This window comes from Pseudoalteromonas sp. SWYJZ12 (assembly GCF_015864395.1).
Classification (GTDB): domain Bacteria; phylum Pseudomonadota; class Gammaproteobacteria; order Enterobacterales; family Alteromonadaceae; genus Pseudoalteromonas; species Pseudoalteromonas arctica.
In genome coordinates, this window is record NZ_JADYXH010000004.1 from 230,685 (window position 1) to 288,355 (window position 57,671).

Here is a 57,671-nt window from a genome sequence, read left to right on the forward strand (position 1 = left end):
AGAGCTTGCTAAAACAATTGATAGGCAAATTGTTGATTCGTTTTATTTACACCCAGGCAATTACATCGCTGGTGGTTGTAAAGATGCGGTAATAGACTCTCCTGATACAGCGACATTTGAACAACGTTTAGCTTGTGTACCTGAAGAGTTAAAACCATTAGTGCTAGCTATGTATGCTAAGCCATTTCACCGTAAAACAGAGATAAATACTAATAGCTGTGAACATTAATACTCACAGCTCAATGAAACTAAGCAGCAATTAAATTGCTGCTTTTTTTTTGCTCAAAAATAACGCTATACTAATACCTCCTCTTCAACTGGGCGGTACTTATGCATGCAACAAATTGAAATATTTGATATTCCAAGTCCTTGCAAGAGTATTTGCTTAGTTAATAACAGAGGGTATTGCAAAGGGTGTTATCGTAGTCGGGATGAACGCTTTTCGTGGAATACCTTAACTAACGACCAAAAAAAGAAGGTGCTTAGTTTGTGCCAGCAGCGCTACAAACGTTATCTTCAAAAAAAGCAGCAAAATGCAGTGCCAAGCACACAGGCGCAGCAGCAAGGGTTCGACTTTTAAAAGCTTAATCCATACTTGGCTCTTAGTGCGTACACAGTGCCATTGTTAGTTAAGTTAATTAATGACATTTTAAGCTTTTCTACCAAGTTTTCATTACGCTTATTTAAATAATGATAAAGCGGATAAGTATTCAGCACTTCTTTTACAAAGCAACCTTGAGGTGAAGGTAGCTCATTGTTTTGCATTATAAAGTTAATCATTAAAGCTCCCTGTACTTTTTTCTGAGCAAGCAAATTAAGTTGGGTATTCATGCTTTTAACTTTAATAATATTCCCTGCAAACTGTGTGCTTGCTAAATAATGTTCTTGGACAGGGTAGCCATCAACAATTGCGACGCTATCGAGCTGTTCTAAACTGCTAGGTAAACAGTTTTTATACAATACTAAGTCAAACTTAAAGAGCTCATAATCGACCCTAATTAAGTTTTCGTAATTTTTTTCAACGCTTGCATCTCTTCCTAACTGCCCATCAAGTACGCCATTATTTGCAGCTAGCAAAGCATTTTGGTGACTAAAATCGATTATATGTATTTTAAAACCGATATCTGCGTATGCTAACTTTAATAACTCTAAGGCATAATCAGCTTGTGGTGTACTTTGCGGACGATTAAAAGTGAGGTTGTATTGATGACTAAAACAAGAGGCACTAAAAAATAAATTTACCAATAATAACAAGATACTAAAATGTCTATTCATTATCAGTTCCAATTACTACAGAAATAAATAAAATAAGACGCGTATAATAACAAGGAGATTACCTCTTGCCCAGTTTCGGGGTTAATCAAATAATTTTAAAAGCGAATGAGGAAGTATTGTGAGTTTTAATTTATGCCTATTGCCACGTGAAGAAAAATACCAAATTCAGTTAGATTATGAAGCGTCTTTTTGGGCGTATCAAATTAAGCGAAATAAAAAAACGAGAGAGCAAGTTTATAATACAATCCATAGCCGTCCAATGGCTGAACAAATGGTTTTGAAGCAAAAATTTGAGCAGTATTTAGCGCTAATGCTTAGCTAAGTGTTGATATAAAAATGTATATAGTTGAGTTGCTGGATGGGCTAAAAGTTCCACTCGTTAATAAATTTTATAAAAAACATAATGTAAGAGGGCGGGCTAATAAACAAGATAAGGTATGGGTTACTTACTATAATAATGAAATAGTTGCAGCATGTAGGTTGCAAGATAAAACAGAGTTCTTATTTTTATCTACCGTGTTTGTTGCGCTGGAACATCGCGGTAAAGGTGTTGCTAAACAGCTATTATCAACACTCTTAAAGTCGCAAGATAAGGTGATTAATACCTTCGCATATAAAAACGTAGTTGATTTATATTGTGCTATTGGTTTTAACCAGGTGTTAACATATACTCTTGCTTTACAAGTACTTTTTGATACTTACAAACATCGAAATATAGTCGCTCTAGAGTACCCATAATAATAAATAATAATATGGAATAAGCATGAGTAAATGCGTTAATGGGATCATTAGTTGCTTTGTAGTTTTAATAACTATCCTAAGTTGCCAAGTAGGCGCACAAGTAAAACGTTTATCTCCAAGCGAAGGCTTATCGCAAAGCTACGTTAATACAATGCTTATCGACACTAATGGTTACCTTTGGCTTTCTACTGAGGCTGGGCTTAATCGTTATGATGGCTATCAAGTTATTCCAATAAACGGCCCTAATGGTGAATTAGAAGAAGCGATCATTGATCGTATTTACCAAGACCCTCAAGGGCACATTTGGATAGCCTCTTTACTTGCAGGCCTATTTAGATACGACCCCGTAACAGATTCATATCAGCAATTTCTAGAAAAACCTACCAGTGAAGAAGAAATTATCAATCAGTCTGTTTTTAGTATGGTGGCAGTTGATAAAAAAACACTTTGGATTGGGCGAGGCCGCGATTTTGCAAAGCTTGATATCGCAACCGGAAAAATAACAACTATTTTTGAGCTTCCGGCTAAATATAAAAATACTCTCGTGAGAAAGCTGTTTGCTTACAATGGTTATATATTTATAGGTACAAGCCATGGCGCATACGTATTTGATATTGCCACAGAGCAAGTTAGACCCCTGCAGCATTTAAAAGGTGAAGCTGAACATATTTACCAAAATAATGTTAAGTCGTTCGCATTAGGTGAAAATAAACAGTTGTTAGTAGGGGCGGTACAAGGCTTATACGAAGTTGATATTAGTAACTTATCAAAAATGTTTGAACGCCCAGATTTACCTTTTAAAAGTAAAGTATTACTAAGTGACCTAAATGTTTGGAGCATAGTAAACGAACACGGAACAATAGATTTAGCTACCGACAAAGGCTTGTTTAAATTTGATTTAAACACCGGGGAGATGATTAAAAACACTCGAATAGCCCAAAGTAAGTACACACTTGCCGATACCAGTATTATTGATATGGCAAAAGATAAATCGGGTGGTACGTGGGTTGCGACTAAAACCGACGGTGCGTTTTACTTATCTCATGACAGCTATCATTTTAATAATGTCGATGGCACTTTGCTCGGGGGGGATGGTTTATCGCATCACTCTATCTGGGGGATTACCGAATATAAAGACAAGCTTTGGCTTGCAACGCATAACGGTATTACCGAGGTTGATTTAAAAACAAATATTGGTAAAGCTTATTTAAAAGATTACAAAGTCGACTTACTCACCACTGAGTTTACCGTATATGAAATAACGCCTTATAAAAATAATTTATGGCTTTATACGAACCGTGGTTTGTTTATTTTTGACCCTGTAACGCATCAAGTTAGCGAACCTAAAGTACATAACCCTGCTAATCAGGAGCTAATTACCGGTAGGGTACATGGCGTTACATTAATGCCAAATGGCGATCTATACTTTGTGCACTCAGATCATGGGGTATTTATATATAATATAGATTCTCAAGTAATAACGCGTTTGGGTGGTCAGTTTGATCAATTTGAACCCTTTTTAGCCCATGGCTTTTTACCTGCGCTGAGCAATAAACCAGATTCGCCATTATTTTTTAATGCCGGTATTTTATACCAAGTAAACCCAAGTGATTTAGCACTTAAAATGATTTATAAAGTGCCAAAACAGCATGAAAACGTAGCCATTAGCGTGCTTTCTTACTTAATTGATAACAACAATATATTGTGGATATCACTTTCTAATTTCGGCTTAATAGGCCTTGACGCATCTACCTATCAATTAGTCCATACAATCGATTTAGAGAGGAATAAATTAGGCACTCTGCTATACGATATGGTGCTAGATGATGATGGCATGATCTGGATGAGTAGCCATAAAGGCATTTGGCGATTAAACCCAGAAACACTTCATTTTCAGCAATTTTCTACATCAGAAGGGCTACTCTCTGCGGAGTTTAATAGCAACGCCATGGCACAGCTCAAAGATGGCCATATTGCGTATGGTAGCTTAAAAGGTTTTACTTATTTTCATCCAATGGAAAACCAAAACTATCAGTCGCTTATTGATCACGTAAATATTACGCGAGTAGATTTAATGTCACGAGATTTATCGCTTGATTTAAAACAACCGCTCAACGAGGTTGTGTTAAACCATGATGATATAGGACTTGAAGTTGCATTTTCGGCCATGGCATTTAGTAATCAAGAACGCATCATTTATGAGTATCAACTCGATAACGGACAAAAAAGTTATACCCGAAATAACAACCGTGTATTGTTTCCAAAATTGAATCCAGGTAATTATCAATTAAAAGTTTGGGCTAAAGACCCCCTGACTGGCGAATATACCTCGCCTGCTATTTTAAAAATAAAAGTAAAGTATCCACTTTGGCGTGCACCTTATTTTATGGTGCTTTATGGCATGCTGTTTATTGGCTTTGTTGCTATGTGGGTTATGCGCCGTAATAAAATTCAGCGTATTTTATTGGCAGCAAATAAAGAAAGTAAAGAAAGCGAAGCACGTTTAAAGCTAGCGCTTGAAGGCAGCGAATCGGGTGTTTGGGATTGGGAATCAAGCAATCCAAGTATTTACCAACCTCGCTTAGCGAGTGAGTTAGGCTACGAAAATGAAACCGTGAGCCTTGATGAATATTTATCTAAAATTCATCCGCAAGACAAACAGCTATTTCGCTTAGAGTGGCTTGAGTTTTTATCTACCGATAAAGGTTACTTTAATTGCACCTACCGCCTGCGCCATGCAAAAGGCTATTGGCGCTGGTATAAGGATTTTGGAAAAGTCGTTGAGTGGGATGATAAAACGCCACAAAAAGTAGCGGGTACCTACACAAATATGACCCGTGAGATGGTGTTTGAAGAACACGCTTTACTATTTACGGCAGCATTTGAGCAAACACGTGATTGGGTATTTATCCTCGATAAAAATTTAAATATTCGGGCTTCTAATAAATCACTGCAAACCGCCTTTAACTTCTCTGCTGAGTCGTTATCTAGTCGAGCATTAAATTTAGGTATATCGCGCAGCAATCGTTTTGATTATTTACGCATAATGCAAAAGCTATCTATTGGAGAGCACTTTTCGTGTGAAGACAGTGTAGTTTTAGCAAGTGGTGAGCCACGCCATGTACTTGTGAAAATAAGTGCAGTGGCCGATAACGAACAGCGCCTTAATAGCTATGTCATTATTTTAACCGATATAAACGCACAAAAATCAGCCGAAAACGAGCTGCACTTATTGGCCAACTACGATGCCTTAACAGGGTTGCCAAATCGTACATTATTTAATGACCGCGTTGAACACGCCCTTGAGCAAGCAAAATTTCACGAATGTAAAGTTGCTTTATTACATATAAATATTAAGCGTTTTAAATACTTTAATGACTCTTTGGGGCATGCAGTTGCTGATGAGCTAATTAAAGAAGTTGCTGAGCGTTTAAAATGCTCCTTGCGTCCATCTGATAGTGTTGCTCGATTTGGTGGCGATGAATTTGTAGTACTGGTGGAAGATATTCAGCAAATCGAACAAGTACTCATTATATGCACTAAGTTGATGGATTGTGTGAATCAAAATATTACGATTAATGGCCAAGTTGTAAACGTTAATTTAAGTATTGGTGTGTCTATATCACCAGATGATGCACAGCAAGGCTCTGCGCTTTTAAAAGCTGCGAGCATAGCGTTATATCATGCAAAAGACTCTTTAGAGGGGCGTTATCAGTTTTATAAGCAAGAGATGAATCAGCATGTTCAAAGAGCGCTGCATCTTGAGTCTCAGCTAACTAAAGCGTATCAAGAAGAAGAATTTTGTAATTACTACCAGCCTATCATTAACGCTGAAAGTCAAAAAACAGAAGGCTTTGAAGTACTGCTGCGTTGGCCTGAAAATAAGCTTGTGCAAACTCAAGAGTTTTCGGTGGCAGCAGAAGGTATAGGCCTAATTACAAAAATTATGCTGCAGACTTTTGCGCGCGCTTTATTAGAGCTAAAAGAGTGGCGAAAAGCCTCACCTAGCCTGTATTTATCTATTAATTTATCGGCTCTTGATTTTGAGTTTAAAGACCTTGTTCCTGAAATTAAAAAAGCGTTAAGTAATTCAGGAGTATCGTCTGAGGCAATTGTTTTTGAAATAACCGAATCAATATTAATGCGTGATTCAAAAGAAGCGCTACACAGCATGGAACAACTTAAAAAGTTGGGCTGTAGATTGTATATGGATGATTTTGGTACGGGTTACGCATCGCTTACTTATTTAAAGCGTTTTCCTATTGATGTATTAAAAATAGATAGAAGCTTTGTACAAGACATAGGCATAGATTCTGACGATGAAGCTATTATTCAATCAATACTCGCGCTTGCAGATAGTTTAGGTAAAGAATGTGTAGCTGAAGGCGTAGAAAGCTCGCACCAACTCGCCTTTTTAAAGGCGCGAGGATGCATGCATTTTCAAGGGTACTTATTTAGTAAACCGGTACCTAATACCGAAGTACTCCCGCTTATTAATCGCAATTGGAGTGATATATTTAATTAATAATAGCAGTACTTATTTAAGGCCTTTTACCGCAGTGCCTGCAAAACAAATGGCTATTATGCTCATTCAACTGCGTTTTAATGGCCTTATTAGCTTCTAGTTTACTCAAGCCTAATTTATAGCGTAGTTCTTCTAGGTGTTCTTGTTGAGTGTCATTAAGAGTGCCATCTTGAATTTGTTCATGTACGGCATCTTCAAAAAATTGGCGGCGTTTACGTATTTGTTCTGAAAAACTAGACGCCAGTAAACCGGTAGGTATCGCAACCATTCCCATGCTCAGTAGTGTAATAACCCCGCCGAAAAACTTACCCAATGGTGTTATAGGTACTACATCGCCATAACCAACGGTTGTTAATGTTGCCATTGCCCACCACATAGCTGCGGGAATCGAGCCAAATTTATCGGGTTGTATGTCGTGCTCAATTAAGTAAATTCCGCATGAAGCTAAAATAAGCACGACGGCCATAATAAAAAAAGCAGCCATTAATGAACTACCTTCATCGTTAAAGGCTTTTAAAAGTAGCTGCATGGCGCGTGAGTAGCGAGTGAGTTTAAATACTCTTAATAGTCGGAGCACGCGTAAAAAACGTAAATCGAGAGGAAATAAAAACATCATTAAGCTTGGTAAAATCGCAATTAAATCAACAATTGCCAAAGGAGAGAAAAAATAGCTAAGCCGACGTTTGGTATGAGACCCTTCCATTGCTGCATATTGTGTTTTATCTACGCAAGCCCAAAGCCTGGCTAAGTACTCAATAGCAAAAATAGCGACCGAGACAATTTCTAAAACTAAGAATTCGTTGTAATACTGCTCTGCCACACTTGGGATTGATTCAATAACAATGGCTACAACGTTGATCATTATTAAGCTAATGAGTGCAATATCAAGAATATGTCCTGCTCGATGGTACTGGCCTGTGCCTTCAAACAGGCAAGCCACTTTTTGTCTTAAAGTGTGTGGTTCATTCATTATTTAAGTTTAAGTACCATGTTAATACTGCCTTCTTCAAAGTCGCGACTAATTTTAAAACCTAACTTACGGGCAAGCTCAATCATCCCTGTATTCTCTGGTAAGGTTATGCCTTCAATCGATTCCACACCTTGACGTTTACAGTGGTTAATTGCTGCACTCATTAGTATGCGACCAAGCCCTAAACCTTGGCAATCTGAGCGTACTACAATGGCAAACTCAGCATGCAGGTTATCGGGGTCCATAATGACGCGAGACACACCTAATGTGCGAGTTTTACCTTCAAAGCGTTGGCAAACAATAAACGCCATTTCACGGTCGTAATCAATTTGCGTCATTTTAGCGAGTTGATCGTGGTTAAATTGTGGTAGTTCGCCAAAAAAGCGTTTATATCTGTCTTCTTTATTAAGTGACTCGTCAAATGCTTTATGAGCTTGTTCATCTTCTGGCTTTATTGGTCTGAGCGTAGCTTGGGTGTTGTTTTTAAGTGTTACCACTTCAACAAGTTCTATAGGGTAGGGACGAATAGATAAGCGCTTACGATTGCTCTGAGTTTGATAGCGGCTAAGTGTCATGGTGGCATCGAGCACTAAAAACTGTCCATTACTGGCAAGTATAGGATTAAGTTCCATTGAGCTTATGTCAGGTTGATCAATAACTAACTGAGAAATACGCGTTAGCAGTGCACATAAACGATACTTATCAACTTTTTCGGGTAATATGCGCTCCTTTAGTACGCCTTTATCGTGCGCTGCGGCAATTAAATACTTTGCTAAGTTCATATTTAGTGGAGGCAGAGCAACAGCGGCTTGCGCATATTCAAGGCCGGTTCCTGCTTCACCTAATAATATAACAGGACCAAAATTAGGCTCGGTTTTAATTGCAATTCGCAGCTCATTTGCGCCTGCTCGCGGCGCCATTTTTTGTAATGAAAACCCTTCAATAACAGCATCCGGATAAGTGTTTTTAATACGGATAAGCATTGCAAAAGCGGTTTGTTCAACCTCGTTGGCATCGTTTAAGTTAAGCACCACACCACCTACTTCAGACTTTGAAGCAATGCTTGGGCTAATAAGTTTTAACGCGACCGGAAAACCAAGTTCTATGGCTTGCTCTCTGGCTTCTGTTGGGGTGTAAGCCACCTCAGTTTGAATGCATGTAATACCATAGTGATTTAATACTTGGCTTGCCTGATGGGTAGGTAAGTAGCTTTGTCCGTCATCTAAAAACTCATTAATAAGCGCTTTAGCTGCTACTTTATTTATTTTTGCGTCATCTGTATTCGACTCAGGTGTTTGCGTTAAATGCTTTTGGTTACGGCGATACGTTACCAAGTGCATAAACGCGCCAACAGCACCCTCTGGTGTTCTATAAGTTGGTATTGCGTTGTTTGAGCACACTTTTCTGGCGGCGTAAGATGCGTCTTCACCCATAAAATTAGTTATAACGTAAGGGCGCGCCATTTTAGGTAATGTTTGTAAGGTTTCTACAATAATGTTGGCGTAGTCTTCGCTGGGCGCAAGCGCTGAGGGAGTATGGATAATCAGTAAGTTTTTAACTTCTTTTGCGTGCAGTAAAATTTCTAATGCTTGCTTATAACGCGCAGGTGCTGAATCGCCAAAAATATCCACAGGGTTTGAGGTGGTTTCTGATTGCGGAATTACTTTATTTAGCGCATTTCGGGTTTCAATGCTTAGTTCTGCTAATTTACCGGAGCTTTGAATTAGCTCATCAACGGCCATAACACCTGGGCCGCCACCATTAGTTAAAATTGTCAGTTGCTCTACTTTTAATAATTTTGGATGCATGGCGAGTGTTTGTGTCGCTGCAAATAGCTCTCGTAAATCATTTACGCGCAGCATACCCGCTCGTTGAAATAACGCATCGTAAACAGCATCAGAGCTTTGCTTTCCGCCGGTGTGAATTTCGGCTGCAAGTGCGCCTGCACTTGTTTTACCTGTTTTAATTGCAATTACAGGTTTACTAAAGGCCGCAGCTCTTGCTGCTGATATAAAGCCACGAATATCTTCAATGTTATCAATGTAGAGTAAAATAGCTTTGGTTTTAGCATCACGACCTAAAAAGTCGAGTAGTTCATTAAAGTTTATATCAAGGCAATCACCTACCGATACAAAATATGAAAAGCCAATTTCTTTGTTTTTAGCCCAATCTAAAATGGTTGAGCATACTGCTGCTGATTGCGATACAAATGCAATTTTACCTGGGCTTGCCACTGTATGTGAAAAGCTCGCATTTAAACCAATATGAGGGATCAGCAAGCCCAAACAATTGGGTCCAAGCAAAGTAACCTGTTTGGCTTGAGCGCATGCTTTAAGCGCGCTTTTTTGCTCCCCAGAAAGCCCATCTGCAATAACAATAGCCGTTTTACAGCCAAGCTCTCCAAGCTGCTCAATAATATCAATTAAGGTATTTTTGTTAGTACAAATAACAGCTAGGTCGGGTACTTTTGGTAAGTCAGCAATAGAGGGGTAAGCAAGTACGCCATGTACTGCGCTATGGCTTGGAGTAACGGGCATTATCGGCCCTTTAAAACCGCCCTGAAGTAAGTTGCGCATAACCACAAAACCAGCACGAGTTGATATATTAGAGGCACCAATAACGGCCACTGAGCTTGGGTTAAAAAACTGGGTAATGCGCTTAAGGCTCATGGTTTTTCCTAGGCTGATTAAATTTTGCGTTATTTATAGTCTCAATGTACCCTGTTTACTGTGTTATTTCGAGCGTCTAGATGCTTATTATTGATATCAATCAAGGAGATTATTGTGAATAAAACCCCCGGTTTTTACATTGTTATAGCGGCTATTTGTTTAAGTATAGGCTTAATTAGCTTAGGGTTTATTTTAAAGAGCACAGCTCTCAGTGTAAAAGAGATGGAGCGTACTGTGCAGGTTAAGGGATTAGCTGAGCGAGAGGTTATTGCCGACACGGTAATTTGGCCTCTGCAATTTAGTGATGCCGACAATAATCTTGAAAAATTAGTCAGCCGAGTTGAGAAAAAAAATGATGCGGTAACTGCTTTTTTAAAACTCCATGGTTTTGACGACGATGAAATAACAATAGGTAGTCAGTCAGTTATTGATAAACAAGCACGTGAATACAGTAATGAAAATCAGCAATTTAGATACATAGTGCGCTCAAATATTATTGTTTATTCTGATGCGCCAGATAAAGTACAAAATGCACTGAGCAAAGTGAGCCAGCTTGCTAAACAAGATATCGCAATAGTGCAGGACAGCTACGAAACAAAAGTTGAATACATTTTTACAGGCCTCAATAATGTAAAGCCTGCTATGGTTCAAGAAGCAACTGAAAAAGCGCGTGAAGTCGCTAATAAATTTGCTAAAGACTCTAATTCAAAATTAGGCAAAATAAAAACCGCTCGCCAGGGACAATTTAGTATCAGTAATCGAGATTCAAACACACCGCAAATAAAAAATATAAGAGTGGTAACCAGTGTTGAATATTATTTAAATGACTAGGAAATAATATGTCAGAGTCTAAATATGGTCAGTTTGTACTGGCGCCCCGTTCGTATTTTTTTACTGCTATAGCGAGCGTGGTGTTTGCGTTTATTGGCTTTAGTTATAATGCATGGCGAATGGAGGCAAGTGAAGAGAACAACAATACACGCATTGCTAGCTTTCAAATATTACAAGAACTAGCCGAGCTTGAGCTTATTGTATTTGCGGCACATTACGATAATAACAAAATAGATGGCAGCCCTAGAAAAGGCTGGGTTAAAGTTAACTTAATTCATGACTTAAGCTACTTAGCCGTTGATAAAGTACATTTAAAAACAAAAGACTTACAAAAGGTCTGGCAAACAAATTGGCCAAATATGGTTGATCAGCAAAGTGCTGCGCAATCTATTACACATGCCATAGACAGTGTGCGTAGAGAAGTTGTGAGTGAATTAAAGCGCCTTGATTAAGTGAGCAACTTGCGCCGTTGAGCGTTGCAAGTAAGCGGCGCTCAGTAAAATTGTTGTCTCGTTAACTTTTTGCCCTTTTAGTACGTTGGCAAGCTGCTGTTTTGCGTTAGGATTTTGTTTTTGCTCTATTTCCATTAATGCTAACAAAGCTGAGAATTCATGCTTTACCGGTGTGCTCGATTTATTTGCATAGGCAATGTAGCAGGCAACTGGTGTTAATCCGTGAGAGTTGGGCTGCGCCAACGCTTTAACTAAGTCATCATTTGATTCAAACAACATTAAAGAGCGTACATAGTTAAATGGCAGCTTTGTAGCATCGGCATGCTTAAACACATTGTGCAGTACATTATTTCCTTGAGTATCTTGTACTAAAAAGCCTTTATTTACTCTCAGCGCTGGGGTGAAAAAGCTCAATGCGTCAATATTAGTGAGTTGGTTAATAAATAGAGAAGGTGCTGTATTAGTACTTAATATACGGATTGCTATGTTTTGCATAAAGTCATACTTAACACTCAACCGTTGGGCGCTGTCATATAAATGGTTAAGCTGCAAAGTTTGCTGAGCAGGGCTTAACTGCCTAAAGTCGTTATCGAGCTCATTTAACTGCTGCTTTGAAATACGCGCATTAAGTAGTTGTATGCTTAAATCCATTATTATTTCCAAAATCTTTTTTGCTACTATAAAACAAAAAAGGCCGCAAATGCGACCTTTCATATTTAAATTGGTTTTAAGCCTTTTTGCTTGCTACCCATTCATTAACAAAGTTTTCTAGTACATTAAGTGGTACAGGACCATTTTTAAGCACTACGTCGTGGAACTGGCGAATATCAAATTTATCACCAAGTTGCTTTTTAGCTTCTTCACGAAGCTCTAAAATCTTAAGCATACCCACTTTATAAGCCGTTGCTTGTGAAGGCATTACAATGTGACGCTCAACCATTTTAACACCGTCAGATGTTGCATTAGGCGTGTTATTTACGTAGTAATCAATACCTTCTTGGCGAGTCCACTTCATTGCGTGAATACCCGTATCAACAACTAAGCGACATGCGCGCCATAATTCCATTGAAAGACGACCAAAATCTGAGTAAGGGTCTGAGTACATGCCCATTTCTTTAGGAATGAACTCTGAGTATAAACCCCAGCCTTCAATATACGCTGTGTAGCCACCAAACTTACGGAACTTAGGAATACCTTCTAGTTCTTGCGAAATAGCTATTTGCATGTGGTGTCCCGGAATACCTTCGTGGTATGCCAGCGCTTCCATTTGATACGTTGGCATTGCTTCCATATCGTAAAGGTTAGCGTAGTAAACACCTGGGCGTGAACCATCAGGAGCTGGCTGTTGGTAAAATGCTTTACCTGCTGCTTTTTCACGGAATGCTTCAACCGCTTTTACTTTTAAACCTGCTTTTGGTTTAACAATGAATAACTCATCTAAACGCGTTTTCATTGTATTAATAAGCCCAGTGGCTTCATCAAGGTAGCGTTGTTTACCTTGTGCATCATTAGGGTAGTAAAATTGCTTGTCAGTTTTCATAAACTGCATAAACGCTTTTAAGTCGCCTTTAAAGCCAACTTTGTCTTTAATCTCACGCATTTCATCATGAATACGTGTCACTTCAGATAGACCAATTGCATGAATTTCTTTAGCAGTTAAATCTGTTGTAGTTGTGCGCTTAAGTGCGTTGTTATAAAACGCTTCGCCATCAGGTAATTTCCATGCGCCATCGCGATCATCTGCGCGTTTTTCAAGCTGTGCAAGGTAATTAATTAGTTTAGAGTAAGATGGTTTAACAGCCGATTTTAATGCATCTGATGCATCGCTGATTAACGAGTCTTTTTCGTCTTGGCTAATTTCAAGCGCTTTTACTTTACGTTTAAAGTCAGCAAGCAATGTAGAATCATCGCCTTTTTCAAACGGTGCACCGTGAATAATGTTTTTGCTTGAATCAATAACATGCGGGAATACAAATTTAGGGGCAATGATGCCTTTTTCTGCACGTACAGTTAAATCAACGATAAGCTGATCAATAACACCAGTTACACCATTTAAACGAGAAATGTAGTCTTTAGCTTCTTTTACATTACTAATTGAGTGCTGATTAATTAAAAATGCAGGGATCATAGAATGCGTACCAAACATTTGGTTCACAGGGTAATTATGGTAGCGCCATTTAAAGTCAGCAATTGAGCTTTCAAGATCTTGTTTTTTTAAGTCGTAGCTAACTTTTGTTGCATCATCTAATAAATCACGGCTGATTGCTTTTAGTGCAACTAGGTCAGCTTTTGTTTGCGCTAAATCTTTAAGCTGTCTTTCTTCGCTGCCATCATCCCACTTATCGTAATCTTGCTTAATACCCATGTATGTTTGATATACAGGACTGCTCATTACGTCGCGGTTAAATGTATCTTCAAAAAATGCATTGGCTTTGTCTATTTCACTTTGTTGTGATTGAACTGCTTGTGCAATAGGAGCCGAAGTCGCTTGTTGTGTTGTTTGCTGGCAACCAGCAAGTAGTGCAACGCTTACTGCGGCCGCAATAAAAGTAAGTTTACGCATTGTTTTCCCTTTTGTTGTTAGAAACCCATTAGGGTGTTTTATATTTATTTTTTGTGTAGCGCTGGGCGCTACACAAATAATTCTAGCAGGTCATTTAAAAAGCGATGACCTTTTAAGCTTACCTGCCAATGGCTGTCTGTTTGAGTCAATAAACCTTTATTAATTGCTTGGTTTAATGCACTTTGCTGACTTTGCAGTGGCAGTGTTGTAAGTTTATTAAAATCATTAATTGGGCAAGGCTCAACAAGGCGAAAGCGATTCATAAAAAATTCAAACGCTAAATCGTCTTGCTCTACATGCCAGCTTTTATACATATACGGTTTAATTAAATCCATATAGCCGCGTGGGTGTTTAACCTTTTCAGTACGCGTAATAAGCCCTGTATTTGCATCAGTAACCTTACCATGCGCGCCGCAACCAATACCGAGATAATCGCCAAAACGCCAATAATTCAAGTTATGTTGGCACTGATAGCCTGGTTTTGCATAGCCCGATATTTCGTATTGCACGTAACCTGCTTGCGCAAGTAACTCGACCCCTTGCTCTTGAATGTCCCACAGTATTTCGTCTTGTGGCAAGGTAGGTGGTTTTGAAGCAAACTGAGTATTGGGTTCAATAGTTAGTTGATACCAAGATATATGCGGTGGATCGAGCGCTATTATTTGTTTTAAATCACTCAGTGCATCATCAAGTGTTTGCCCTGGTAAGCCATGCATTAAATCAAGGTTAAAGCTATTTAAACCAGCTTCCTTAGCTTGTTGCGCAGCATAATTAGCCTCGTCGCTGCCATGAATCCGACCAAGTGCTTTTAACTTGTCGTTTTGCATGCTTTGCACACCGATAGAAATACGGTTAATGCCTGCTTTTACGTAATCTTTAAAGCGACCTGTTTCTACTGTACCAGGGTTGGCTTCAAGGGTAATTTCGCAGTGTTCTTCAAGACCAATTAGGTTGTCGACTTCATTTAATAAACGAGTATAAGCCGCACCAGTTAATAAGCTCGGAGTACCGCCACCAATAAAGATACTGTGAATTTTACGTCCTTGCACTAAGTGCAAATCTGCTTTTAAATCATCAATTAGATGCTGAATATATTCAGCTTCAGGTATTTCACCTTTTTGTCCGTGGCTATTAAAATCGCAGTACGGGCATTTTTGCACGCACCAAGGCACGTGCACATATAAGCTCAGTGGTGGAAGGTTCACAGGCCGCCTTTTTGCTGTAGCTCTAGCAATAGTTTTTGTAGCGCTTGTCCGCGATGACTCACTGCATTTTTTTGCTCTTTTGTAAGCTCAGCACTGGTACAATTTTTCTCTGGTACAAAAAATACAGGGTCGTAACCAAAGCCACCGTTGCCATTTTGAGTGAGCGTAATTTCGCCTTCCCAGCTTGCACTGCAAATAAGGGGGGTAGGGTCATCTGCGTGGCGCATTAATACCAGTACACACCAAAAACGAGCACTACGGATAGGGTTATTACCCAAGTCTACGAGTAACTTATCAATGTTATCTTGATCGCTGGCACCTGGGCCTGCAAAACGGGCAGAGTAAACACCGGGTGCGCCATTTAGGCCATCAACTTCTAAACCTGAGTCATCGGCAATAGCAGGCATGCCAGTAATTTTAGCGGCATGACGCGCTTTAATAATGGCATTTTCAACAAAGGTAGTGCCGGTTTCGGCAACTTCACCTACGTTAAAATCGCTCTGTGGAACTACATTAATATTCAGAGGGCTTAGCATGTTAGCTAGCTCATTTACTTTGCCAGGGTTACCTGTAGCAAGTACTAAAGTTTTGGTCATGTTATTAATCTACGTAAAATTTTTGCTGAAACTGTAATTTTTGAAATTGATTACTTTGTTGTATTTCAATCTCAAAGCGTAAAATCTCTTCGTTGGTATAATCAACTTGGGCAAGGTAATAAATTGAATCACCTTCTTTTACTTCTTTAAAAGTAAGCGTTTGTTTATTGCCAAGTAGGTTTCTAGCTGTGCCAGTAAGCTTTGCTGTTTGGGCTGTATTTTCGGCATCATTTTTTAATATAGAAATATTTACAATGCCTTTGTATCCGCTTCGCTCAAGGCCATACGCTTTTGCTATTTTTGGCTGAATAAAAGTAGAAGGAAAGGCGATGTAATGCACTTGCCAAGGGCCAAGCTCTTTATATTGTGCGCCTTGCATTTCTTCGCTTTGCGCGTTAAATGCAAATGCTAAACAAGCAATAAAACAAAACTTAATTAAACGGTTCATTATGTATTCCTCAAAACATATAAAAAAGAGGCCTTTGGGCCTCTAATTAAAAAATCCATATTAGACTAAAAAATCCATAAGCAGCATTTGCAAAAATTGAATACCAATAATAAGTACTAAAACAGATAGGTCTAGTCCGCCCATTGATGGCAATATTTTACGAATTGGTTTTAGCATAGGTTCAGTAAGCTGATGGAAAACCGCTTCTATAGGGTTATAGCCTTGGCTAACCCAACTTAAAATAGCGCGAATAATAAGTACCCAAAAAACTAAGTTAAGGCCTTCTTTTAGTACCGTTATAAGTGCTTGTATAATTACAGGCTGTATTGCCCACGCATTATATATAACAAGCATTAAAGTACTAATTTTGGCTACAGCCACTATAAATGCCAACAACAGAGATGCTAAATCAAGTCCGCCAAATCCCGGAATGATTTTACGCAGTGGTTTTACCGCAAACGAAGTGGCTTTAACCACAAACTGGCTCATTGGATTATAAAAGTCGGCTTTTGCCCACTGCAGCCAAAAGCGCAGTAATACCACCATTAAAAACAAATCAAACAGGGTATTGATTAAAAATTGCATGGCATTCATAGTGTAACCTTCAATAAAAAGTGGTTTTAAAGTTCTTTTTCCATTTGCTCTGCACGCGCAATACACGCATCCATTGCATCGCCAACGGTTTTAGTTAAGCCTTCATCTTTTAAGTGCTCAACAGCTGCGTGAGTAGTACCGCCTTTAGATGTTACGTTTGAACGTAGTTGCGAAATACTAATATCAGGCTGGCTAAGTGCCATTTCGGCGGCGCCAAGGGCTGTTTGTTGTACTAAACGACGAGCGTCTTCATCATTAAAGCCCAGCGCTTTGGCTTTTTCTTCTATGGCTTCCATAAATAAGAAAAAGTAAGCAGGTGATGAGCCGGTCACAGCAATAATATCGTTAATTTGTGATTCTTTTTCGACCCATACAACAATGCCCGTGCATTCAAAAACTTGTTGTACAAACTCGTGTTCGCTTTGTGTTTCGCCCGCGCCATATAAACCTGATACACCACGGCCTAATAAAGATGGCGTGTTTGGCATACAACGTACCATTTTAACGTCTTGACCTAGCATTTCACGTAAACGTTTTACAGTTAAGCCCGCAGCAACAGAAATAAACAGTTTATCGCTAAAATCTACGCCCGACTCTTGAAACGATTTACATAAATCGCCCATCATTTGTGGTTTAACAGACAAAACAATTACATCAGCATCGCGCAGGGCTTCGTTATTGTCACTGGTGGTTTGCACCTTGAAATCAAAGGCTACCTTTTCAAGCTTTTCTTGGTTGCGGTTAGTCGCAATAATGTTACTTGCGTTAAAACCGTTTTTTACCATGCCACCAATAATGGCGTAGCTCATATTACCTGTGCCTATAAATGCGATTTTTTTATCTGACATAAATCTGTTATCACCTTTTAAGTTCGTGTTCCAAAAATGTCTGTGCCGATCCTTACCATGGTTGAGCCTGCACTAATGGCAGCTTCAACATCGTTACTCATACCCATCGACAAAGTATCTACTTGAGGATATTGGGTCTTTAGTTTATCAAAGCAAGTTTGTAATTGCTCAAAAGATTGAATTTGCGTATCCAGATCGTTGCTTTTAGCGGGAATCGCCATTAAACCTCGAAGTGTTAAGTGCTCACATTGGTTAATAAAATCGGCAAGTTCATCTATTTCATCTGGGCGGCAGCCCGACTTCGCTTCCTCATTACTTATATTTACTTGAATAAGTATATTAAGAGGCTGTTTATCGTCTGGGCGCTGGGAATCTAATCGTTTCGCTATTTTTATGCGATCAACACTTTGCACCCAATCAAAGTTGGCAGCCACTAAAGCACTTTTATTAGATTGAATAGGGCCAATGAAATGCCAAATGATGTCGCTATATGACTGTAGTTGAGCTATTTTATCTATAGCCTCTTGAACATAAGATTCACCAAATTCGCGCTGACCATGCTCATAAGCTGCAATAACATCTTCGCTTGGTTTAGTTTTAGACACTGCCAGTAGAGTGACTTCGTTAGTGTTTCGTTGTGCAATTTTTGCCGCGTCTGCAATTCTAGCGTAGGCGGATGTGAGTCGTTCTGCTATTGTAACCATATATTTATCAGTTAGTTGTGGAGTCATAAATGGATATTACCGAATTATTAGCGTTTAGTGTGCAACACAAAGCATCCGATTTACATTTATCGTCGGGTGTTTCACCTATGATACGCGTAGACGGTGATGTTCGCCGCATTAATATACCAGCCCTTGCAGACAAAGACGTAAACAGTCTTGTTTACGATATTATGAACGATAATCAACGCAAGGACTATGAACAAAATCTCGAAGTGGATTTTTCGTTTGAAGTGCCTAATTTAGCACGTTTTCGTGTGAATGCGTTTAACTCTAATCGCGGGCCTGCTGCGGTATTTCGTACCATACCAAGTGAAGTGTTAACGCTTGATGATTTAGGTGCGCCAGATATTTTTAAAACAATCTCCGATACCCCACGTGGACTCGTGTTAGTGACAGGCCCAACGGGCTCTGGTAAATCGACAACACTTGCCGCTATGGTCGATTATATAAATCAAAATAAACATCACCATATTCTAACAATAGAAGATCCAATCGAGTTTGTTCACGATAATAAATTAAGCCTTATTAATCAACGTGAGGTACATCGCGATACTCATAGCTTTTCAAACGCGCTACGTAGTGCATTGCGTGAAGATCCAGATGTAATACTTGTGGGTGAGTTACGTGATTTAGAAACAATTCGTCTTGCAATGACCGCTGCTGAAACGGGTCACTTAGTGTTTGGCACGTTGCATACAACATCTGCACCAAAAACCATTGACCGTATTATCGATGTATTCCCAGGTGAAGAAAAATCAATGGTACGTTCAATGTTATCTGAATCTTTGCGTGCTGTTATCTCGCAAACACTGCTTAAAAAGATTGGTGGCGGGCGAGTTGCAGCACACGAAATTATGATTGCAGTACCTGCTATTCGTAACTTAATTCGTGAAGATAAAATTGCACAAATGTACTCGTCTATTCAAACCGGTGCGTCTGTGGGCATGCAAACAATGGATCAATGTTTAACTAATTTAGTTAATCACGGCATTGTTACAAATGCGGCAGCGAAAGAAAAAGCACAAGACAAAACACAATTTGGCGGGTAAGAAACTATTATGGCTTTATCTTTAAACGACTTTTTACTCATCATGATTGAGAAAAAAGGTTCTGACTTATTTGTATCGAGTCAGCTACCTGTAAGCGCAAAAATAAACGGTGAGCTAACAGCCCTAAGTGACGATAGGCTTACTGATGAGCAATCGCTTGAGTTAGTAGAATCTGCAATGAGCGAAAAGCAAAAAGCAGAGTTTCATACAACGAAAGAATGTAACTTTGCGATTGCCACCGACGAAGGGCGTTTTCGTATTTCTGCTTTTTGGCAACGCGATAAAGCAGGTATGGTTATTCGCCGCATTGTTACGCAAATACCTGATGTGAGTGAGCTAGGTCTTCCTTCTATTCTTACCGATGTAATTATGTCTAAGCGTGGCCTTGTTTTGTTCGTCGGTGGTACTGGCACGGGTAAATCAACCTCGCTAGCCGCACTTATTGGTTACCGTAACCGACATCAACGTGGTCATATACTGACTATTGAAGATCCGATTGAATTTGTTCATGAGCATCGTAAAAGTATTATTACTCAACGCGAAGTAGGGCTTGATACCGAAAGCTTTGAGTCAGCACTTAAAAGCTCATTACGCCAAGCTCCCGATGTAATTTTGATTGGTGAAATTCGCTCTCAAGAAACTATGGAATACGCACTAAGCTTTGCCGAAACAGGTCATTTATGTGTTGCAACACTGCATGCTAATAATGCTAACCAAGCGATTGACCGTATTATGCATTTAGTTCCAAAAGAAAAACACGATAAGCTTAAGTACGATTTAGCACTTAACTTACGTGCAATTGTGGCCCAGCAATTAGTACCGACTGCTGATGGTGAAAGCCGTGTTGCAGCTATTGAAATATTGCTTAACTCACCAATGGTTGCTGAACTGATTAAAAACGGTGATATTGGTGGTATTAAAGAGGCAATGGCTAAATCGAAAGAAATGGGCATGCAAACCTTTGACCAAGCATTATTTGAGCTGTATAGACAGCAGCGAATTAATTACGCTGATGCACTGCATCATGCTGATTCGCCAAATGATTTACGTTTAATGATTAAACTGCGCAATAACGAGCAGCAAGGTGCGGGCTTTTTACAAGGCGTTACTATTGATGGCCTTGACGATAAAAATAACGAACAATAATTTAAAAAGTAATAAATATAAATACTTAATATAAAAAAAGCGCCAATTGGCGCTTTTTATTTATATAACGGGTTGTTTATATAGCCAGTTTATTCACCGTAATTAGACTCAAAAAAACTTTCTAAAATAATAACCGCAGACATATTATCTACATTACCTTTGCCTAAGTTTTTATAGCCACCACTTTCAAAAAGTCGCGCTTTAGCATCCGCAGTCGTTAAACGCTCGTCTTGTGTTTGCACCGGAATGCCATAATGATTATGTAATCTGTTGGCAAACTTTTTTGCTTTAAAGGTAACCTCTTGTGACGTTCCATCCATATTTAGTGGTAAGCCAACAACCATTAAGTCAGGCTGCCATTCGGTTACTTGTACTGCAATATGGTCCCAGTTAGGAATGCCATCTTGTGCTTTTACAGCCTTAAGGCTAGACGCGCTGCCTGTTAGCTCTTGCCCAATAGCAATACCAATACTTTTGGTGCCAAAGTCAAAGCCCATTACAGTGCGTTCGCCTTGCGGCTTAAGCGATTTTTTTGTCATGTGTATCTTGTTTAAGTTTGCTAAGGGTTAAATTACTATTATGCGTGACCAGCTTCAGGGCTGAGTTGGCTAATATCAAAGCCCAACATTGAAACTGCTTTTTCCCATCGTTTTTCAACGGGGGTATCAAAAATGATCTTCGGATCGGCTTCTATGATCAACCAACTGTTATCAAGTAACTCTTGTTCGAGTTGTCCTTGCTCCCATCCTGAATAACCCAATGTAATAATAAATTGTTCAGGTGCTTGTGCGGTAGTTAAGCTTGCTAAAACGTCTTTTGAGGTAGTGATCATAATATCGCTACTGAGTTTTTGGCTTGCTGAATAACCTGATTGGGGAGAGTGCAAAACAAAACCACGGTCAGTTTTAACGGGTCCGCCTGCAAACACACTTACTTTTGCTGCGTTTTGCGTTTTGTCGTTATCAATTTCTATTTTATCTAAAAGTTCGCCAACAGTAACATCAATAGGTTGGTTTATTACCAAGCCCATAGCCCCATCTTCATTGTGCTCACAAATATAGGTAACAGCACGTTTAAAAAAAGGGTCTTGCATCGACGGCATCGCAATTAAAAAATGATTTTCTAATGACTGCATAGATTTCACCCTTTTTAGTTAATGAACTTTGAGTATGGCACATACCTTTGTTTTTAAAACTAAAAAAGCACTTTCATACAGTTTAAAAATTAATAGTTAACAACTATATTAAAATTTATGACACGAAAGTGCTTTTAATAACGATAGGTAGATACTTATTTATCTAGCTTTCTTTCAATGGCATCAAACAAAATACCTGTAATAGAAATATCATAAGCAGCTTCAATTTCGCGCACGCACGTTGGTGCAGTTACGTTAATTTCAGTTAATTTATCGCCAATAATATCTAAACCTACAAATATTAAGCCTTTTTCTTTAAGCGTTGGTGCAACCGCTTGCGCTATTTTTAAATCTGACTCGCTAAGTGGACGGGCTTCGCCTCGACCGCCAACAGCTAAATTACCGCGTGTTTCACCATTTTGTGGAATTCGCGCTAAACAATACGGAATAACCTCACCATCAATAACCAATACGCGCTTGTCGCCTTGTTTGATCTCTGGGATGTAATTTTGCACCATAGCAAAGCGGCTGCCGTGCTCGGTTAGCGTTTCACAAATTACACCAATGTTGGCATCGTCTTCTCTAAGGCGGAAAATAGATGCGCCACCCATGCCATCAAGGGGTTTTAAAATAATGTCTTTATGCTCGGCTAAAAACTCACGAATTTGTTTTTGGCTACGTGTAACAAGTGTGTCTGGCGTATGTTCGCTAAACCATGCTGTAAATAGCTTTTCGTTAGCATCGCGAAGGCTTTGTGGCTTGTTAATTATTAACGTACCTTCTTGCTCTGCACGCTCTAAAATATACGTTGCGTAAATGTATTCGGTATCAAAAGGAGGATCTTTTCGCATTAAAATAACATCAAGGTCGGCAAGGGCTATAGTGGCTTTTTCTTCAAGCTCGTACCATTTTTCTGCATTATTAAACACTTGCGCTTTAGACGCTGTAGCGTACGACTTACCTTTACGAAGAGATAAATCATCCATCTCCATATAATAAATTTCGTAGCCGCGTTCTTGCGCTTGCATCATCATTGCAAAACCGGTGTCTTTTTTGATGTTAAATCCACTAATAGGATCTGAAATAATACCTAACTTAATTGCCATGCGCTGTGCCTTACTATAAATGTTACTGTTTATATGAGGGTGCTTTTAGTTATTTCAATTAGCTAAATCGCCAAATTGAAGTTGTAATGCACTTAAGACCGTTAAAGCGGCTGTTTCCGTTCGTAAAACGCGCGGGCCTAAGCGAATATCCACAAAGTCTAGTTGTTTAGTTAGTGCCATTTCATCGTCGGTAAAGCCGCCTTCTGGGCCGACTAAAAAGCGTACGCCATCTTTAGGTACCGTAATGGTTTTAATGCTGTGCTCAGCACGAGGGTGAAGAGTGAGCTTAATTGCATTGGTTTGTTGTGCAAGCCATTGTTTTAAATCTACAGGGGGATGAATAATTGGCACAAAATTACGCCCAGATTGCTCTGCCGCTGCTATTGCAATTTTTTGCCATTGTTGGTGTTTTTTCTCAAGACGATCGCCCATTAGTTTCACGCCACAGCGCTGACTAAAAATAGGGGTGATTTCGGTAATGCCCAGTTCAACTGACTTTTGAATTGTAAAATCCATTTTATCACCACGGGATACACACTGGCCTAAATGAATTTTAAGCGGGGATTCTACATCATGAGGATTAAGCTCTAACGGCATTACGACGACTGTTTTTTTTGTTACCTCAATTATTTCACTAAGGTATTCGCCGCCTTCGCCATTAAAAATAGATACATGCTCGCCTACTTTCATGCGCAGCACTCTGCCAATATGCCCTGCAGCATCGTCATCTAAAGTTACAGGGGTGTTTAGGGCAATACTCGATGTTTGATAAATATGAGGAACTCGCATAGGGCGTCACTTATTACTTAGCGTAAAAATATATACTGCTATGGTAAGTAAGCTGGGAGCTGTGCGCAATTATTTATTTTTATTAAGTTGCTCTGCAAGGTCTATTAAATCTTGTGGTGTGTGCGCTATATCGTGATGATTTTGCGAAGGTTCTGTTAACGTCTCGTCAGTAACTAGGCTTAGTGTATAGCCTGTATCATCAAAGCTTATTAAAAAGCGCTCTTCATGTAACGAGTTATAAATAAAGCGTTGTTTATCGCTTGCTAGTAAGTAATCGGTACTATTAAAAAGGACTCCGCGTAAATCGTGATGCTCTTTTAGATAGTTAATTAATTCAGAAACGCTTATTTCGTTTTCAAGGTCGCAATAACTATAGTCTTTAATAAGTTCGTCAAACATCATTTTTACTAACTGGCGGGTATTACTGCCTGCTGCAATAAGCGTACTCGCTTTTGTTTTACCATTATTATTTACATAGTATTCGGCAAATGCTCGGCTAAATTCGTTGTCTATGTCAATTAACAAGTAATTCGTTATTTCAAGTGGCATAGAGCTAGGACCTTGTTGCATTTAAGTAATTACCATTATTACTTAAATGCAGACTTTTAATGGCTGTATTTTAGTAAAAAGGTCTAAAGAGAAAACATGCTAATAAGTAAATAGCCTATAGCACAAAAAACAGCAAACTCTATACATGCTACCCCAATATTATCTTGATGGTCTATTTCAAGAGCCGTATCAATATTTGGTAAAGAGATAACTTTTATCACATACGTTAAGCTGTAAAGTAGTATCCACATTACACCGCAATGCATAACGAGTGTAAATATGTTTTCTACCATTTTACCATTTTGAAATGCTGCGCTAGATAAACCAGCATACACAGCCAATGCTAAACCGATTGATTTGCCAGCATACCTTATACCAATAGATGTATTTTCTAGGTTAAAGTTACTTTGTAGCGAAGCTCCTTGATTTGCTTTTGCAAAACGGTGTTCTCGTATTTTACTATCCAGTGCAAACATTCCTTGCAGTGCAAAAAAGCTAACACAAGCAATAAGTAAGTTGCTAAATCCCTGTGTGTGCGTCCACGTGTACAAGCCAAGTGCGATAATACAGTTAGCGATTAACATGCCTGAATCTACCAATGCAGCACATACATTTTGTTTTAGTATGGCAGCTTCTTCGTTAAACCTGTGAAGTATCCATTTTCTGTGAATTAAATGACCCACTTTTATAAAAGTGAATAAAAGAATAATAATAATTAACACTTTTAACGGGTTTGACTGTGCGGTACTTATGCTTATTTCGTCAAATAAGAAAGCCATAGTGGCTATAACAACTGATATTTCAGATGCAAAACTAATACCCATGGCAAAGTTGTCGTGTTGTGCTAGCTCATCTTTAAGCGCTTGTTTTGCTTTGATTTGAGTGACAACTCGTAAACAAAAAATAGTTATGCAAATAACCGCAAAACTAATGGCAATCGCAATAAAACTAGTGTTAGATAAAGACAAATATGACATGGTGATCCTAATTAAGTTAACCTTTCTAGGTTTTAATCATTCTAGTACGGTTATTGATGATATAAAAGAGAGGATTGATGAGTAACGTAAAGCAACTTCCTATTCAATTACAAAAACTTGGCTTGATGCGCTTTGAACAGTTATACCCGCAGCAAAGTAAACAAAGTGAAGTTGTAAGGTTATTAGCATTAAGCGACTTTGCTTGGCGCAGTTTAGAATCACAACCTGATTTAAATACTTGGCTATTATGCAAAGACGAAATACATAATAGAGTAATAGATTCTCCTTTTAAAAACCTTAACTTAGCTGACATTGATGAAGTGCAGTGCCATAAAGTACTTCGCCAATATCGTGAAAAGTACTGGCTCAAAGTCGCCTTTTTAGATTTATGCTGTAACAATCCCATTGCCGATAGTATTAATTACATAAGTCAACTGGCTGACATGCTAATAAATAGTGCTAACCAATGGGCGCATGCACAGGTGGCAAAAGTAAATGGTGAGCCGCTTGATGAGCAAAACCAAGCAATGCCGTTAATGGTGTTGGGTATGGGAAAACTTGGCGGACAAGAGCTAAATTACTCCTCTGATATTGATCTCATTTTTGCATATCCGCGCAGTACAAAAACCCAAGGTGGCCGCAGAAGCCTTGAGGCCCAAGTATTTTATACCAAAGTTGCACAAAAACTCATTGCATCACTTAACCAAGCCACCGGTGACGGGCAGGTATTTAGGGTTGATATGCGCCTACGCCCGTTTGGCGAAAGTGGCCCTTTGGTTATGAGCTTTAATGCCATTGAAGATTACTACCAAGAACAAGGTCGCGACTGGGAACGCTACGCAATGTTAAAGGGACGCTTAATTGGCACGCCTAATAAATATTGGGATGAATTTATTAAGCTTTTAAAGCCGTTTGTTTATCGCCGGTATATTGATTTTTCGGTGATTGAATCTTTGCGTAAAATGAAGTTAATGATTGCACAAGAGGTTCGCCGTAAACGCTTAACTAATAATATAAAACTAGGCGCTGGTGGTATTCGTGAAGTTGAATTTATAGTGCAAGCCCTACAAATGGTACGAGGTGGGCGAGAGGCTAATTTACAAACTCAATCATTACTTAAAGCATTAAATGAGCTGGCACTTAACCAAGTTATAGATGAGCAAGAAGCGAGCGAGCTTAAACGCAATTACCTTTATTTGCGAAAAGTTGAACAGTACTTACAAATATTTGATGATCAGCAAACGCAAACACTCCCCGATGATGAATTGAACCAGCAGCGCTTAAATTTATTATTAGAACAAGCTGATTTTTCTGCCACTTTAATCACTATTGAAAAGGTAATGAAGCAAGTTAACGGCGAGTTTGCACTCGTTATTGGTGAAGAAACCGCGCCACTAGATACCTGTGAAGGTGCATTTATTAGTGCTTGGGATCATGGCGACGTGAGCTTTCTAAAAGAGGCTAGAGATGAATGGCAAGCACCCCTTAACGATTTTAAATTAAGGCTGTCTAAGGTAAATATAGGTAACCGAGGGCGTGAAACCCTTGATAAATTAATGCCTGTTTTATTGAGTCAGTTAAATGACTTTAATGCCAGCGCAGCTGCTTTTACAATGGTTTGCCAAATTTTTAATAAGATAATTTCACGTACTGCTTATTTAGAATTGCTGTACGAAAACCAAGGTGCATTAAAGCAACTTGTTTTACTGTGTTGTCATAGCAAATGGATAGGCGAGCATATTTCTCGCTACCCTATATTGCTGGATGAGCTAATAGACCCGGCTGTTCTTTATAAACCGACACCATTAACCGCTTATAAAGATGAAATAAGACAGTATTTTTTACGAATAGAGCATGACGATTTAGAACTGCAAATGGAGTCGCTTAGGCAATTTAAGCAAACGCATCAATTACGAATTGCTGCTGCTGATGCAACCGGTGTTCTTGATGTAATGAAAGTAAGCGATCACTTAACCGTATTGGCTGAAGCGATTGTTGATCAAGCTGTTAATATTGCATGGCATAACACCGTTAAGCGTTTTGGTATGCCCCCTGGCACTGATGATGAAAACAAAGGTTTTGCTGTTATTGCATATGGTAAAACAGGCGGCTTAGAAGTAGGGTACGATTCAGATTTAGATTTGGTGTTTGTGCATAATCATGATGGCTCAAGCCAAACCAATGGTGAAAAACCGATAGATTCTCGCCAGTTTTATTTAAAACTCGCTCAGCGCTTAATGCATTTATTTAATACTCGTACTGCATCGGGTATTTTGTATGAGCTTGATACGCGATTACGCCCTGAAGGTGCATCAGGTTTACTTGCTATCAATTTAGAGAGCTTTAATCACTATCAGCAAACTCAAGCATGGACGTGGGAACATCAAGCACTTGTGCGGGCTCGGTTAATTTTGGGCCAAGACGATCTTATAGAGCGTTTTTCACAAATTCGTAAAAGTATTCTTTGCCAACAGCGCGATGATACCGTGTTAAAAGCCGATGTAATAAAAATGCGCGAAAAAATGCGCGACCACTTGGCGAAGGGGAATACTGAGCAATTTGACTTAAAACAAGATATTGGTGGTATGGCTGATATTGAGTTTATTACGCAATATTTAGTACTTAAACACGCGAATGAGTTTGAGCAGCTTACCGTTTATTCAGATAACGTAAGAATATTAACGGATGCAGCAAATATAGGCTGTATTACTAAAGAGCAAAAACAGCAGTTGATCAAAGCGTATATTGATTATCGCTCGTGTTATCACGTGCTGAGCTTGGATCAAAAAGGCAAATTGATCTCGCGAGAAGCTTTTTTACAAGATATTACTAACGTAACGAATATTTGGAATAGTATTTTTGAACTGAACTGAACTGAACTGAACTAAAAAACCCAAGTGCTTGCTTGGGTTTTTGTGTATATAAACATTTAAATAGTTAAACGTTTAGTTTTAAACAGTTTGTACGTACAAATTCTGAGGGTAACTCGGTAATAACAGCCGCTCTTTGCTTATGGCAAAAGTAAGTATAAACCTCATACTCAAAGTCATCATTTATAGCGCGGCCAATTTGATAAAGTGCAGAAGTAAAGTTACTGTCTACTCTAAAATGATCTTTAACTACGTAGTCTTTACTTAAATACCAGTAAAGCTCAATACCTTCATTTTTTGCGTATTTATTGAGTACGTTTTTAAGTGTTGTGCCATTTTCAAAGCGCCTCGGTTCAACTTTTCCAGTCCAACTTGTTGGCATAGGATCAACTGTTCGCGCACGTTCAGCCAATACTCTATCTAAGGTTTGTTCTGGTGTTTTAAGCTTTAAAACAAATTTATCTCGTTCTTTATTACTTTTTACTTGGTTACGAATAGAAGAGTAAAATCGTGACAATCCTTCGGCGGCTGCATTTTTAGACTTTTTTATATCGAATACAGAACCATCACCCAACAGAAAGTATACGGCGAGTGCTATTAACACAACTGCAAATGATAAATGTCTAATCCAAAACCACATTATTATTCCCCACCTTGTTTGTTCCTATTATTGTTATACCATTACTTTTTATAAAAAGAAGGGGTATTTTTATCAGGTCGAGTTTTAAAACGACGGTGTAGCCACATGTATTGCTCTGGTGCAGCATTTATACATAGCTCTACACGTTGATTAACGCGTATTACATCAGCTTTATCATCACCACTGGGGAAGTTTTCAAGCTCAGGTACTACCTCTAAATGGTACTTACCATTTTCGTCACGGCGAGAGATTAAGCTCATAGTTTCGCAGTTTTTACTGCCAGCAAACATAAGAGTACCTGTTGTAGTTGCAGTGTCGGGAACAGCGTAAAATGGCACAAATTCACAGCGGTTACGGCCGTAATCTTGATCGGGTAAGTAATAGCATACTTTTTTATTTTTTAATGATTTAAGCAAACCTTTTACATCTTTTCGGCCAATTAAGTATTCGTTAGAACGAAGACGGCCATTAGTTGTAAAGTATTCCATTAGTGCGTTGTTGTGAGGACGATAAAAGCCTAAGCCTTGGCATTTCAATCCCATCACACGACTAGCCATTTCAAGATGCAAGATATGGGGTACAAGTAATAAAATACCTTTACCAGAGGCTTGTACACGCTCAAAGTGCTCTAGACCTTTGATTGAACCATATACACTTTCAACTCGCCACTGCGGCCACCACCAGGCCATACCAGTCTCAACCATAGCAATGCCGGTATTTTCCATATTTTTGAGTACAAGATCTTTTTGATCTGCTGCGCTCATATCAGGAAAACATAATTTAATGTTAACTTCTGCAATATGGCGACGGCGTTTCATAAACTTATGAACTAAGCGGCCAAGTTGTTTACCCATCGCCAACTGTAGTTTTTGTGGCAACCAAGAGATCAAATATAAAAATAAAACGCCAACCCACGTTAACCAGTATCGAGGGCCTAAAAAAGATGCTTTAAAAGGAGAAGAAGTGACCACAAAAATCTCTCTGAGAATAAAAACGATAGTTTAACGCTAAGCGCTGTAAAATACAAAAAGCCAGCATTTAGCTGGCTTTTAATGTGTTCATACTATGCGAGTAATGAAATTTAAGCGGCTTTTAAACCTTGATTTATAGCCACTAAATCTTCACTTGTTAGTGTTCCCGCAGCTTGTTTTAAGCGAAGGGTAGATAACACATAGCGGTAACGTACATCTGCAAGGTTACGCTTTGCATCGTATAAGTTTTGCGTACTTACTAGTACGTCAACAATGGTACGCGTACCTACTTCAAAACCGGCTTCAGTTGCTTTAAGCGCACTTTGAGCTGAAACAACAGCTTGCTCTAGCGCTTTGTAAGTAGCAATGTCTGAAACAACTTGGTTATAAGATGTAATCACTGTGCGAGTTACTGCACGATAATTTGTTTCATAGTCTTGGCTAGCACCTACGTAAAATGCACGGGCCTGATTTGTTGCAGCAACTGTAGCACCACCTGAATATAAAGGTACGCTAAAGTTAAGCCCTACAGAGCTTGAGTCTGAACGTGGCTGATCATCAAAGTTAGCGCCATTTATTTGATTGTCTGTAAGAGAATCGCCGTAACTAGCACTTAGGGTTAGTTTTGGGTAATGACCCGCTTTTGCTAATTCAATTTGATCTTTTGCAATATCAACCGTTACTTTAGACACTTGCAGGTTTATATTTTTATCTTCAGCTATTTTAACAAAGTCGCTTGAGCGCTTAGTTGGTTTAGTTGTTGAGAAAGTATCTGTATTTAAAAAATCTAATTTTTCGTGGTATTTACCTGTAATCTCACGAAGTTGCTCGCGTGCTGTTTCTACAGCATTACCTGCAATAATTTCTTGAGCTACAGAGTTATCAAACTGAGCTTGCGCTTCGTGTACGTCCGTAATAGCTGTTAGGCCAACTGCATAACGTTGTTTTGTTTGCTCAAGTTGACGTTCAATTGCACGTTTTTCAGCTTCAACAAATTCTAGGTTATCGCTTGCACTTAATACGTTAAAATAACCCTCAGCAACGCGTACAATTAAGTTTTGTTTAGCTGCATCGTATAGGCCGCTTGCTTGAAGCGCTTGCTTGTCGGCAATATCTAACGTATTCCAGGCACCTAAATCAAATAATGTTTGGCTTAAGCTTACACCGCGAGAGAATTGGTCTGTATCACTTTCAACTTTTACTTGGTTAGATAAGTCGCCAACGCTTTGGTACGACGTTGCATCGCTTTTTGTATAACCCATAGTTAAACCAATTTGAGGTAATAGTGCACTCATCGCCAAATCGCTTTGGTAAGACTGCGCATCGGCTTGGGCTTTTGCTTTTAAAACAGTAGGATCGTTAGCTGTCGCTATTTCAAAAACTTGTAGTAAATCTTCAGCTTTCACTGCTGTTGCACCTAGTGCGCATGATAAACTAACTAGCGCCGCAAGAATGTTCTTTTTCATGTGGGGTTCGGTCCTTAGACAATTTTTGTACTAAAAGCATGTTAACCTGTTTTACTCCATAACAAAAAAAATAATTAGTAAAACAGTATGTTCAAGTGTAACAGAATATATTAACGCATTTTAAAGCTTTAGATAAGTAGGAGGTAGGTACGTGGTTGATAAAAAGCTCGTTCAATTTACACATAAAGATGTGAATTTAAAGCCAATAAAAAACCTTTATAAAGGTTTTTTTCAGGTTGATTTATACCAATTTGAACATGCTCTTTTTGCGGGTGGAAAATCTAAAGTAATTAGCCGAGAAATATTAGAACGTGGCGATGCAATTGCAGTACTCCCTTACGATCCAATTTCAGATACTGTTCTTTTAATTGAGCAAATACGTATTGGCGCTATTAAAAGCAAGCATTCGCCTTGGCTGCTAGAGTGTATAGCCGGAATGACAGACGGCAGTACGGATTACGAATCAGTTGTTAAAAAGGAAGCGTATGAAGAGGCAGGGCTTGAGCTAACTGAGCTTGAGTTTATGCTTTCATATTTATCAAGTCCTGGTGGTACAACTGAGCGCTTGCATTTGTATTTAGCGCGTACTGACTTAAGCCAAGTGAAATCAGGTGTATATGGTCTTGAAACTGAAGGCGAGGATATAAAAACTCATATTTTATCGGTTGATGATGCGCTAATGCGCCTCAATAACGGTGAAATGGATAATGCGGCAACGGTTATTTGTATGCAGTGGCTTGCGCTAAATCGCGAAAAAATGGCAAGTAAATGGGCATAAACTCTTACTAATATTATGGTGGTACTTTGACAGCACAATTAGCAACAAAGCGATATATTCAGAGCCTCCCAAAGTATTTAACACTTTGTGAGCATAACTATGTGCGACTATTAAAGTTGTTACCGAGCGAGCGCAATATAGGAAGCATTCGTGAAGTTAAACTTGGCAACAGTGAGTTTGCTACAAAAATTGATGGCAGCGCAAAATACACTATGGATATTTCAATTAAGCAGCTAACAGGAATGGTTAAAGGGATTACGCCACTGTATTTAACGGTACGCATGTATCACGATGCCAAAGTGGCTGAAATTGTTCATCACGATTATCATCAACGCATAAAACCTTCTTATGGATACCCTAACCCTAAAATGCATCAAAAAGATGAAAAGTATCAACTTAATGCATTTTTATACGACTGGTTAGTGGCCTGTGTAGAGCACGGGCAAGCAACATTAAATTGGGATGTAAATAATGGCTTGGTTTGATGATACATATACATTTGATAAATCATCTTTGTGCATTGCGCATATTACTGACAGCCATTTATTTGCAGACAAAAGCGGTGAGTACTTTACTGTAAATACCGCAGATCATTTTGAACAAGCCTTGGCACACATAGCAAAACAATCAATAGACTGCATTATTTTTGGTGGCGATTTAACACAAGATCATAGTTTTGAATCGTACTTATTATTTAGTGAACTTATAAATGCCAGTGACATTACTTGTCCTGTATTTTGGGTGCCAGGTAATCATGATGAACTAGCAATGCTTAATCGCATAAGTGGTGGGCAAATAAATTCGGCTAAACATATTATTGCTAATGGGATTGAGCTACTTCTTATTAATTCTAAAGGGCCCACGCCCGCAGGATGGGTTACTGGCACGCATTTAGATGAAGTAACGGACGCTTTAGTCAACTCGAATAATAGTAAAGTTATATTTTGTCATCATAATCCGCTGCCAATAAACGGCTACCTTGATAAACACTTATTAGAAAATGGCCCACAGCTTTTAAATATCTTAGTTAATAGTAATAATGTATCTGCGCTTTTTCATGGGCATGTGCACAATGATTACGAACAAAGTTTTAGAGGGCTGCCCATATATGCGACCCCGGCCAGCTCAATACAGTTTGTAAAGCACACTTCACAGTGGGAGCAAAAAAATGCGGGGCCAGCTTACAGAACGCTAAATATAAAGAGTAAAAAAGATAAAGTAGAAGTAAAAACGGAAGTAGTATGGCTAAACGCGTAATTTATATTCATGGCTTTAATAGTTCACAAAAATCATATAAAGCTGTGCGCTTTGGTGAGCTTATGGCAAACTATGACGTTGATTATTGTGTACCGAACTTAAACCACGAGCCCCTACAAGCTATAATTGAGCTTGAACAATTACTAACGCCAAATACCGTTTTATTAGGTAGCTCGTTAGGTGGTTTTTTTGCCACGTATTTATCGCAGCGTTATCAAATTCCTGCAGTGGTTATTAATCCCGCGGTCGCACCCTATAATTTATTACAGTCGTTACTTGGACCTAATTATAATCCGTATCAAGATTATCATTACGATTTAAATAACAGTCATATTGAGGCACTTAAATTACTCGCTGTAGATAAATTAGCATACCCTGAGTTACTGTACTTATTACAGCAAACAGGCGATGAAGTGTTGAACTTTCAACACGCAGTAAAATATTATTCGCAATGCAAGCAATTGATAGAATTTGGTGGCGATCATAGCTACGTTGAATTTGAACGCACCTTTGCAAGTATTGTAGATTTTCTTAAAATCACGTAAAACTAGTTAGCCTGAACTGAGGTTAGTTACTATATTAACGCTTTAGCGCATATAACAATAAAACTAGTAAAACGTATTAGAGCCTTAGCGGATATAAAGACAAAAACTATGAGTGATCAAAATTATAACGCCGAAGCCATTGAAGTACTTAATGGATTAGATCCGGTAAAACGACGCCCAGGGATGTACACAGATACAACACGTCCCAATCATTTAGGCCAAGAGGTTATCGATAACAGTGTCGATGAAGCTATGGCGGGTCATGCTACTCGTATCGACGTAATACTCCACGAAGACAATTCGCTTGAAGTAAGTGATGACGGGCGTGGTATGCCTATTGATATTCACCCAGAAGAAGGTATCCCTGGGGTTGAATTGATCTTCACTAAATTACACGCCGGTGGTAAGTTTTCTAATAAAAACTACCAATTTTCGGGTGGTTTACACGGTGTAGGTATTTCGGTAGTAAATGCGTTATCTACGCGTGTAGAAGTAACAGTAAGGCGCGACGCTCAGCAATTTAGAATGGCATTTGAAAGCGGCGATAAAGTAGAAGACTTAAACGTAATTGGTACAGTCGGTAAACGTAACACCGGCACTACGGTTCGTTTTTGGGCTGATGTTAGCTATTTTGATTCTCCAAACTATTCAATTACCAAGCTTAATCATTTATTAAAAGCCAAAGCGGTGTTATGCCCAGGACTGCGTATTAAGTTTGTTAATAAGCAAACAAAAGAAACCAAAGAATGGTTTTACGAAACAGGCTTAAAAGATTACCTAATTGAAGCCGTTAAAGGGTTTGAAACATTACCGCAAGACCCATTTGTAGGTGAATTTAAAAGTTCAATTGAAGGCGCTGACTGGGCTGTTGTATGGCTACCAGAAGGTGGTGAATCAATAGCTGAAAGCTACGTAAACCTTATTCCTACCGCGCAAGGTGGTACGCATGTAAATGGTTTACGCCAAGGCTTACTTGAAGCAATGCGTGAATTTTGTGAGTTTAGAAACTTACTCCCTCGTGGTGTGAAATTAACTCCTGATGACATTTGGGATCGTTGTAGTTACGTGTTGTCGGTTAAAATGCAGGACCCTCAATTTGCCGGTCAAACAAAAGAAAAACTATCATCACGCTCGTGTTCTGCGTTTGTATCGGGGGTTGTAAAAGACTCGTTTAGTTTATGGTTAAATGAACATACAGATACCGCAGAGTTATTAGCTGAGTTATGTATTTCAAATGCACAAACTCGCTTGCGTGCAGCTAAAAAAGTAGTGCGTAAACGTGTTACTGCAGGTCCTGCTTTACCGGGTAAACTTACCGATTGTAGCGCGGCCGATAACGACCGTACCGAATTGTTTTTAGTGGAAGGTGATTCTGCTGGTGGCTCTGCTAAACAAGCAAGAGACCGTGAATTTCAGGCTATCATGCCGCTACGTGGTAAAATTTTGAATACCTGGGAAGTTGAGTCAGGCCAAATACTAGCATCACAAGAAGTACACGATATTTCAGTGGCGCTGGGTATTGATCCAGAATCAACCGATATGTCGGCATTACGCTACAATAAAATTTGTATATTGGCCGATGCTGACTCGGATGGACTACACATCGCAACACTATTATGTGCACTGTTTGTCCGCCATTTCCCAGAGTTAGTAAAAACGGGGCATGTGTATGTAGCAATGCCGCCATTATTTAGAATCGATATTGGTAAAGAAGTTTATTACGCACTTGATGAGCAAGAAAAAACCGCTATTTTGGCGCGCATAGAAGCCGAGAAAAAACGCGGAAAAGTAAACGTACAACGATTCAAAGGTCTGGGTGAAATGAACCCGTTACAACTGCGTGAAACCACGATGGATCCAAATACACGACGTTTAGTGCAGCTTACGCTTGATGAAGAAGTAGAAACCATGGAGATGATGGATATGCTGCTTGCTAAGAAACGATCGCCTGATCGTCGTCAATGGTTAGAAGATCATGGTAACAAGGCACTCGTTTAATTACCTGTGCTTAACACTAGGAGAGGCGAATGAAAAAACTACTAGGAAGTTTGCTGTTACTTGGGCTGACTACCGCTCCTGTAATGGCGAAAAATATACTCGATAAGCTCACAGTCGCACCGGGATTTGAAATAAGCTTATTTGCAAATGATGTAGAAAATGCACGTCAAATAGCCGTTTCAAAAAAAGGTATTGTGTATGTTGGCTCCCGTAAAGCGGGCAACGTATATGCGCTTATTGATCATAATAGCGATGGCGTAGCAGATAAAAAAATTGTTGTGGCTAAAGGCCTAAACATGCCCTCTGGCATAGCAATTAAAGATGGCGATTTATACGTAGGCGAAGTACATCGTATTATTCGCTTTAAAAATATTGATACCCAATTGAAAGATCCAAAATTTGATGTGGTTTATAACGCATTACCGAGCGAGCGTCATCATGGTTGGAAATTTTTACGTTTTGCACCAACGGGCGAGCTAATCATTCCGGTGGGTGTACCGTGTAATATTTGTGCTGAGGATGAACGTTTTGGCCGTATTTTTGCGCTTAATGTAGAAACAAAACAAATAAAAACAATAGCCAAGGGCGTTAGAAACACCGTCGGTTTTGATTTTCATCCAGCTACTCAAGCTTTATGGTTTAGTGATAACGGTCGCGACATGATGGGCGATGATATTCCGCCTGATGAGTTAAACCGTGCAACGCAAGAAGGAGAGCATTTTGGTTTTCCGTATGTTCATGCCGGCGCAATTATTGACCCTGAGTTTGGGGAAGGTAAAAATATTGCCGATTACACGTCGCCAGCTCTTGCACTTGCTGCGCATGTAGCGCCACTGGGCATTCATTTTTATAACGGTAAGCAATTTCCAGCAAGCTATAAGCAACAATTATTTGTTGCTGAACATGGCTCATGGAACCGTTCTAAAAAGTCAGGTTATAAAGTAGGGCTAGCAACAATTGAAGTAGGTCGCGTAACTAAATATACGCCATTTATTACTGGCTTTATGAAAGACGAAACAACATTTGGACGCCCTGTTGCATTTGCAGAATTAGGTGACGGCAGTCTGTTAGTAAGCGATGATTACGCCAATGTAATCTACCGTGTAAGCTATAAGAAAAACTAGGTAAGCTTTAATGAGTGATACAGATACCTTGCTAATGCAAGGAATTGAGCAACAAACAATGGGGCGTTTTACCGAAGACGCCTATTTAAATTATTCCATGTACGTGATCATGGACCGCGCCTTACCGCATGTAGGTGATGGTTTAAAACCAGTACAGCGTCGTATTATTTATGCGATGAGCGAACTAGGTTTGTCGGCTAACGCCAAGTACAAAAAATCAGCCCGTACAGTGGGTGACGTGCTTGGTAAGTACCATCCACACGGCGACAGTGCATGTTACGAAGCGATGGTATTAATGGCGCAGCCTTTTTCTTACCGCTACCCTTTGGTAGATGGACAAGGAAACTGGGGGGCGGCAGATGACCCTAAATCGTTTGCAGCAATGCGTTATACCGAAGCGCGTTTATCTAAGTTTTCAGAAGTACTGCTTAAAGAGCTTGGCCAAGGCACCGTCGATTGGACACCAAACTTTGATGGCACAATGGATGAACCTGTTGTGCTGCCTTCTCGTTTACCGCATATTTTACTAAACGGTATAACGGGTATTGCCGTAGGTATGGCAACCGATATTCCGCCACATAACGTACGTGAAGTGGCTAGTGCATGTTGTTTATTACTTGATAAACCAAAAACAGAGCTTGAAGAATTACTTGAGCTTGTACATGCACCAGATTACCCAACAGATGCTGAAATAATCACCCCAAAAGCCGATATTCACAAAATATATAAAACCGGTCGCGGGTCTATCAAAATGCGTGCGGTTTACACCGAAGAGCATGGTGATATTGTTATTACAGCGCTGCCGCATCAATGTTCTGGTGGTAAAGTACTTGAGCAAATTGCAGCGCAAATGAACGCTAAAAAATTACCCATGATTGCCGATTTACGTGACGAGTCAGATCACGAAAATCCAACACGCATTGTAATTATTCCGCGCTCAAACCGCATTAAAGCTGAGCCATTAATGGCGCACTTATTTGCAACCACCGATCTTGAAAAAAATTACCGAGTAAACTTAAACATGCTAGGCCTCGATGGCCGCCCGCAAGTTAAAGACTTACGCTGTATTTTAAGTGAGTGGCTAATATTTAGACGCGAAACAGTGCGTCGTCGTTTGCAGTATCGTTTAGATAAAGTATTAGCACGTCTACATATTTTAGAGGGTTTGCTAGCCGCCTTTTTAAATATTGATGAAGTAATTGAAATCATTCGCAGCGAAGATAAACCAAAGCCTGTATTAATGGAGCGCTTTGATTTAACGGATACGCAAGCAGAAGCAATTCTAGAATTAAAACTTCGTCATTTAGCCAAGCTTGAAGAGTTTAAAATTCGTGGTGAGCAAGACGAACTGGCCAAAGAGCGTGATAAATTAGCGCAAATTTTGGGCTCAGAACGTCGTATGTCGACACTGCTTAAAAAAGAAATTCAAGAAGCCGCTGAAATGTATGGTGACGATCGTCGCTCACCAGTGATTGAGCGCTCAGAAGCAAAAGCGCTTAACGAAAAAGATTTAATTCCATCAGAGTCAGTTACTGTTGTGCTATCAGATAAAGGTTGGGCACGTGTTGGTAAAGGTCATGACTTAGATGTACAAGGCTTAAATTATCGCTCAGGTGACGGCTTTAGAGCCTCTGCTCGTGGTAAGAGTAATCAACCTGCGGTATTTTTAGATTCAGCGGGGCGGGCGTTTGCAACCGATGCGCACAGTCTACCTTCGGCGCGTAGCCAAGGGGAGCCAATGACAGGTCGTTTTAACTTAACACCAGGCGCTAATTTTGAGCACGTGGTAATGAGTGAAGACGAGCAAGTATTGCTTATGGCGTCAGATGCAGGTTACGGCTTTATTACCGACTTTAAAGACTTAGTTAGTAAAAATAAAAACGGTAAAGCGCTGGTAAGTGTCCCTAAAGGTGGAATATTACTTTCTCCTATTAGAGTGAACGATGTTGCTAGCGATTACTGTATGGCTATTTCTAACGAAGGTCGAATGCTTTTATTCCCGCTGCGAGACTTACCAAAGTTAGGCAAAGGTAAAGGTAATAAAATCATCTCTATACCAGGTGCTAAAGTACAAGCCCGTGAAGAGTTTGTAAAAGTGCTTGCTGTTGTACCACTAGGAAGCAGTGTTACGCTTCATGCTGGTAAGCGTAAACTAACACTTAAACCAAGTGATTTAGAGCATTATCATGGTGAGCGAGGACGTAGGGGTAATAAACTACCGCGTGGCTTACAGCGTGTTGACGAAGCCGTTGTTGAGCTAACACCTCAAGATGATGAACCAATAGACGTTATTAGCGAAGAGTAGCCAATTACTTTTTTGTATAAATAAAAACGGTCTGCATTTGCAGGCCGTTTTTGTTTTAAAATAAAGAGCTTAAATATTTCAGCGTACACTTGTGCGCTATTGACTCGTTTGTGTCACAAAATAACGCTATAATAATTATAATTCATTTTTGGAGAAGCCCATTTGCTAGCTGTTATACGCGTTTTTATTATGCTGCTGTTTATATTATTCAGTTGTATTTTTGGTTTATTACTTTCGATTGTAAGACCATTTCACCCTAATAATGTACATATTATAGCGGGTTGGTTTGGCTCAATGGCTAAAATGGTTGGCGTTAAGCTAGTTCTAACACGTCATAAAGATGCCGTTGATCCAGGTCCTGCAGTTTATGTTGCTAATCATCAAAATAGCTACGACTTATTTACAGTGCCAGCAATGGTGCCAAAAAACTGCGTAAGTTTGGGTAAAAAGAGCTTAAAGTGGATCCCATTTTTTGGTCAGCTTTATTGGTTGTCGGGTAATATATTAATAGACAGATCGAATCGCTCTAAAGCGGCAGGAACTATCTCAAAAGCAGCCGAAAAAATTAAAAATAATGGCTTATCTGTATGGATGTTTCCAGAAGGCACACGAAGCTATGGAAGAGGGTTACTACCATTCAAAACGGGTGCATTTCACACCGCAATGAGCGCAGATGTACCCATAATTCCGGTATGTATGAATACAACACATAAAACCATTAAGCTAAATCGTTGGGATAATGGTACAATTCACATCGAAATGTTAGCGCCTATACCGCTTGATAAAGAAATTAGCGCGCGTGAGCATGCTAAAAGCGTGCATAGCATTATGGCTGCTAAAATAACTGAATTAGATGCTCAAGTGAGAGAAAAATAATGGAAAACTGGCGTGAAATAAGTGAAGACATCGTAAGTTCACTACTTGAAGATGGGTCAGACCCTGAAATACTTTATGAAGTAGAGCACCACTTTGTGTGTGAAGACTTTCCTAAGTTAGAGCAAGCTGCACTTGCTGCTTTTAAATTGGGTTACGATGTTGAAGAACCAGCAGAGCTTGAGCTTGAAGACGGTAACAAAATTTGGAGCTTTGACATTGTAGTTGAAGCTGAGCTAGACGTAGACGTTATTATGGAAGACGTTGATAAGCTAGCGCAACTAGCCGTTGAGTGCGAAGTTGAGTACGATGGTTGGGGTACTTACTTTCAAGAGTAATTAGCTGACTGTTATAAAAAAGGCGATCATTGCAAAGTGTTCGTCTTTTTTAATGCCTGTAAAAGCGTGCTACCAAACATGCGCTTCCCCTCAGGTTTTTTCTAGGGACGATTACTCTTTGTTGCCTAAATGGATGTGGTAAGGGGCGTGAACAGGACGCGGAAGCTTTGTTCGGTTTTTACTTATTTTCACATAGAAGTAAGCCAGTAGCGTAACGCAGGAGTAGTTACCGAGCCCGCTTGGTTACAAACCCCGCGCCGCGATTTAACCGCCCCTAGATTAAACTAATTTCAATCCGCAAAGGACAACATGCCGAGTTCTGCTAAAGCTTTTAATTAGAACTAAATTGAATCAACCTTCTAGGTGTTTTCAATAATTTATTTAAAACTTATTGGTATGTTTTGTATAAATATTATTAATAAATTATCTATAAAAAATAAAATATCCACCTTCACTGAACTCAAACACCTCTTAAGTTTTTTAAGCTACCCTTCACTAATATAATAATACTTTCATCTTTAAATTCTTATTTCAAATGCATTTCGTTCTGCCATTATTTTGTTTTATTTTGTATAAACAGTCTAAATTAATTGGTTAACCAGTGGTATTCTAGCTAATTAAACTGAACGTAAGCTTTACTGCATAAAATAAAATGAAAACCAATTTTGTTATTACAGGAAATGCGATTTTTGAATTTTTAATAAATTACCAATTAAAGTTTTATTTAATGATTTTTCATTATTTTATATTTTGTTCCTTATTTGGGTTTGATATTTTTTTGATAGTGATTGGTTTTAAGTATTTGTTTTTATGTACTTTTATTTATTTTTGATTTAATGAATCTAAATGAAATCAATACTTATTACCTATTAAATAAATTGTTGCAAATTTATTACAAGCAATATAACTTGTGTCTCAGCCCAGCTGGCAATAATCATTGGTAATATTTACTTGTAAACCAGGAGTGGTTTTTTTTACATTTAAGTTATTACCAATTACACATAAAAACACAAGTTAAAACCTGTTTACAGGCGGTGATCTAGGCTCAAGTGAAATACTCATTTATAGCCATGTAGTAAGATTTTTTCATGTACAGGTTTGGAGAAATAAAGATAATGATTAACCAAAAATCCCTATTTATGCTTGCAGCAATGACTGCTAGCTCAAGTTTTGTACAAGCGGCAACTGTTAATAATGCTGGATTTGAAGATGGTTGGAATAACTGGAATGAAACAGAACCAGCGGCTATTTCAGGTAGTGCTTACAAGGGCTCTAAATCATTAAAAATTCAAGGTAGCCCAGGGCGTGTTTACCAAAATGTAGATGTAGATCGAAATACTCAGTACACGTTAAGTGCGTACGTACTTGGCAAGGGACAAATCGGCATTAACGATCTTAATGGTTTGTTTAAAAGTGAGAAATTTAACGTTTCTTCGTGGACAAAAGTATCTAAAACTTTCACTACAGCTAATACAGGTACGCTACAAGTATTTGCTAAGCATGATAAGAGCTCAAGCGATGTTCGTTTTGATGACTTTTCGTTAACTAAGGGGAGTTCTTCTGGCGGCGGAGACACAGGTGGTGGTGATACTGGCGGTGGCGACACTGGTAGTGGCTCAGGTATAGCAAGCAACATCACCAACGGTAGTATTTTTGACCTTGAAGGTAACGATCCTCATCCATTAGTAAATAGCGACACTTTAGAGTTTGTTCCTCTAGAAGCGCGTCATATCACTCCAAACGGGAATGGCTGGCGTCATGAATATAAAGTAAAAGAAAGTGCACGTGTTGCAATGACCGAAACCTATGAGGTTTTTGAGGCAACTGTAAAAGTTGAAATGTCAGATGGTGGTAAAACGATTATTTCTCAGCACCACGCTAGCGATACGGGTACGATTTCAAAAGTATATGTTTCAGATACTGATGAATCCGGTTTTGATGATAGCGTAGCAGATAACGGGATTTTTGACGTTTATGTTCGCCTGCGTAACACCAGTGGTAAAGAAGAAAAGCATGCACTAGGTACTATCAGAAGTGGTGGTTCATTCAATCTAAAAGTAGTTAATAATTACGGTGATGTAGATGTGACTGCATTAGGTACTACCTTTGGTATTCCGGTAGAAGATGATTCAGAATCTTACTTTAAGTTTGGTAATTATTTACAATCACAAGACCCATATACACTAGATGAGTGTGGCGAGTCAGGAAACTCAGATTCATTTAAAGAGTGCTTTAAAGATTTAGGAATTACAAAAGCTAAAGTAACAATGACTGACGTTAGTTATACGCGTAAAACTAACTAATTATTTAGTAGTTTAGAAAGCCACTCAGTTTAAAACTGAGTGGCTTTTTTAATGCTTTTTAAATGTATAAACTTAATTTATAACCATTTTTTATTTTTAAAATACACACCAATACCGCCAGTAAGTACAATCAAAAATATAACAAACGCACTAAATGCATAGGGGCTCTCGGTACCCGGAATACCTCCTACGTTTACGCCTAACAGGCCGGTTAAAAAGCCTAAAGGTAAAAACAATGCAGCCACAACCGACATTACATACATACGCTGATTTAATTGCTCAGACACTTGGTTAGTGATTGTTTGCTGAATGATTTGCGCACGTTCAATAGAGCTATCAAGCTCCTCTAAATAACGAATAAGTAAGTTTGTTGTTTCGTTTAATTTTGCTTTATCGTCATCTAACAGCCACGGGTAGTGATTATTTACCATTGAGCTAAGGGCTTCTTTTTGCGGTTTTAAATAACGCTTTAAGGCAATTGTTTGACGGCGCAACTGTGATAAACCTTGGTTATCAAACTTTTTACTTGGTTCATCTATTTCTTCTTCAAACTCGTCGAGTGTTTCATCTAGTGAGTCAATAACGCTTTGCATACGTGAGGTTAATTTTTGTGTAATAGAGCACACTAATTCAGAAATATTGCATGGGCCTTTATTTTCATTTAAACAGGTGAGCGTATCCTGCACCGATAATAAACGACGCTTGCGGGTAGTAATAAGAATGTCTTCGCTAATAAATAAACGAATTGAAACCATGTCTTCAGGGCTTTGTGCTGGATTTAAATTTACACCACGTAAAAATAACATATGTCCGTTAGTCGTTGATGTAATACGCGGGCGTGTTTCATCAGCAATTAAGGACTCTAATTCGTAGTCGTTTAAATGAGGTTGTGCCTTGAGCCATTCAACAGCCTCGCTTTGGCTATAGTCCATGTGCACCCAAAGTTTTCCGTGGCTTGGTTGCCAGCTATTTAGCTCATTAGTGCTTTCAATAGGGCGAGCGCCGCCTTGTCCATCAAGTACAAGTGCATGTAGTAAACCATTAATCATAATTATTTCTCATAATAGTGTATTTTTAATACCGTTAACTATAGTGTATCTACTTAAGTATTTTAAACTTACCTTTATTTTTAATAAGTTAAGCTTAAATAGCAAAATATATGCAGAGCCTTTGGGCTGAGTAAAGTGGCATAAAGTACTATTCAGCAAGGCGTGCATTGTGTGACCAGTTATTTAAAAAGATCAATTTAATTTACTAATCGACTAGATAAATTTATTTCGTTGGTTTTTTTTTACCTGTAGCGTATAAGTCACTTTTTTATTAAGGGCACATTTATGACAGCAAAGATCACAGTTGGTTGGCGTGAGTGGTTAAGTTTACCTGGGCTTGGTATTAACGAGATAAAAGCAAAAATTGATACTGGCGCTCGCACTTCATGTATTCATGCAATTAACATTGAAGAATACGAAGTTGACTCAGAAAAATGGGTTAAATTTACGGCCCAGCCACTGCAAGATGATGAGCAGACACAAGTCACTTGCAATGCAAAAGTTAAAAAAATGAAGTACGTAACCAGCTCAAGTGGACAAAAAGAGTTACGTTACTTTATAGAAACTACATTGCATGCAGGCGAGCACAGCTGGCCTATCGAGCTTACTTTAACAAGCCGTGCAACAATGAAGTTTAGAATGTTATTAGGGCGTACAGCCATGGAAAATCGTATAGTCGTTGACCCGGCTTTATCTCAACTATTAGGTCGTAAGGTTTAACTATGAAAATCGGTATTTTATCTCGCAACAGAAAATTATATTCAACACGTCGCTTAATTGAGGCGGCAGAGGCACGCGGTCACGAAGTTAAAGTGATTGATGCATTGCGCTGTTATATGAATATCAACTCTGAGCAACCAGAAATTCACTATCGCGGTGAAAACTTAAAAGAATTTGACGCAATCGTCCCGCGTATTGGTGCATCGGTTACATTTTATGGCTGTTCGGTACTTCGTCAGTTTGAAATGATGGGTGTTTACCCTGTAAACGAATCAGTCGCTATTTCTCGTTCGCGCGATAAATTACGCTCACTTCAGTTACTTTCGCGCAAAGGCGTTGGTATGCCAGTAACAGGTTTTGCTAGCAAACCAGATGATGTAAAAGACTTACTAGAAATGGTAGGCGGTGCACCTGTTGTAATTAAATTACTTGAAGGCACACAAGGCATTGGTGTTGTACTTGCTGAAACACGCAAAGCGGCAGAAAGCGTTATTGAAGCATTTATGGGCTTGAAAGCTAATATTATGGTTCAGGAATACATTAAAGAAGCGGGTGGTGCCGATATACGTTGTTTCGTATTAGGCGATAAAGTAATAGCAGCAATGAAGCGCCAAGCACAAGAAGGTGAGTTCCGCTCTAACCTTCACCGTGGTGGTAGTGCTACATTAGTTCGTATTACTCCAGAGGAGCGTAAAACAGCAGTAGCCGCGGCTAAATCAATGGGCTTGAACGTAGCGGGAGTTGATTTACTTCGCTCATCTCGTGGACCACTTGTGATGGAAGTAAACTCATCACCAGGTTTAGAGGGCATTGAAATAGCAACAGGTAAAGACATTGCAGGCATGGTGATTGATTTCATCGAAAAAAATGCTTCAAGTAAAGGAACAGCAACACGTGGCAAAGGTTAAAATTAACCGTCCTTTTTCCTTGTTAGGAGAGAGTGTAGGCGTAGGCGAGCGTAAAACACTTGCCTTAGAGGCAGCTAAACTTTATACCCATTCACCACTTAATATTCCTATTGAAGTGGTTAACGGTGTAATGGAAGGTCCTGTGCTTATGGTGTGTGCGGCTATTCATGGTGATGAGCTAAATGGCGTAGAAGTTGTGCGTCAGTTAATTGCTAAAATAGACCCAAGCCAACTGCGCGGCACAATAATCGCTGTGCCTATTGTGAATGTGTTTGGCTTTATTCATAAATCGCGTTACTTACCAGACAGACGTGATATGAACCGTAGCTTTCCAGGTTCTGAGCGTGGCTCACTTGCTGGGCGTATGGCTTATATGTTTTTTAATCAAGTGGCAATACATTGTACCCACATTATTGATTTACATACTGGCGCTATTCATCGAACTAACTTACCGCAAATTCGCGCTAACTTAGCTGATGAAGCAACCGCTGAAATGGCTAAAGCATTCGGCACGCCAGCAGTTATAGATGCATCATTGCGTAATGGCTCATTACGAAGTGAAGCTGCAAACCTAGGTATACCGGTTATAACCTATGAAGCTGGTGAAGCACTGCGTTTTGATCCAATCGCAATTGCGGCCGGTGTACAGGGTGTTGATTATGTTATGCGTCATTTAAAAATGATCCGTGGCAAGCGTCCTAAAAAGTTACCAGATCCTATTATTGCAGGTTCAACTAGTTGGATACGTGCCGAAGTTGATGGCATTGTGCGTGCACAAGTATCACTAGGGGAGCATGTAACTAAAGGGCAAGTACTTGCTTATATTAGTAGCCCACTAGGTGACTCTGAGCTTGAGCTTTTAGCGCCTAAAGGCGGTATTGTTATTGGTCAGCAAACTATGCCATTAGTAAATGAAGGTGATGCGGTATTCCACCTTGCTTACTTTGCAAATGATAATAGCCTAGTAGAGCAGCAACTAGAGAACTTTATTGATGAGATAAATGATTTAGATGACGAGCTTAAAACAGCTGAGCTAAATAATTAATAGCCAACCTGAACTCAGTTTAGTTAAGCATTAAAAAGCCGCAGTAGGTAATTACCTACTGCGGCTTTTTTGTGTGTTTATTTTAATTTAGGATTTTTTAGGTCCAATAATACGCTTTATAACGGGGACTTTTGTTGGCTTTGGTTCTTTATTTAAGACCATGACAGGACGGGTCACAAATAAATTGTTAGGGTAAATTACGCGGTGTCCATCAATATGCTCAAGCACTACATTCATTAAGCCCATTTCGACTATTCGGCCTTCTACATGATTTGCACCATCAATAATTCGTACCCAATTACCTACACGGCAATCGTTTTGAATAAACATCAGTAAAAATGCGGTAAGATTGCTAAGTAACGACCAAGCCGCAAAAAGTGCTACGCCCAACATAGCAAATAAAGAAGAGCCTAAAACCAATAAGCCACGCAGCTCTATACCCCAAAATACTAAAACTAAACACAGCACGACAAAGGCGAGTATAATTTTTAGTAAGAGCTCTGCACGATATTTTCGGTGTAAATCAACTTTCCCCTTAATTGCTTTTTCGAGTAATTTTTTGGTTATTTTTAATAGCAGAGGGAAAACCAAAATAGCGATTATAGTTACAATCAACTTATATTGTGATGCAAACAATTCTAAAACTTCTATTATTTCCACATTAGACCCTGAACTTTTATACCAATTTAATTTAATGCAATTGGTATTAGTTTAACGCGTTTGTATTATTTAAAAAGTATTTTTAACGCTCACTAACCACTGTACTGAGTCTACGTCATCGTAGCTATCAACTGGGGCTGCAATATCAATGTGAATCATGGTTCCTGAATTTGCACGACTCGGTGCTAAACGAAGACCCACGCCTATATTTTTTAATACATGTGCGTTTTCACCATTATCTTTATCGTTAAACCATGCTCTGCCCACATCCACAAAAGCTGCGCCACCCACTTTAAATAGTTGTAGTAAATCGTACTCCCAGTAATAGCGCTTTTCTAGATTAACTAAAAAGCTGCGGTCGCCATGTTGATAATCCATAGGGTAACCACGCAGGCCTGTTTCGCCGCCTAAAGTAAGCTGTTGATCAGCAGTAAGGTTTTTTGCGTATTGCACGCGGGCTTTAACATACCAAGATTGATCTTCACTGGTATTTAAATAATATTGTACTTGGCTGGTGGCCATAAAGTTTTCGAGTTTTTTCTGTTCTTTATTCCAATAGCCATCAATATCAGCACTAAAACGCCATAAGGTATTATCGTTAGTAAAGTGGGCTTTTTTAAAGTTAACAGAATACACCGCGCGGCTGTCGTCATTACTTAATGATTCGTCTGAATAGCCAATTAAGCTTTTAATATTCCAACCTAAGTTTAAATCCTCAGTGCGAGATATACTGTCAAAATTGCGTACTTTTATGTAGTTATCTTCAAACCAATGGCCGCTTATAAAGGGATAACTTAAACTTCTGTCATCGGCAAGTGGTGCAAATGTAGTGTCTATAGCTTCAAAGGTATGCTGCTCGTCGGTATAACCTAAGGTTAAGCGTTGGGTCCAATTATTATTAAGCGCTTTAGAGTGTCCTATAAATGCACGGTTTAAATCAGTAGTTTGATCAAATTCGCTAAACTCTTCGCCGCGTTTATATAGTGACTCTTCGCGCTGCTCAGAATAGCTTAAAATACCGTAACTAAAAGGGGTGTCTATCGCGTAAAATGGATAGGTTAGCTCAAGTAAATGGCGCTTGCCATCGCTGTTATCAGCGTACTCTAAACGGCCGCGGTAGCGAGTAGATAAAATATTAGGATCGTCGTAAACAAATAAATAACCGCTACGATCGCTGTCGGTCGTGCGTGACAAAGAAAGGCGCTTCCCCCAACCAAGCAGGTTTGATTCTCTAAAACCTATACTCGATTTATTTTCTCCGCCGCTACGGCTAAAGTTTACTTCAGGTAAAAGTGTCCATAAATCACGGGTAACCACTTCTACATTAACGTCACCGTCGCAGTTTTCGATTGCACTAATTTGTGCATCATATAAGTAGCTTTCTTTACGAAGTAAGCGCTCAGACTCTGCAAGCTTTTTAGCATCGTACTTGTCACCAGGGGAGAATAATAAAAGGTTATTAATCACATCGGGCTCTGTTTGAATATGAGCGCGGTTAGCAAATCGGAATAGGGCATTATTTTCCTCTTCAAGCTCAGTATTAAATACATTAAGTTGCTTGAGCTTTATTGAGGCTATTTTAGCGTTACTATTACTGTGCGTGAGGGTTGTTTTGTCTTGAACTTCTCGGCGTAAGTTTTTATTTGTGCTTAAATCTGCCTGTTCTACAAGGCAGTTATCAGTTTTCGTTGAAGATTGTTGTGCGAATGCATTAGGCACATAAAAGCTTAAAACCGTTAAGCTAATACAACATTGTGCTATCCATTTCTTGTTCACCATTAAACCTCTTTACTGCTACGTAGCAAATGACTATCGTAATATCAGCTTACATCATTGTTATTATAATGTAAGTAAAAGGTATGGATTTTGAAACTAATTAATTGTTACTCATATTCACTTATGTTAATAACCAACCTGGTTTAGAACCGCCTGTGGGCGGGGTATTAAAAGCTAACTTAAATAAAATGCTAAAGCTGCTAATAAGTGCTCAGCTTCATGGCCTTCGGCATTAATCCAAATACTTTGGCTGTAATGCTCATAGTTTAAATTAAAGGTCTGCTGATTATAGGTAAAGCGGACTTGATGGCGATCGGCGCCTGCAGAATACTCATTGAGTGTTACATCGTCTGAGTGTAAAAAGAGTGTGCTCCACAGTTCAAAGTCTTCATCGTGTGGAGGCTCGACTGGTGTAATTAAAATGTATTTATGGGCGTGGTCATATTCTATTTGGGTCATAACATTCTTAATTTGTAGCTAGGTAATTGCGAATTGCAGTTAAAAACTCGCCGCCGTATTTATTTAACTTAGTAAAACCCACACCCGACACTTTTAAAAATTCGCTGTCGTTTGTTGGCATAAGCTGCGCCATTTCGGCTAGCGTTTTATCATTAAATACCACATAAGGTGGTACATCATCGGCATCAGCAAGTTCTTTACGTAGTGCGCGCAGGCGAGCAAACAGTTTTTTATCGTAATTAAATTGCGCTAACTTATCTTGATAAACGTGTTTGGCTTGCAGGCGTGGCTCGGCTAATTGCAGTGCGTACTCACCTTTTAAAATTGCACGCGCGGCTTCGGTTAATCTAAGTGACGCACCTTGCGTTATATCTTGGCTAAGTAAGCCTTGGTGAATAAGTTGGCGTAAAATACTAAGCCAAAATTCACTGCTTTTATCTTTACCTATGCCGTAAGTGCTTAGCTCATGATGATTGTTATCGCGTATGCGGCTAGTATTTGCACCACGTAGTAATTCAACAATGTACCCAAGACCAAAGCGCTGGTCAGCTCTATACACACAAGAAAGCGCTTGTTGGGCAACCAATGTACCGTCAAAGCTTTTAGGTGGATTTAGACAAATATCGCAGTTACCACAAGGTTCGCGTTGATATTCACTAAAATAGTTAAGCAATATTTGCCGACGACACGTTTGTGCTTCTGCAAAGCTTGCCATTGCGTTAAAGCGTTGTTCTTCTACACGGCGGCGTTGCTCGTCGTCTATGTCTTCAAAAAAGCGTCTTACACGGCCAATATCGGCCGGGTCAAAATACATTATGGCTTCTGCGGCAAGTCCATCTCGCCCAGCACGCCCTGTTTCTTGATAGTACGACTCTATACTTTTTGGAATATCGTAATGCAATACAAAGCGTACATTGGGTTTATTAATACCCATACCAAAAGCAACGGTTGCGACCACTATTTGTATATCGTCACGGGCAAAGCCAGTTTGTACAAATTGTCGTTGCTCGTTACTCATACCTGCATGGTAAGCGGCAGCGTTTAGCCCTGCATCTGCAATTTTTTCAGCAATGTCGTCTACGCGTTTACGGCTGGTGCAATAAATAATACCGCTTTGGCTTTTTTGCTCCTTTAGGTAGCGAAGCAATTGCACCATAGGTTTAAATTTTTCTTCTATGGTGTAGCGAATATTGGGGCGATCAAAGCTGCCAGTATGAATATAAGGCTGTTGTAATTTTAGTTGCTCAACTATATCAAACCGTGTGGCTTTATCGGCAGTTGCAGTGAGCGCCATCATGGGTACATGTGCAAAACGTTGCTTTAATTCGTTTAAGCGAAAGTAATGAGGCCTAAAATCGTGACCCCAATGCGACACACAATGCGCTTCGTCAATGGCAAATAAGCTTACATTTAAATGCGATAAACGCTCTAAAAATTCGCGTTGTAATACTTTTTCAGGTGCCACATATAAAAGCTTAATTTGCCCCTGATGAAGCTGTTGATACACCAATTGCTGCTCTTCTCGCGCTAAGCTGTTATTTACGTAAGCGGCTTTAACCCCAAGTGCTTGTAGTTGACTTACCTGATCTTGCATTAGCGATATGAGCGGAGATATAACAATAGTGACGCCTTCAAGCACTAAAGCGGGTATTTGATAGCAAACCGATTTTCCGCCGCCAGTAGGGAGCAATACAAGCGAGTCTTGGCCGTTAATAGCAGCATCAATAACTGTTTTTTGGCCGTCGCGAAATTCACTGTAGCCAAACACTTGTTTGAGGACAGTTTCGGGTTTACGCACAAGGGTGCTAGAAGGTGGTGTTGATGTATTCATTGGCGGGTATTTTAGTGGTTTTTTAGTGAGATGTCTTTAGCTGAGTTACTTATACCAATCCGCAATACTACTTAATCAATTTGAGGGATCAAATCTGACGCTAGCTGCGTTAAAAATTTCTGATATAGAACAACTAAATAACGAGTTTTTGCCTTGTTATAGACACTATTTTCTTACCTCCAGATAGATCACTTAATTAAGCTAATTGGTATTAACCTCAACTCTATTGTAAGTAAATTAAACTCTGGTAGTGTTGAAACCGCTTATTAAGATAGATCTGCTTTCTTAAAGTTAGGTTGCTAAGTAAATGATTTAACTAGAGCCTCGTAGTTTTGCTTAAGTTATGCTTTACTCATCGTACCAGTTTAAACATAGAGAATAATAATGAATAAAGAAATGTTAATTGAACAAGTGGGCGCATTATTTGTAAATGGCATGCCGTTTAACCAGTTTTTACAAATATCGGTTGAGTCGTTGAGCCCTGAACAGGCCAAAATTACGTTTCCGTGGCAGGATGTACTCATTGGTAACCCTGCGCAAAAAATACTGCACGGTGGTGTTATTTCAGCCGTACTTGATAATGTAGGCGGTATGCTCGCTGCAGCAAGCGTGATTGATAAGCTCACCGATTTAGATATAGGAAGTGTGCAAACAAAATTAGCCACGCTTGGGACTATCGACTTGCGCACTGATTATTTGCGCCCTGGTAAAGGAGAGAGCTTTACAGCGAGTGCCACACTTATTCGCTCAGGTAATAAAGTGTGTGTTTGTCGAATGGAATTACATAACGAACAGTCTGTTCAAATTGCTTTTGGGACAGGCACGTATTTAGTTGGATAAAACGTGTATGGGAAGTAAACTAGCGGCCTTTTAAATCACTAAGTGTTTATTATGTCGATTGATACTGAGCAGCGTAAAGGTGCTATTTTTGCTTGTCTTGCTTTTTTTATGTGGGGCCTTGCGCCAATATATTTTAAGTTAATTCAGCATGTTTCTGCCTTTGAAATTTTAATGCATCGGGTTGTTTGGTCGGTTGTATTTTTAGTATTAGTAGTAAGTGTTTTAAAGTATTGGGGTAAAATTAAACGCATTATTGTTCAGCCTAAGCTTTTGCTTATGCTTGTTATTACCTCAACATTACTAGGGTTTAACTGGGGTTTATTTATATGGGCTATAAATAATAACCATATGCTTGATGCGAGTTTGGGCTATTACATAAACCCTCTTTTAAATGTATTACTGGGTATGCTCTTTTTAGGTGAACGCCTGCGTAAGTTTCAAGGTGTAGCAGTGGCACTGGCCTTTACCGGTGTTGTGCTGCAGCTAATTAGTTTTGGCTCGTTTCCGGTAGTGGCATTTTCATTAGCTATATCGTTTGCGCTTTATGGTTTGTTACGTAAAAAACTACCCGTTGAAGCCTTGCCTGGCATTTTACTCGAAGCACTTATATTACTGCCTGTTGCACTCATTTATTGGTGGTTAATGGTGCCTACAACAACATCAAGCCTGCCAGCTAACGATTGGCATACTAATGCATTACTGATTAGTGCAGGTATTGTAACTACATTACCATTGCTGTGTTTTACCGGCGCCGCTAAGCGTTTGCAATACACTACATTAGGCTTTTTTCAGTATATTGGGCCAAGCCTAATGTTTATATTGGCAGTGGTGTTTTACGGTGAAGTGTTTGACGCTGAGAGATTAGTAACGTTTGCATGTATTTGGAGTGCGCTAGCTATTTTTAGTTGGGACTCTTACCATCAATCACGCAAACGTAAAAAAGCGGCTATTACAGCCGCTGAAGTATAATTAACCTAATAGAGCTGTTAGCTAACTACTTTATTACGACCAGATTCTTTAGCGTCGTAAAGCTTTAAATCGGCCTGTTTTAATAATTCATCAATTTGATAAACAGGCCCATTTGCAAAACCAATAGATATAGTAAATTTGATTTTTTCTTTACTAAACTCTTGGCTGTTCGCCTCTATAAAGTACCTAAAACCTTCAAGTCTTTTTAGTGCTTCTTGTTTATCCGCATTTGCAAAGTAAACGGCAAACTCTTCACCACCTAAACGGGCTACTAAATACTTTTTAAAATATTTGCTAAAGCAAATAGAGAGCCCTTTTAATACTTCGTCGCCTACATCATGCCCGTGAGTGTCATTAATTATTTTAAAATGGTCAATATCAAGCATGGCTAGCGCTCCTGAACCTTGCTTATTTTTAATCTTTTTGAGTGATTTGTTTGTTTCTTCAAAAAAGTAACGACGATTAGGTAGATTAGTTAGGTAATCGGTGTTGGCTTGGCGTTTAATTGTGGCTATTTGTTCTAGCATATCGACGTTTTGGCTAAGCCTGCAGTAAAACTCTTCACTATTAAAAGGTTTATGTAAATAATCGTTTGCGCCATTTTTTAAAAATAAACTAGAAAGCCCTACAGAGTCAGAGCCCGAAATACCAATAATGGCTTTTTCGTCATTGCTATATAAGCGGCGAATTTCGCTACATAACTCATCACCATTCATGTTTGGCATTTCGTTATCAGTAATGATGACTGAAATGTCGGGTGAACTTTCGAGCATCTTTAATGCTTCTTGTCCGTCTTGTGCTTCAATAATTTGATATTTGTGACGAACTAACAAGCTGCAAATGTATCGTCGAGTCGATTTAGAATCATCAACAACGAGTACTTTTACATTTTCATTGCGAGGTAAGCGGTGTAATTGTTTTTCTAGGTATTGGTAAGCTTGTTTGTTTTCTTTAATGATGTAATCGATGATTGGGTATTTTTCGACGGTGTCGCGGGTTTTTTTATCAATATTACCCGTCATTACAATAGTTGGAATATCAGCATTAACAGTGCAGGGTACTGCTTCACCTGATGGGGCATCAGGTAATATAAAGTCAACTACAGCGCAAAAGTAGCTATTTTTACTTATAAGCTCTTTTGTTTGCGCTAATGACTCTGCTATATCAACTTCATAACCTGCTTTAAGCGCGATGTGCTTTTGCACTCGCGCCATTGCAGGTGTATCTTCAACTATTAGTATTTTTCGCGTCACGGAACAACCCTGTTTATATTTTGCAAAAATATTTGCTTATACAAGTTGTAACTGTTAAAACGCAAAAAAGCAAATAACTTAAGTACTTACAGATTATCCGCTTCTGAATAATACTCTTGGCTAATCGGTGCTGGCCCTGACATTTTTGAGCGGCCAAATAAAGTATGAAACTTAGTTTTGCAGGTCGTTAGCTTTAAGTATTTTACCCAAGCACGTTCGATTGGGTTAGTAGGTTCTTGTGAGCCAGTTACTACTGCTACAAACTGTTCTTGATGTTCGTTTTGCGGCTCAATTGTTTTGCTATATAAGCCTCTTAAAACAACACCATGTTGTTCTAATATACTGGCTTCTAATAAGGTGAAGTTTCCGCTGCGGCTGAAACCACGTGGAAAATTCTGATCATCATAAAATTGACGTTGGCTAACAAATGCTTGGCGTAGTAATGAAATGTTATTGCTCATAGCTTTATCCTCATACCCTATTAATTAGCTGGAGTATGATGCAAGTTTGGCAATTTATTAAACAAATTATTTTTATCGTGAGGATAAAAAATTGGATATCGATTTATTAAAAACATTCGTTGAGGTAGTGCGTACGCGTCACTTTGGTAAAGCGGCCGAAAACCTTTATATTACGCAGTCTGCAGTGAGCTTTAGAATTCGCCAATTAGAGCAAGGGCTTGGTGTTAATTTGTTTATTCGCCAGCGTAATAATATTCAACTTACAGCACCTGGCGAGCGCTTATTACCGCACGCACAAATGATTATTACGGGCATGCAGCGGGCCAAAGTAGATGTTGCACTTGCCGACAATATGCATAAGCAAATTAGCTTAGCAGGAACGCCTAATATTTGGGATGCTTTTTTACAGTTTGGTATAACAAATATTGTATCGGCGATGCCGGGCGTGTCGTTGGTTGCAGAAGTTAAAGCACAACAAGAGAGCACTCGACTTTTATTAGAGCGTACTCTCGATTTGGCAATATTATTTGATCCACCAAAAGTAGATGAATTAGTGGTAGAGCGAATTTGTGAGTTGCCAATCATTCCAGTAAGCGGATACGACACCGCAACGAACGAAAACTTTTTTGATAATCAATATGTGTATGTGGATTGGGGAACTACTTTTTCTCTTTGGCATGCGCGTCAGTTTACAGGAAAAACGCCACCTTACTTTAGAACCAGCACGGGACGTATTGCACTTGATTTAATACTGCAATGTGGTGGTAGTGCATTTATACCTCAAGTATTGGTTGAAGGGCATTTAGAAAAAGGTGAGTTGTTTCATGTTAAAGGGGTAGAAAACACCTCAAGAGACGTATTTATTGCGTATCACAGAGACAACGAGCAAAAAGAGCTAATAGAAACCTTAGTTAATTTACTTTCGCAAATGACGCCAAGCTTGTCATTAAAGCAAGATAAGTAAGTACGACCACTTACTAGGCTTTCATGTTATTTTGATTTCACATTTAATGCATTTTTATTAACAAAAAAAGACATTAATATTTCCGTTGTAATATTACTGTCATTTAGGAATGACAAAATGCAGCAGTTTTGAAAATTAGTCTTTTGTGATTATCCAAGGAAATAACATGAAATTTGTAAAATCGAGCTTATGCTTAGCACTATTAAGTGGTTTATCTTTTAATGCACTTGCCGACGTAGACATTTACGGTAAAGCGAATGTAACAGTGCAATCATCTGATGATGGCGAAGGGTCTTTTACTGAGATAAAAAGTAATGCATCTCGTCTTGGTGTTAAAGGTTCTGAAAAAATAAATGATAGTTTAGAAGCGGTATATAAGTTTGAGTTTCAAGTTGATGTGTCTGATGCTGATTCAAAAGGCGATAACGACGACAATATTTCTGCGCGTAACCAATATGTTGGTTTAAAAGGTGCGTTTGGTCAGGTTGTAATTGGTCGTAACGATACTGCGCTTAAGCAATCTCAAGGTAAGTTAGATTTATTTAACGACCTTGAAGGCGACATTAAAAATGTATTTAAAGGTGAAAACCGCTTAGGAAATACAGTTAGTTATTCATCAAACTCATACGAAGGCTTTAAGGTACTTGCTACTTTTGTAGCTGAAGATGATGTAGACGCTGATAACGGTTATTCAATGGCGGTGACATACGGTGACGTGGCACTTAAAAAGAGCGCAGTATATGCCTCTATCGCAGCCGATAGTGAAGTAAATGGCTACGACGTAGTGCGTGCATCAATCCAAGGTAAAATCGAAAACTTTAAATTGGGCGCAATGTACCAAACACAAGAAGCAGTAGATGGCAGCGCAGAAGCGGATGGTTACTTGCTAAATGCTGCTTACAGCATGGGTAACAACACATTTAAAGTGCAATACCAAGATATGGACTTTGACGACAGCGACGATAAGTCAGCAATTTCAGTTGGTCTTGATCACAAATTAAATAAAAATATTAAAGTATTTGGTTTTTATTCAAGCTTCGACATGAACAACAACGTTGACCAAGACTACGTAGGCTTAGGTATGGAATACAAGTTTTAACGATTAGTTAAAACACTCCCTTTTTAACCGCGCTCTTTTGGGTGCGGTTTTTTTTTGCTTTAAATTATTTACTTAGCCGCCCATAATAGAGCTTCATTTGGAATGAGGTGCGAGTCCTCGACTGTTCCCGCAACTGTAAGCAGCTGAGCTGTAAGTCAGATACAAATGGTATAATACCAATTTTATTAAAAACATGATCTTTCTAGCGAATTAAATAACTTACTAACTTCGTTAAAAATTATTCATATAGAACAACTATATGTCATAATTTCCACCTTGTTATTAAGCTATTTATTTGTCGCTATAATAAATCACTAATTTAATGCAATTGGTATGAATTCTTTTAACGAGCGGGTTTACTCATTTTTTCTTGTAGTGCATTAGTATTTTTATCGCATTTTTAGTGAGTTTAACCTAGGGTCTGCTGATCTTTGCGGATTAAAATTTGTTCAAACTAGGGGCTATTTAATCGCGGCGCGAGGTTTGTAACCTAGTGGGCTAAGTAAAAACCGAGCAACAAAGAGTAAATAGCCCCTAGGAAGAACCCTTTGGGCAGCGCCTGTTTGGCATTAATGCTACGTTATCGCCCATTTATGGGGAATAACCACACTACATAGGCTCTGCCTTGCCTAAATACCAAACAGACTGTTGCAAATTTAACCTTGAAAGATCAACAGACCCTAGCCTAGGACTGACTATTGCACACTCAAACACCATTAAATAAACCATTACTAAACGTTAAAAACGTATCGTGGGATATTGGCAATAAAACGATCCTCAAAGAAATAAACCTTAAAATAACCACAGGTAAATTTGTTGGTTTAATTGGACCTAATGGCGCAGGTAAATCGAGCTTATTGCGTTGTTTATATCGTTTTAATAAACCAAGTAATGGCGTTGTAGAGTTTAACAACACCGACATTTGGCAGCTAAAAAGCGATGAGTACGCAAAAAAAGTAGCGGTTGTTTTACAAGA

The 57,671-nt window shown here is 39.0% G+C and carries 55 protein-coding genes and 1 riboswitch (2 of these 56 cut by a window edge); of the genes, 28 read left to right on the forward strand and 27 right to left on the reverse strand.

Translation table 11 applies throughout. The features are described from left to right. Nucleotides 1-229, forward strand: partial view of a 1-acyl-sn-glycerol-3-phosphate acyltransferase gene (locus tag I6F42_RS07490; RefSeq protein ID WP_197151649.1) — the 3' end only. Its footprint begins 905 nt before the window's first position; 229 of the gene's 1,134 nt are visible here — the last part of the coding sequence; its start codon lies off the left edge, out of view; it ends in the stop codon at nucleotides 227-229. Nucleotides 230-334: 105 nt separating this feature from the next. Continuing rightward, complete coding sequence (locus I6F42_RS07495; protein ID WP_007586940.1) at nucleotides 335-580, forward strand: DUF1289 domain-containing protein; 246 nt, start codon at nucleotides 335-337, stop codon at nucleotides 578-580. On the opposite strand, the gene I6F42_RS07500 is transcribed toward I6F42_RS07495, so the two are convergent. Then, nucleotides 577-1,275, reverse strand: coding sequence for an ABC transporter substrate-binding protein (locus I6F42_RS07500; protein WP_165722137.1), 699 nt, complete (start codon nucleotides 1,273-1,275; stop codon nucleotides 577-579). The genes I6F42_RS07495 and I6F42_RS07500 overlap by 4 nt on opposite strands. Nucleotides 1,276-1,393: 118 nt before the next feature. Here I6F42_RS07500 and I6F42_RS07505 point away from each other — a divergent pair, with 118 nt between their 5' ends. From I6F42_RS07505 to I6F42_RS07515, 3 genes are read left to right on the forward strand one after another with little or no spacing between them, the layout of a single operon-like run. Then, the gene (locus I6F42_RS07505) at nucleotides 1,394-1,597 is read left to right on the forward strand and encodes a DUF3283 family protein (RefSeq protein WP_002962585.1); all 204 of its coding nucleotides are present in this window, start codon (nucleotides 1,394-1,396) and stop codon (nucleotides 1,595-1,597) included. 14 nt (nucleotides 1,598-1,611) lie between these two features. Further along, the gene (locus tag I6F42_RS07510; protein ID WP_197151651.1) at nucleotides 1,612-2,013 is read left to right on the forward strand and encodes a GNAT family N-acetyltransferase; all 402 of its coding nucleotides are present in this window, start codon (nucleotides 1,612-1,614) and stop codon (nucleotides 2,011-2,013) included. Between the two features lie 25 nt (nucleotides 2,014-2,038). Then, on the forward strand, nucleotides 2,039-6,541 hold the full coding sequence (locus I6F42_RS07515; protein ID WP_197151654.1) for an EAL domain-containing protein: 4,503 nt from the start codon (nucleotides 2,039-2,041) through the stop codon (nucleotides 6,539-6,541). Nucleotides 6,542-6,557: 16 nt separating this feature from the next. On the opposite strand, the gene I6F42_RS07520 is transcribed toward I6F42_RS07515, so the two are convergent. Both I6F42_RS07520 and I6F42_RS07525 read right to left on the reverse strand, forming a co-directional pair. Then, nucleotides 6,558-7,511, reverse strand: coding sequence for an ion transporter (locus I6F42_RS07520; protein WP_197151656.1), 954 nt, complete (start codon nucleotides 7,509-7,511; stop codon nucleotides 6,558-6,560). Continuing rightward, nucleotides 7,511-10,180, reverse strand: coding sequence for a GNAT family N-acetyltransferase (locus tag I6F42_RS07525; protein ID WP_007586928.1), 2,670 nt, complete (start codon nucleotides 10,178-10,180; stop codon nucleotides 7,511-7,513). The genes I6F42_RS07520 and I6F42_RS07525 overlap by 1 nt, the downstream gene beginning before the upstream one ends. 114 nt (nucleotides 10,181-10,294) lie before the next feature. Between I6F42_RS07525 and I6F42_RS07530 the strand changes: the two genes are divergently transcribed. Together I6F42_RS07530 and I6F42_RS07535 are read left to right on the forward strand one after the other, a co-directional pair. Then, the gene (locus I6F42_RS07530; protein WP_197151658.1) at nucleotides 10,295-11,011 is read left to right on the forward strand and encodes an SIMPL domain-containing protein; all 717 of its coding nucleotides are present in this window, start codon (nucleotides 10,295-10,297) and stop codon (nucleotides 11,009-11,011) included. A gap of 8 nt (nucleotides 11,012-11,019) precedes the next feature. Then, nucleotides 11,020-11,463 (forward strand): hypothetical protein, encoded by a 444-nt coding sequence (locus I6F42_RS07535; RefSeq protein WP_197111658.1) that lies wholly within the window; start codon nucleotides 11,020-11,022, stop codon nucleotides 11,461-11,463. Here the strand turns inward: I6F42_RS07535 and I6F42_RS07540 are convergent. The 8 genes from I6F42_RS07540 to I6F42_RS07575 form a co-directional block, all read right to left on the reverse strand. Beyond that, nucleotides 11,446-12,114 carry a hypothetical protein gene (locus I6F42_RS07540; protein ID WP_165725178.1) on the reverse strand — a complete coding sequence of 223 codons (669 nt, stop codon included), beginning with the start codon at nucleotides 12,112-12,114 and terminating at the stop codon, nucleotides 11,446-11,448. The genes I6F42_RS07535 and I6F42_RS07540 overlap by 18 nt on opposite strands. Nucleotides 12,115-12,190: 76 nt before the next feature. Next, nucleotides 12,191-14,026, reverse strand: coding sequence for a DUF885 family protein (locus I6F42_RS07545; RefSeq protein WP_197151659.1), 1,836 nt, complete (start codon nucleotides 14,024-14,026; stop codon nucleotides 12,191-12,193). Between the two features lie 68 nt (nucleotides 14,027-14,094). After that, complete coding sequence (hemW, locus tag I6F42_RS07550) at nucleotides 14,095-15,231, reverse strand: radical SAM family heme chaperone HemW (RefSeq protein WP_197151660.1); 1,137 nt, start codon at nucleotides 15,229-15,231, stop codon at nucleotides 14,095-14,097. After that, entirely contained in the window at nucleotides 15,228-15,827 is a 600-nt protein-coding gene (locus I6F42_RS07555; RefSeq protein ID WP_007585416.1) for an XTP/dITP diphosphatase, read from the reverse strand. Before I6F42_RS07555 ends, hemW begins: the two co-directional genes overlap by 4 nt. A gap of 4 nt (nucleotides 15,828-15,831) precedes the next feature. Further along, the gene (locus tag I6F42_RS07560) at nucleotides 15,832-16,275 is read right to left on the reverse strand and encodes a DUF4426 domain-containing protein (protein WP_010553295.1); all 444 of its coding nucleotides are present in this window, start codon (nucleotides 16,273-16,275) and stop codon (nucleotides 15,832-15,834) included. 60 nt (nucleotides 16,276-16,335) lie between these two features. Continuing rightward, nucleotides 16,336-16,869 (reverse strand): YggT family protein, encoded by a 534-nt coding sequence (locus I6F42_RS07565; RefSeq protein ID WP_197151661.1) that lies wholly within the window; start codon nucleotides 16,867-16,869, stop codon nucleotides 16,336-16,338. A gap of 26 nt (nucleotides 16,870-16,895) precedes the next feature. Then, nucleotides 16,896-17,717, reverse strand: coding sequence for a pyrroline-5-carboxylate reductase (proC, locus tag I6F42_RS07570; RefSeq protein WP_002962567.1), 822 nt, complete (start codon nucleotides 17,715-17,717; stop codon nucleotides 16,896-16,898). A 17-nt stretch (nucleotides 17,718-17,734) separates the two neighbouring features. After that, a complete protein-coding gene (locus I6F42_RS07575; RefSeq protein ID WP_197151662.1) occupies nucleotides 17,735-18,448 on the reverse strand; it encodes a YggS family pyridoxal phosphate-dependent enzyme in 714 nt (237 codons plus the stop codon). Nucleotides 18,449-18,450: 2 nt separating this feature from the next. On the opposite strand from I6F42_RS07575, the gene I6F42_RS07580 reads away from it, so the two are divergent. Both I6F42_RS07580 and I6F42_RS07585 read left to right on the forward strand, forming a co-directional pair. Beyond that, entirely contained in the window at nucleotides 18,451-19,491 is a 1,041-nt protein-coding gene (locus tag I6F42_RS07580; protein WP_007585408.1) for a type IV pilus twitching motility protein PilT, read from the forward strand. 9 nt (nucleotides 19,492-19,500) lie between these two features. Continuing rightward, nucleotides 19,501-20,637, forward strand: a complete 1,137-nt coding sequence (locus I6F42_RS07585) for a PilT/PilU family type 4a pilus ATPase (RefSeq protein WP_197151663.1) — start codon at nucleotides 19,501-19,503, stop codon at nucleotides 20,635-20,637. A gap of 89 nt (nucleotides 20,638-20,726) precedes the next feature. Here the strand turns inward: I6F42_RS07585 and ruvX are convergent, their stop codons facing one another. From ruvX to I6F42_RS07615, 6 genes are all read right to left on the reverse strand, one after another. Further along, nucleotides 20,727-21,176 (reverse strand): Holliday junction resolvase RuvX, encoded by a 450-nt coding sequence (gene ruvX / locus I6F42_RS07590; protein ID WP_007585404.1) that lies wholly within the window; start codon nucleotides 21,174-21,176, stop codon nucleotides 20,727-20,729. A gap of 38 nt (nucleotides 21,177-21,214) precedes the next feature. Beyond that, complete coding sequence (locus I6F42_RS07595; protein ID WP_007585401.1) at nucleotides 21,215-21,772, reverse strand: YqgE/AlgH family protein; 558 nt, start codon at nucleotides 21,770-21,772, stop codon at nucleotides 21,215-21,217. Nucleotides 21,773-21,927: 155 nt separating this feature from the next. Then, nucleotides 21,928-22,878 (reverse strand): glutathione synthase, encoded by a 951-nt coding sequence (gshB, locus tag I6F42_RS07600; RefSeq protein WP_007585399.1) that lies wholly within the window; start codon nucleotides 22,876-22,878, stop codon nucleotides 21,928-21,930. Nucleotides 22,879-22,932: 54 nt separating this feature from the next. Beyond that, nucleotides 22,933-23,667, reverse strand: coding sequence for a 16S rRNA (uracil(1498)-N(3))-methyltransferase (gene rsmE / locus I6F42_RS07605; protein WP_197151664.1), 735 nt, complete (start codon nucleotides 23,665-23,667; stop codon nucleotides 22,933-22,935). A 69-nt stretch (nucleotides 23,668-23,736) separates the two neighbouring features. Further along, on the reverse strand, nucleotides 23,737-24,237 hold the full coding sequence (locus tag I6F42_RS07610; RefSeq protein WP_197151666.1) for a hypothetical protein: 501 nt from the start codon (nucleotides 24,235-24,237) through the stop codon (nucleotides 23,737-23,739). Nucleotides 24,238-24,299: 62 nt separating this feature from the next. Further along, on the reverse strand, nucleotides 24,300-25,193 hold the full coding sequence (locus I6F42_RS07615; RefSeq protein WP_197151668.1) for a hypothetical protein: 894 nt from the start codon (nucleotides 25,191-25,193) through the stop codon (nucleotides 24,300-24,302). 77 nt (nucleotides 25,194-25,270) lie between these two features. On the opposite strand from I6F42_RS07615, the gene glnE reads away from it, so the two are divergent. After that, nucleotides 25,271-28,066: a bifunctional [glutamate--ammonia ligase]-adenylyl-L-tyrosine phosphorylase/[glutamate--ammonia-ligase] adenylyltransferase gene (glnE, locus tag I6F42_RS07620; protein WP_197151669.1), complete on the forward strand. Its 2,796-nt coding sequence runs from the start codon at nucleotides 25,271-25,273 to the stop codon at nucleotides 28,064-28,066. 64 nt (nucleotides 28,067-28,130) lie between these two features. Here the strand turns inward: glnE and I6F42_RS07625 are convergent, their stop codons facing one another. The 3 genes from I6F42_RS07625 to tolC form a co-directional block, all read right to left on the reverse strand. Further along, entirely contained in the window at nucleotides 28,131-28,703 is a 573-nt protein-coding gene (locus tag I6F42_RS07625; RefSeq protein ID WP_169044302.1) for a toxin co-regulated pilus biosynthesis Q family protein, read from the reverse strand. Between the two features lie 41 nt (nucleotides 28,704-28,744). Continuing rightward, nucleotides 28,745-29,674, reverse strand: a complete 930-nt coding sequence (gene lpxL / locus I6F42_RS07630; RefSeq protein WP_010553290.1) for an LpxL/LpxP family Kdo(2)-lipid IV(A) lauroyl/palmitoleoyl acyltransferase — start codon at nucleotides 29,672-29,674, stop codon at nucleotides 28,745-28,747. Between the two features lie 110 nt (nucleotides 29,675-29,784). Next, nucleotides 29,785-31,140 carry an outer membrane channel protein TolC gene (gene tolC, locus I6F42_RS07635; protein ID WP_010553289.1) on the reverse strand — a complete coding sequence of 452 codons (1,356 nt, stop codon included), beginning with the start codon at nucleotides 31,138-31,140 and terminating at the stop codon, nucleotides 29,785-29,787. 151 nt (nucleotides 31,141-31,291) lie between these two features. Between tolC and I6F42_RS07640 the strand changes: the two genes are divergently transcribed. From I6F42_RS07640 to I6F42_RS07685, 10 genes are all read left to right on the forward strand, one after another. Next, on the forward strand, nucleotides 31,292-31,918 hold the full coding sequence (locus tag I6F42_RS07640) for an NUDIX domain-containing protein (RefSeq protein WP_010553288.1): 627 nt from the start codon (nucleotides 31,292-31,294) through the stop codon (nucleotides 31,916-31,918). A 26-nt stretch (nucleotides 31,919-31,944) separates the two neighbouring features. Continuing rightward, nucleotides 31,945-32,403: a DUF1249 domain-containing protein gene (locus tag I6F42_RS07645; RefSeq protein WP_007585381.1), complete on the forward strand. Its 459-nt coding sequence runs from the start codon at nucleotides 31,945-31,947 to the stop codon at nucleotides 32,401-32,403. Then, on the forward strand, nucleotides 32,390-33,175 hold the full coding sequence (locus I6F42_RS07650) for a metallophosphoesterase (protein WP_007585379.1): 786 nt from the start codon (nucleotides 32,390-32,392) through the stop codon (nucleotides 33,173-33,175). The genes I6F42_RS07645 and I6F42_RS07650 overlap by 14 nt, the downstream gene beginning before the upstream one ends. After that, a complete protein-coding gene (locus I6F42_RS07655) occupies nucleotides 33,160-33,720 on the forward strand; it encodes a YqiA/YcfP family alpha/beta fold hydrolase (RefSeq protein ID WP_007585377.1) in 561 nt (186 codons plus the stop codon). The genes I6F42_RS07650 and I6F42_RS07655 overlap by 16 nt, the downstream gene beginning before the upstream one ends. 108 nt (nucleotides 33,721-33,828) lie before the next feature. Continuing rightward, nucleotides 33,829-35,718: a DNA topoisomerase IV subunit B gene (parE, locus tag I6F42_RS07660; RefSeq protein WP_197151670.1), complete on the forward strand. Its 1,890-nt coding sequence runs from the start codon at nucleotides 33,829-33,831 to the stop codon at nucleotides 35,716-35,718. A 29-nt stretch (nucleotides 35,719-35,747) separates the two neighbouring features. Next, nucleotides 35,748-36,842 (forward strand): sorbosone dehydrogenase family protein, encoded by a 1,095-nt coding sequence (locus I6F42_RS07665; RefSeq protein WP_007585374.1) that lies wholly within the window; start codon nucleotides 35,748-35,750, stop codon nucleotides 36,840-36,842. A 10-nt stretch (nucleotides 36,843-36,852) separates the two neighbouring features. Further along, a complete protein-coding gene (parC, locus tag I6F42_RS07670; protein WP_010553285.1) occupies nucleotides 36,853-39,147 on the forward strand; it encodes a DNA topoisomerase IV subunit A in 2,295 nt (764 codons plus the stop codon). Nucleotides 39,148-39,309: 162 nt separating this feature from the next. Continuing rightward, a complete protein-coding gene (locus tag I6F42_RS07675; RefSeq protein WP_024590693.1) occupies nucleotides 39,310-40,023 on the forward strand; it encodes a 1-acylglycerol-3-phosphate O-acyltransferase in 714 nt (237 codons plus the stop codon). After that, nucleotides 40,023-40,358, forward strand: coding sequence for a ribonuclease E inhibitor RraB (gene rraB, locus I6F42_RS07680; protein ID WP_007585369.1), 336 nt, complete (start codon nucleotides 40,023-40,025; stop codon nucleotides 40,356-40,358). The genes I6F42_RS07675 and rraB overlap by 1 nt, the downstream gene beginning before the upstream one ends. A 1,115-nt stretch (nucleotides 40,359-41,473) precedes the next feature. Beyond that, nucleotides 41,474-42,661 (forward strand): polysaccharide lyase family 7 protein, encoded by a 1,188-nt coding sequence (locus I6F42_RS07685; protein ID WP_101216529.1) that lies wholly within the window; start codon nucleotides 41,474-41,476, stop codon nucleotides 42,659-42,661. Between the two features lie 77 nt (nucleotides 42,662-42,738). Here the strand turns inward: I6F42_RS07685 and I6F42_RS07690 are convergent, their stop codons facing one another. Further along, nucleotides 42,739-43,710: a zinc transporter ZntB gene (locus I6F42_RS07690; protein ID WP_007585782.1), complete on the reverse strand. Its 972-nt coding sequence runs from the start codon at nucleotides 43,708-43,710 to the stop codon at nucleotides 42,739-42,741. Between the two features lie 285 nt (nucleotides 43,711-43,995). Here I6F42_RS07690 and I6F42_RS07695 point away from each other — a divergent pair, with 285 nt between their 5' ends. Genes I6F42_RS07695 through I6F42_RS07705 form a run of 3 tightly spaced genes read left to right on the forward strand, consistent with a single transcriptional unit; the run spans nucleotide 43,996 to nucleotide 46,383 of the window. Then, complete coding sequence (locus I6F42_RS07695) at nucleotides 43,996-44,430, forward strand: ATP-dependent zinc protease (protein WP_007585784.1); 435 nt, start codon at nucleotides 43,996-43,998, stop codon at nucleotides 44,428-44,430. 2 nt (nucleotides 44,431-44,432) lie between these two features. Continuing rightward, a complete protein-coding gene (rimK, locus tag I6F42_RS07700) occupies nucleotides 44,433-45,338 on the forward strand; it encodes a 30S ribosomal protein S6--L-glutamate ligase (protein ID WP_002961977.1) in 906 nt (301 codons plus the stop codon). Then, nucleotides 45,325-46,383, forward strand: a complete 1,059-nt coding sequence (locus I6F42_RS07705) for a succinylglutamate desuccinylase/aspartoacylase family protein (RefSeq protein WP_007585786.1) — start codon at nucleotides 45,325-45,327, stop codon at nucleotides 46,381-46,383. Before rimK ends, I6F42_RS07705 begins: the two co-directional genes overlap by 14 nt. An 87-nt stretch (nucleotides 46,384-46,470) precedes the next feature. Here the strand turns inward: I6F42_RS07705 and I6F42_RS07710 are convergent, their stop codons facing one another. From I6F42_RS07710 to recQ, 4 genes are all read right to left on the reverse strand, one after another. After that, complete coding sequence (locus I6F42_RS07710; RefSeq protein WP_197151671.1) at nucleotides 46,471-47,043, reverse strand: mechanosensitive ion channel domain-containing protein; 573 nt, start codon at nucleotides 47,041-47,043, stop codon at nucleotides 46,471-46,473. A gap of 69 nt (nucleotides 47,044-47,112) precedes the next feature. Further along, nucleotides 47,113-48,822, reverse strand: a complete 1,710-nt coding sequence (locus I6F42_RS07715; protein WP_197151672.1) for a BamA/TamA family outer membrane protein — start codon at nucleotides 48,820-48,822, stop codon at nucleotides 47,113-47,115. 171 nt (nucleotides 48,823-48,993) lie between these two features. Then, entirely contained in the window at nucleotides 48,994-49,278 is a 285-nt protein-coding gene (locus I6F42_RS07720) for a DUF3630 family protein (protein ID WP_007583724.1), read from the reverse strand. Between the two features lie 7 nt (nucleotides 49,279-49,285). Beyond that, complete coding sequence (gene recQ / locus I6F42_RS07725; protein WP_010553279.1) at nucleotides 49,286-51,109, reverse strand: DNA helicase RecQ; 1,824 nt, start codon at nucleotides 51,107-51,109, stop codon at nucleotides 49,286-49,288. 384 nt (nucleotides 51,110-51,493) lie between these two features. Here recQ and I6F42_RS07730 point away from each other — a divergent pair, with 384 nt between their 5' ends. Further along, nucleotides 51,494-51,949 (forward strand): thioesterase family protein, encoded by a 456-nt coding sequence (locus I6F42_RS07730; protein ID WP_007583728.1) that lies wholly within the window; start codon nucleotides 51,494-51,496, stop codon nucleotides 51,947-51,949. 51 nt (nucleotides 51,950-52,000) lie between these two features. Next, nucleotides 52,001-52,918, forward strand: coding sequence for an EamA family transporter RarD (gene rarD / locus I6F42_RS07735; protein ID WP_197151673.1), 918 nt, complete (start codon nucleotides 52,001-52,003; stop codon nucleotides 52,916-52,918). Nucleotides 52,919-52,935: 17 nt separating this feature from the next. On the opposite strand, the gene I6F42_RS07740 is transcribed toward rarD, so the two are convergent. Together I6F42_RS07740 and I6F42_RS07745 are read right to left on the reverse strand one after the other, a co-directional pair. After that, entirely contained in the window at nucleotides 52,936-54,171 is a 1,236-nt protein-coding gene (locus I6F42_RS07740; protein ID WP_197151681.1) for a response regulator, read from the reverse strand. A gap of 86 nt (nucleotides 54,172-54,257) precedes the next feature. Then, a complete protein-coding gene (locus tag I6F42_RS07745) occupies nucleotides 54,258-54,632 on the reverse strand; it encodes a DUF413 domain-containing protein (protein ID WP_007583734.1) in 375 nt (124 codons plus the stop codon). Between the two features lie 91 nt (nucleotides 54,633-54,723). Between I6F42_RS07745 and I6F42_RS07750 the strand changes: the two genes are divergently transcribed. The 3 genes from I6F42_RS07750 to I6F42_RS07760 all read left to right on the forward strand — a co-directional run. Then, nucleotides 54,724-55,596 carry a LysR family transcriptional regulator gene (locus tag I6F42_RS07750; protein WP_007583736.1) on the forward strand — a complete coding sequence of 291 codons (873 nt, stop codon included), beginning with the start codon at nucleotides 54,724-54,726 and terminating at the stop codon, nucleotides 55,594-55,596. 166 nt (nucleotides 55,597-55,762) lie between these two features. Beyond that, nucleotides 55,763-56,695: a porin gene (locus I6F42_RS07755; protein ID WP_197151684.1), complete on the forward strand. Its 933-nt coding sequence runs from the start codon at nucleotides 55,763-55,765 to the stop codon at nucleotides 56,693-56,695. A gap of 53 nt (nucleotides 56,696-56,748) precedes the next feature. Further along, a riboswitch (cobalamin riboswitch) is annotated at nucleotides 56,749-56,881 on the forward strand. A 512-nt stretch (nucleotides 56,882-57,393) separates the two neighbouring features. After that, nucleotides 57,394-57,671 carry the start of an ABC transporter ATP-binding protein gene (locus I6F42_RS07760; RefSeq protein WP_197151686.1) on the forward strand. The gene runs 535 nt beyond the window's last position, so only the first 278 of its 813 coding nucleotides appear in the window; the start codon lies at nucleotides 57,394-57,396; its stop codon lies beyond the right edge, outside the window.

Excerpts from the sequence above, each read along its gene's own strand:
- I6F42_RS07520 (WP_197151656.1), bottom strand. The coding sequence starts at position 7,511 with ATGAATGAACCACACACTTTAAGACAAAAAGTGGCTTGCCTGTTTGAA.
- I6F42_RS07495 (WP_007586940.1), top strand. The coding sequence starts at position 335 with ATGCAACAAATTGAAATATTTGATATTCCAAGTCCTTGCAAGAGTATT.
- I6F42_RS07695 (WP_007585784.1), top strand. The coding sequence starts at position 43,996 with ATGACAGCAAAGATCACAGTTGGTTGGCGTGAGTGGTTAAGTTTACCT.
- parC (WP_010553285.1), top strand. The coding sequence starts at position 36,853 with ATGAGTGATACAGATACCTTGCTAATGCAAGGAATTGAGCAACAAACA.
- I6F42_RS07540 (WP_165725178.1), bottom strand. The coding sequence starts at position 12,114 with ATGGATTTAAGCATACAACTACTTAATGCGCGTATTTCAAAGCAGCAG.
- I6F42_RS07650 (WP_007585379.1), top strand. The coding sequence starts at position 32,390 with ATGGCTTGGTTTGATGATACATATACATTTGATAAATCATCTTTGTGC.
- I6F42_RS07575 (WP_197151662.1), bottom strand. The coding sequence starts at position 18,448 with ATGACTCCACAACTAACTGATAAATATATGGTTACAATAGCAGAACGA.
- I6F42_RS07510 (WP_197151651.1), top strand. The coding sequence starts at position 1,612 with ATGTATATAGTTGAGTTGCTGGATGGGCTAAAAGTTCCACTCGTTAAT.
- I6F42_RS07720 (WP_007583724.1), bottom strand. The coding sequence starts at position 49,278 with ATGACCCAAATAGAATATGACCACGCCCATAAATACATTTTAATTACA.
- I6F42_RS07715 (WP_197151672.1), bottom strand. The coding sequence starts at position 48,822 with ATGGTGAACAAGAAATGGATAGCACAATGTTGTATTAGCTTAACGGTT.
- proC (WP_002962567.1), bottom strand. The coding sequence starts at position 17,717 with ATGTCAGATAAAAAAATCGCATTTATAGGCACAGGTAATATGAGCTAC.
- tolC (WP_010553289.1), bottom strand. The coding sequence starts at position 31,140 with ATGAAAAAGAACATTCTTGCGGCGCTAGTTAGTTTATCATGCGCACTA.
- gshB (WP_007585399.1), bottom strand. The coding sequence starts at position 22,878 with ATGGCAATTAAGTTAGGTATTATTTCAGATCCTATTAGTGGATTTAAC.
- I6F42_RS07745 (WP_007583734.1), bottom strand. The coding sequence starts at position 54,632 with ATGAGCAATAACATTTCATTACTACGCCAAGCATTTGTTAGCCAACGT.
- I6F42_RS07500 (WP_165722137.1), bottom strand. The coding sequence starts at position 1,275 with ATGAATAGACATTTTAGTATCTTGTTATTATTGGTAAATTTATTTTTT.
- rsmE (WP_197151664.1), bottom strand. The coding sequence starts at position 23,667 with ATGCGAGTTCCTCATATTTATCAAACATCGAGTATTGCCCTAAACACC.
- ruvX (WP_007585404.1), bottom strand. The coding sequence starts at position 21,176 with ATGACAAAAAAATCGCTTAAGCCGCAAGGCGAACGCACTGTAATGGGC.
- I6F42_RS07555 (WP_007585416.1), bottom strand. The coding sequence starts at position 15,827 with ATGACCAAAACTTTAGTACTTGCTACAGGTAACCCTGGCAAAGTAAAT.
- recQ (WP_010553279.1), bottom strand. The coding sequence starts at position 51,109 with ATGAATACATCAACACCACCTTCTAGCACCCTTGTGCGTAAACCCGAA.
- I6F42_RS07535 (WP_197111658.1), top strand. The coding sequence starts at position 11,020 with ATGTCAGAGTCTAAATATGGTCAGTTTGTACTGGCGCCCCGTTCGTAT.
- I6F42_RS07685 (WP_101216529.1), top strand. The coding sequence starts at position 41,474 with ATGATTAACCAAAAATCCCTATTTATGCTTGCAGCAATGACTGCTAGC.
- rimK (WP_002961977.1), top strand. The coding sequence starts at position 44,433 with ATGAAAATCGGTATTTTATCTCGCAACAGAAAATTATATTCAACACGT.
- I6F42_RS07580 (WP_007585408.1), top strand. The coding sequence starts at position 18,451 with ATGGATATTACCGAATTATTAGCGTTTAGTGTGCAACACAAAGCATCC.
- I6F42_RS07615 (WP_197151668.1), bottom strand. The coding sequence starts at position 25,193 with ATGTCATATTTGTCTTTATCTAACACTAGTTTTATTGCGATTGCCATT.
- I6F42_RS07625 (WP_169044302.1), bottom strand. The coding sequence starts at position 28,703 with ATGTGGTTTTGGATTAGACATTTATCATTTGCAGTTGTGTTAATAGCA.
- I6F42_RS07515 (WP_197151654.1), top strand. The coding sequence starts at position 2,039 with ATGAGTAAATGCGTTAATGGGATCATTAGTTGCTTTGTAGTTTTAATA.
- I6F42_RS07585 (WP_197151663.1), top strand. The coding sequence starts at position 19,501 with ATGGCTTTATCTTTAAACGACTTTTTACTCATCATGATTGAGAAAAAA.
- I6F42_RS07545 (WP_197151659.1), bottom strand. The coding sequence starts at position 14,026 with ATGCGTAAACTTACTTTTATTGCGGCCGCAGTAAGCGTTGCACTACTT.
- I6F42_RS07595 (WP_007585401.1), bottom strand. The coding sequence starts at position 21,772 with ATGCAGTCATTAGAAAATCATTTTTTAATTGCGATGCCGTCGATGCAA.
- glnE (WP_197151669.1), top strand. The coding sequence starts at position 25,271 with ATGAGTAACGTAAAGCAACTTCCTATTCAATTACAAAAACTTGGCTTG.
- parE (WP_197151670.1), top strand. The coding sequence starts at position 33,829 with ATGAGTGATCAAAATTATAACGCCGAAGCCATTGAAGTACTTAATGGA.
- I6F42_RS07565 (WP_197151661.1), bottom strand. The coding sequence starts at position 16,869 with ATGAATGCCATGCAATTTTTAATCAATACCCTGTTTGATTTGTTTTTA.
- I6F42_RS07525 (WP_007586928.1), bottom strand. The coding sequence starts at position 10,180 with ATGAGCCTTAAGCGCATTACCCAGTTTTTTAACCCAAGCTCAGTGGCC.
- I6F42_RS07655 (WP_007585377.1), top strand. The coding sequence starts at position 33,160 with ATGGCTAAACGCGTAATTTATATTCATGGCTTTAATAGTTCACAAAAA.
- I6F42_RS07665 (WP_007585374.1), top strand. The coding sequence starts at position 35,748 with ATGAAAAAACTACTAGGAAGTTTGCTGTTACTTGGGCTGACTACCGCT.
- I6F42_RS07610 (WP_197151666.1), bottom strand. The coding sequence starts at position 24,237 with ATGCAACAAGGTCCTAGCTCTATGCCACTTGAAATAACGAATTACTTG.
- rraB (WP_007585369.1), top strand. The coding sequence starts at position 40,023 with ATGGAAAACTGGCGTGAAATAAGTGAAGACATCGTAAGTTCACTACTT.
- I6F42_RS07690 (WP_007585782.1), bottom strand. The coding sequence starts at position 43,710 with ATGATTAATGGTTTACTACATGCACTTGTACTTGATGGACAAGGCGGC.
- I6F42_RS07730 (WP_007583728.1), top strand. The coding sequence starts at position 51,494 with ATGAATAAAGAAATGTTAATTGAACAAGTGGGCGCATTATTTGTAAAT.
- I6F42_RS07755 (WP_197151684.1), top strand. The coding sequence starts at position 55,763 with ATGAAATTTGTAAAATCGAGCTTATGCTTAGCACTATTAAGTGGTTTA.
- I6F42_RS07560 (WP_010553295.1), bottom strand. The coding sequence starts at position 16,275 with ATGAACCGTTTAATTAAGTTTTGTTTTATTGCTTGTTTAGCATTTGCA.
- rarD (WP_197151673.1), top strand. The coding sequence starts at position 52,001 with ATGTCGATTGATACTGAGCAGCGTAAAGGTGCTATTTTTGCTTGTCTT.